Origin of the sequence: Anabaena sp. CCY 0017, from assembly GCF_963920885.1 — a bacterium.
GTDB lineage: Bacteria > Cyanobacteriota > Cyanobacteriia > Cyanobacteriales > Nostocaceae > Nodularia.
The window spans coordinates 57672-115342 of record NZ_CAWUDG010000013.1; the positions used below are offsets into that span (position 1 = coordinate 57672).

53 protein-coding genes, 1 tRNA gene and 1 pseudogene (2 of these 55 cut by a window edge) are annotated in these 57671 nt (G+C 41.9%); 31 read left to right on the forward strand and 24 right to left on the reverse strand.

The features are described 5' to 3' along the window. Both ACM0OW_RS16045 and ACM0OW_RS16050 read left to right on the forward strand, forming a co-directional pair. Nucleotides 1-900, forward strand: the 3' portion of a protein-coding gene (locus ACM0OW_RS16045; protein WP_414551166.1) for a glycosyltransferase family 2 protein. Its footprint begins 111 nt before the window's first position; only the last 900 of its 1011 coding nucleotides appear in the window; its start codon lies off the left edge, out of view; the stop codon is at nucleotides 898-900. A gap of 44 nt (nucleotides 901-944) precedes the next feature. Beyond that, a complete protein-coding gene (locus ACM0OW_RS16050) occupies nucleotides 945-2180 on the forward strand; it encodes an MFS transporter (RefSeq protein WP_414551167.1) in 1236 nt (411 codons plus the stop codon). Between the two features lie 112 nt (nucleotides 2181-2292). Here the strand turns inward: ACM0OW_RS16050 and ACM0OW_RS16055 are convergent. Beyond that, nucleotides 2293-2366 (reverse strand) — tRNA-Arg (locus ACM0OW_RS16055). 36 nt (nucleotides 2367-2402) lie between these two features. Between ACM0OW_RS16055 and moaC the strand changes: the two genes are divergently transcribed. After that, nucleotides 2403-2918 (forward strand): cyclic pyranopterin monophosphate synthase MoaC, encoded by a 516-nt coding sequence (gene moaC, locus ACM0OW_RS16060; protein ID WP_414551168.1) that lies wholly within the window; start codon nucleotides 2403-2405, stop codon nucleotides 2916-2918. On the opposite strand, the gene ACM0OW_RS16065 is transcribed toward moaC, so the two are convergent. Beyond that, nucleotides 2911-3108, reverse strand: coding sequence for a DUF2795 domain-containing protein (locus ACM0OW_RS16065; RefSeq protein ID WP_414551169.1), 198 nt, complete (start codon nucleotides 3106-3108; stop codon nucleotides 2911-2913). The genes moaC and ACM0OW_RS16065 overlap by 8 nt on opposite strands. Before the next feature lie 390 nt (nucleotides 3109-3498). Between ACM0OW_RS16065 and ACM0OW_RS16070 the strand changes: the two genes are divergently transcribed. The 4 genes from ACM0OW_RS16070 to ACM0OW_RS16085 all read left to right on the forward strand — a co-directional run bounded on the left by ACM0OW_RS16070 (nucleotide 3499) and on the right by ACM0OW_RS16085 (nucleotide 4855). Continuing rightward, nucleotides 3499-3756 carry a 2TM domain-containing protein gene (locus tag ACM0OW_RS16070; protein WP_414551170.1) on the forward strand — a complete coding sequence of 86 codons (258 nt, stop codon included), beginning with the start codon at nucleotides 3499-3501 and terminating at the stop codon, nucleotides 3754-3756. 120 nt (nucleotides 3757-3876) lie between these two features. Then, on the forward strand, nucleotides 3877-4185 hold the full coding sequence (locus ACM0OW_RS16075) for a DUF3181 family protein (RefSeq protein WP_414551171.1): 309 nt from the start codon (nucleotides 3877-3879) through the stop codon (nucleotides 4183-4185). A 62-nt stretch (nucleotides 4186-4247) separates the two neighbouring features. Continuing rightward, nucleotides 4248-4481, forward strand: coding sequence for a hypothetical protein (locus tag ACM0OW_RS16080; RefSeq protein WP_414551172.1), 234 nt, complete (start codon nucleotides 4248-4250; stop codon nucleotides 4479-4481). Nucleotides 4482-4618: 137 nt separating this feature from the next. After that, entirely contained in the window at nucleotides 4619-4855 is a 237-nt protein-coding gene (locus ACM0OW_RS16085; protein ID WP_414551173.1) for an acetyltransferase, read from the forward strand. A gap of 148 nt (nucleotides 4856-5003) precedes the next feature. On the opposite strand, the gene ACM0OW_RS16090 is transcribed toward ACM0OW_RS16085, so the two are convergent. The 3 genes from ACM0OW_RS16090 to ACM0OW_RS16100 form a co-directional block, all read right to left on the reverse strand. After that, on the reverse strand, nucleotides 5004-5477 hold the full coding sequence (locus tag ACM0OW_RS16090; protein ID WP_414551174.1) for an ABA4-like family protein: 474 nt from the start codon (nucleotides 5475-5477) through the stop codon (nucleotides 5004-5006). A 13-nt stretch (nucleotides 5478-5490) separates the two neighbouring features. Beyond that, a complete protein-coding gene (gene cobW, locus ACM0OW_RS16095) occupies nucleotides 5491-6531 on the reverse strand; it encodes a cobalamin biosynthesis protein CobW (RefSeq protein WP_414551175.1) in 1041 nt (346 codons plus the stop codon). A 161-nt stretch (nucleotides 6532-6692) separates the two neighbouring features. Next, nucleotides 6693-7409, reverse strand: coding sequence for a heme oxygenase (biliverdin-producing) (locus ACM0OW_RS16100; RefSeq protein ID WP_414551176.1), 717 nt, complete (start codon nucleotides 7407-7409; stop codon nucleotides 6693-6695). Nucleotides 7410-7954: 545 nt separating this feature from the next. On the opposite strand from ACM0OW_RS16100, the gene glmM reads away from it, so the two are divergent. From glmM to ACM0OW_RS16130, 6 genes are all read left to right on the forward strand, one after another. Then, nucleotides 7955-9427: a phosphoglucosamine mutase gene (gene glmM / locus ACM0OW_RS16105; protein ID WP_414551177.1), complete on the forward strand. Its 1473-nt coding sequence runs from the start codon at nucleotides 7955-7957 to the stop codon at nucleotides 9425-9427. 341 nt (nucleotides 9428-9768) lie between these two features. Next, entirely contained in the window at nucleotides 9769-11427 is a 1659-nt protein-coding gene (hpsL, locus tag ACM0OW_RS16110) for a hormogonium polysaccharide biosynthesis protein HpsL (protein ID WP_414551178.1), read from the forward strand. Nucleotides 11428-11526: 99 nt separating this feature from the next. Continuing rightward, a complete protein-coding gene (gene hpsN, locus ACM0OW_RS16115; protein ID WP_414551179.1) occupies nucleotides 11527-12507 on the forward strand; it encodes a hormogonium polysaccharide biosynthesis glycosyltransferase HpsN in 981 nt (326 codons plus the stop codon). A 47-nt stretch (nucleotides 12508-12554) separates the two neighbouring features. Beyond that, nucleotides 12555-13727: a hormogonium polysaccharide biosynthesis glycosyltransferase HpsO gene (hpsO, locus tag ACM0OW_RS16120; protein WP_414551180.1), complete on the forward strand. Its 1173-nt coding sequence runs from the start codon at nucleotides 12555-12557 to the stop codon at nucleotides 13725-13727. Between the two features lie 70 nt (nucleotides 13728-13797). Then, nucleotides 13798-14976, forward strand: coding sequence for a hormogonium polysaccharide biosynthesis glycosyltransferase HpsP (hpsP, locus tag ACM0OW_RS16125; RefSeq protein ID WP_414551181.1), 1179 nt, complete (start codon nucleotides 13798-13800; stop codon nucleotides 14974-14976). A 164-nt stretch (nucleotides 14977-15140) separates the two neighbouring features. Next, complete coding sequence (locus ACM0OW_RS16130) at nucleotides 15141-15779, forward strand: peroxiredoxin (protein ID WP_414551182.1); 639 nt, start codon at nucleotides 15141-15143, stop codon at nucleotides 15777-15779. Nucleotides 15780-16102: 323 nt separating this feature from the next. Here the strand turns inward: ACM0OW_RS16130 and ACM0OW_RS16135 are convergent, their stop codons facing one another. The 4 genes and pseudogenes from ACM0OW_RS16135 to ACM0OW_RS16150 form a co-directional block, all read right to left on the reverse strand. Beyond that, nucleotides 16103-16849 (reverse strand): creatininase family protein, encoded by a 747-nt coding sequence (locus ACM0OW_RS16135; RefSeq protein WP_414551183.1) that lies wholly within the window; start codon nucleotides 16847-16849, stop codon nucleotides 16103-16105. 18 nt (nucleotides 16850-16867) lie between these two features. After that, nucleotides 16868-18040: a pentapeptide repeat-containing protein gene (locus ACM0OW_RS16140; RefSeq protein WP_414551184.1), complete on the reverse strand. Its 1173-nt coding sequence runs from the start codon at nucleotides 18038-18040 to the stop codon at nucleotides 16868-16870. A 559-nt stretch (nucleotides 18041-18599) separates the two neighbouring features. Next, nucleotides 18600-18860, reverse strand: a pseudogene (locus ACM0OW_RS16145) (cupin domain-containing protein); the annotation flags it as partial. Nucleotides 18861-18882: 22 nt separating this feature from the next. Continuing rightward, nucleotides 18883-19248: a Mo-dependent nitrogenase C-terminal domain-containing protein gene (locus tag ACM0OW_RS16150; RefSeq protein WP_414551185.1), complete on the reverse strand. Its 366-nt coding sequence runs from the start codon at nucleotides 19246-19248 to the stop codon at nucleotides 18883-18885. Between the two features lie 754 nt (nucleotides 19249-20002). On the opposite strand from ACM0OW_RS16150, the gene ACM0OW_RS16155 reads away from it, so the two are divergent. Continuing rightward, nucleotides 20003-20320 carry a hypothetical protein gene (locus ACM0OW_RS16155; protein WP_414551186.1) on the forward strand — a complete coding sequence of 106 codons (318 nt, stop codon included), beginning with the start codon at nucleotides 20003-20005 and terminating at the stop codon, nucleotides 20318-20320. 234 nt (nucleotides 20321-20554) lie between these two features. Here ACM0OW_RS16155 and ACM0OW_RS16160 read toward each other — a convergent pair whose 3' ends face one another. From ACM0OW_RS16160 to ACM0OW_RS16170, 3 genes are all read right to left on the reverse strand, one after another. Further along, a complete protein-coding gene (locus tag ACM0OW_RS16160; RefSeq protein WP_414551187.1) occupies nucleotides 20555-21256 on the reverse strand; it encodes a DevA family ABC transporter ATP-binding protein in 702 nt (233 codons plus the stop codon). A 302-nt stretch (nucleotides 21257-21558) separates the two neighbouring features. Next, nucleotides 21559-22740, reverse strand: coding sequence for an ABC transporter permease DevC (gene devC, locus ACM0OW_RS16165; RefSeq protein WP_414551188.1), 1182 nt, complete (start codon nucleotides 22738-22740; stop codon nucleotides 21559-21561). Continuing rightward, complete coding sequence (locus ACM0OW_RS16170; RefSeq protein ID WP_414551189.1) at nucleotides 22737-24038, reverse strand: ABC exporter membrane fusion protein; 1302 nt, start codon at nucleotides 24036-24038, stop codon at nucleotides 22737-22739. The genes devC and ACM0OW_RS16170 overlap by 4 nt, the downstream gene beginning before the upstream one ends. 101 nt (nucleotides 24039-24139) lie before the next feature. Here ACM0OW_RS16170 and ACM0OW_RS16175 point away from each other — a divergent pair, with 101 nt between their 5' ends. Continuing rightward, a complete protein-coding gene (locus tag ACM0OW_RS16175) occupies nucleotides 24140-25018 on the forward strand; it encodes a TetR/AcrR family transcriptional regulator (RefSeq protein WP_414551190.1) in 879 nt (292 codons plus the stop codon). Between the two features lie 232 nt (nucleotides 25019-25250). Here the strand turns inward: ACM0OW_RS16175 and ACM0OW_RS16180 are convergent, their stop codons facing one another. The 4 genes from ACM0OW_RS16180 to ACM0OW_RS16195 all read right to left on the reverse strand — a co-directional run bounded on the left by ACM0OW_RS16180 (nucleotide 25251) and on the right by ACM0OW_RS16195 (nucleotide 29096). After that, complete coding sequence (locus tag ACM0OW_RS16180) at nucleotides 25251-26150, reverse strand: metallophosphoesterase (protein WP_414551191.1); 900 nt, start codon at nucleotides 26148-26150, stop codon at nucleotides 25251-25253. Between the two features lie 514 nt (nucleotides 26151-26664). Beyond that, on the reverse strand, nucleotides 26665-27468 hold the full coding sequence (locus tag ACM0OW_RS16185) for a hypothetical protein (RefSeq protein WP_414551242.1): 804 nt from the start codon (nucleotides 27466-27468) through the stop codon (nucleotides 26665-26667). Nucleotides 27469-27654: 186 nt separating this feature from the next. Further along, nucleotides 27655-28461, reverse strand: coding sequence for an RNA-guided endonuclease InsQ/TnpB family protein (locus ACM0OW_RS16190; RefSeq protein ID WP_414551192.1), 807 nt, complete (start codon nucleotides 28459-28461; stop codon nucleotides 27655-27657). Beyond that, nucleotides 28458-29096 (reverse strand): histidine phosphatase family protein, encoded by a 639-nt coding sequence (locus ACM0OW_RS16195; protein ID WP_414551193.1) that lies wholly within the window; start codon nucleotides 29094-29096, stop codon nucleotides 28458-28460. The genes ACM0OW_RS16190 and ACM0OW_RS16195 overlap by 4 nt, the downstream gene beginning before the upstream one ends. A 318-nt stretch (nucleotides 29097-29414) precedes the next feature. Between ACM0OW_RS16195 and pyrC the strand changes: the two genes are divergently transcribed. After that, nucleotides 29415-30443, forward strand: a complete 1029-nt coding sequence (gene pyrC / locus ACM0OW_RS16200; RefSeq protein ID WP_414551194.1) for a dihydroorotase — start codon at nucleotides 29415-29417, stop codon at nucleotides 30441-30443. Between the two features lie 331 nt (nucleotides 30444-30774). Further along, nucleotides 30775-31419, forward strand: a complete 645-nt coding sequence (locus tag ACM0OW_RS16205) for a GAF domain-containing protein (protein WP_414551195.1) — start codon at nucleotides 30775-30777, stop codon at nucleotides 31417-31419. Nucleotides 31420-31529: 110 nt separating this feature from the next. Here ACM0OW_RS16205 and ACM0OW_RS16210 read toward each other — a convergent pair whose 3' ends face one another. Then, a complete protein-coding gene (locus ACM0OW_RS16210; protein WP_414551196.1) occupies nucleotides 31530-31676 on the reverse strand; it encodes a hypothetical protein in 147 nt (48 codons plus the stop codon). 55 nt (nucleotides 31677-31731) lie between these two features. Between ACM0OW_RS16210 and ACM0OW_RS16215 the strand changes: the two genes are divergently transcribed. The 4 genes from ACM0OW_RS16215 (at nucleotide 31732) to ACM0OW_RS16230 (ending at nucleotide 37070) form a co-directional block, all read left to right on the forward strand. Next, a complete protein-coding gene (locus tag ACM0OW_RS16215) occupies nucleotides 31732-33048 on the forward strand; it encodes an RNA-guided endonuclease InsQ/TnpB family protein (RefSeq protein ID WP_414551197.1) in 1317 nt (438 codons plus the stop codon). 51 nt (nucleotides 33049-33099) lie between these two features. Next, complete coding sequence (locus ACM0OW_RS16220) at nucleotides 33100-34827, forward strand: succinate dehydrogenase/fumarate reductase flavoprotein subunit (protein WP_414551198.1); 1728 nt, start codon at nucleotides 33100-33102, stop codon at nucleotides 34825-34827. Nucleotides 34828-35640: 813 nt separating this feature from the next. Next, entirely contained in the window at nucleotides 35641-36147 is a 507-nt protein-coding gene (locus ACM0OW_RS16225; RefSeq protein WP_414551199.1) for an SgcJ/EcaC family oxidoreductase, read from the forward strand. Nucleotides 36148-36455: 308 nt separating this feature from the next. Next, nucleotides 36456-37070, forward strand: a complete 615-nt coding sequence (locus ACM0OW_RS16230) for a TMEM165/GDT1 family protein (RefSeq protein ID WP_414551200.1) — start codon at nucleotides 36456-36458, stop codon at nucleotides 37068-37070. 173 nt (nucleotides 37071-37243) lie between these two features. Here the strand turns inward: ACM0OW_RS16230 and ACM0OW_RS16235 are convergent, their stop codons facing one another. After that, nucleotides 37244-38128, reverse strand: a complete 885-nt coding sequence (locus tag ACM0OW_RS16235) for a tetratricopeptide repeat protein (protein WP_414551201.1) — start codon at nucleotides 38126-38128, stop codon at nucleotides 37244-37246. 376 nt (nucleotides 38129-38504) lie between these two features. Here ACM0OW_RS16235 and ACM0OW_RS16240 point away from each other — a divergent pair, with 376 nt between their 5' ends. Further along, on the forward strand, nucleotides 38505-39497 hold the full coding sequence (locus ACM0OW_RS16240) for a hypothetical protein (RefSeq protein ID WP_414551202.1): 993 nt from the start codon (nucleotides 38505-38507) through the stop codon (nucleotides 39495-39497). Nucleotides 39498-39581: 84 nt separating this feature from the next. Here ACM0OW_RS16240 and ACM0OW_RS16245 read toward each other — a convergent pair whose 3' ends face one another. Together ACM0OW_RS16245 and ACM0OW_RS16250 are read right to left on the reverse strand one after the other, a co-directional pair. Beyond that, complete coding sequence (locus ACM0OW_RS16245; RefSeq protein WP_414551203.1) at nucleotides 39582-40751, reverse strand: homocysteine biosynthesis protein; 1170 nt, start codon at nucleotides 40749-40751, stop codon at nucleotides 39582-39584. 463 nt (nucleotides 40752-41214) lie between these two features. Next, complete coding sequence (locus ACM0OW_RS16250; RefSeq protein WP_414551204.1) at nucleotides 41215-42165, reverse strand: hypothetical protein; 951 nt, start codon at nucleotides 42163-42165, stop codon at nucleotides 41215-41217. Nucleotides 42166-42521: 356 nt separating this feature from the next. Here ACM0OW_RS16250 and pheT point away from each other — a divergent pair, with 356 nt between their 5' ends. The 3 genes from pheT (at nucleotide 42522) to ACM0OW_RS16265 (ending at nucleotide 46470) form a co-directional block, all read left to right on the forward strand. Further along, nucleotides 42522-44960 (forward strand): phenylalanine--tRNA ligase subunit beta, encoded by a 2439-nt coding sequence (gene pheT, locus ACM0OW_RS16255; protein ID WP_414551205.1) that lies wholly within the window; start codon nucleotides 42522-42524, stop codon nucleotides 44958-44960. A gap of 402 nt (nucleotides 44961-45362) precedes the next feature. Continuing rightward, nucleotides 45363-45920, forward strand: a complete 558-nt coding sequence (locus ACM0OW_RS16260) for a heat-shock protein (RefSeq protein ID WP_414551206.1) — start codon at nucleotides 45363-45365, stop codon at nucleotides 45918-45920. 280 nt (nucleotides 45921-46200) lie between these two features. After that, complete coding sequence (locus ACM0OW_RS16265; RefSeq protein WP_414551207.1) at nucleotides 46201-46470, forward strand: YciI family protein; 270 nt, start codon at nucleotides 46201-46203, stop codon at nucleotides 46468-46470. 195 nt (nucleotides 46471-46665) lie between these two features. On the opposite strand, the gene ACM0OW_RS16270 is transcribed toward ACM0OW_RS16265, so the two are convergent. Beyond that, on the reverse strand, nucleotides 46666-47085 hold the full coding sequence (locus ACM0OW_RS16270) for an SH3 domain-containing protein (protein WP_414551208.1): 420 nt from the start codon (nucleotides 47083-47085) through the stop codon (nucleotides 46666-46668). 157 nt (nucleotides 47086-47242) lie between these two features. Then, nucleotides 47243-47434, reverse strand: coding sequence for a hypothetical protein (locus ACM0OW_RS16275; RefSeq protein ID WP_414551209.1), 192 nt, complete (start codon nucleotides 47432-47434; stop codon nucleotides 47243-47245). A 342-nt stretch (nucleotides 47435-47776) separates the two neighbouring features. On the opposite strand from ACM0OW_RS16275, the gene ACM0OW_RS16280 reads away from it, so the two are divergent. Next, nucleotides 47777-50305, forward strand: a complete 2529-nt coding sequence (locus ACM0OW_RS16280) for a sugar phosphate nucleotidyltransferase (RefSeq protein WP_414551210.1) — start codon at nucleotides 47777-47779, stop codon at nucleotides 50303-50305. Between the two features lie 101 nt (nucleotides 50306-50406). Here the strand turns inward: ACM0OW_RS16280 and ACM0OW_RS16285 are convergent, their stop codons facing one another. Both ACM0OW_RS16285 and ACM0OW_RS16290 read right to left on the reverse strand, forming a co-directional pair. Next, nucleotides 50407-52527: a pentapeptide repeat-containing protein gene (locus ACM0OW_RS16285; protein WP_414551211.1), complete on the reverse strand. Its 2121-nt coding sequence runs from the start codon at nucleotides 52525-52527 to the stop codon at nucleotides 50407-50409. Between the two features lie 496 nt (nucleotides 52528-53023). Then, nucleotides 53024-54316, reverse strand: a complete 1293-nt coding sequence (locus tag ACM0OW_RS16290) for an ABC transporter ATP-binding protein (RefSeq protein WP_414551243.1) — start codon at nucleotides 54314-54316, stop codon at nucleotides 53024-53026. Between the two features lie 190 nt (nucleotides 54317-54506). On the opposite strand from ACM0OW_RS16290, the gene ACM0OW_RS16295 reads away from it, so the two are divergent. From ACM0OW_RS16295 to pabB, 5 genes are all read left to right on the forward strand, one after another. Further along, on the forward strand, nucleotides 54507-54728 hold the full coding sequence (locus tag ACM0OW_RS16295) for an AbrB/MazE/SpoVT family DNA-binding domain-containing protein (RefSeq protein WP_414551212.1): 222 nt from the start codon (nucleotides 54507-54509) through the stop codon (nucleotides 54726-54728). Next, nucleotides 54725-55156: a putative toxin-antitoxin system toxin component, PIN family gene (locus ACM0OW_RS16300; protein WP_414551213.1), complete on the forward strand. Its 432-nt coding sequence runs from the start codon at nucleotides 54725-54727 to the stop codon at nucleotides 55154-55156. The genes ACM0OW_RS16295 and ACM0OW_RS16300 overlap by 4 nt, the downstream gene beginning before the upstream one ends. Before the next feature lie 21 nt (nucleotides 55157-55177). Further along, on the forward strand, nucleotides 55178-56410 hold the full coding sequence (locus ACM0OW_RS16305; RefSeq protein WP_414551214.1) for an FAD-dependent oxidoreductase: 1233 nt from the start codon (nucleotides 55178-55180) through the stop codon (nucleotides 56408-56410). A gap of 307 nt (nucleotides 56411-56717) precedes the next feature. Further along, nucleotides 56718-57251, forward strand: a complete 534-nt coding sequence (locus ACM0OW_RS16310) for a single-stranded DNA-binding protein (RefSeq protein ID WP_414551215.1) — start codon at nucleotides 56718-56720, stop codon at nucleotides 57249-57251. 53 nt (nucleotides 57252-57304) lie between these two features. Further along, nucleotides 57305-57671, forward strand: the start of a protein-coding gene (gene pabB / locus ACM0OW_RS16315) for an aminodeoxychorismate synthase component I (RefSeq protein WP_414551244.1). 1694 nt of this gene lie beyond the right edge of the window; 367 of the gene's 2061 nt are visible here — the first part of the coding sequence; the start codon lies at nucleotides 57305-57307; its stop codon lies off the right edge, out of view.

Sequence of the window (57671 nt, forward strand, 5' to 3'; positions counted from 1 at the left end):
CTTTTGCTGGAGGCGATCGCATCTAATATCCGCGAAACTAATTTTAGTTATGAAATCATTTGTGTCGATGATGGTTCTACAGATGGTTCGGCTGAATATCTCAAGGAACAAGCGCAAATCCGTACTGATTTAAAAGCTGTACTGCTGCGTCGCAACTACGGACAAAGTGCAGCAATGGCAGCTGGGTTTAAGTATGCTATCGGTAAAGTGATTGTCACCTTAGATGCTGATTTGCAAAATGACCCGGCTGATATTCCCTTGTTATTGGCTAAGTTAGAACAAGGCTATGATTTGGTCAGTGGTTGGCGACATCAACGCCAAGATGCTGTAGTTTCGCGGTTAATTCCTTCTAAAATTGCCAATTGGCTAATTGGGAAGGTGACGGAAGTTAAGTTACATGATTACGGTTGTTCTCTCAAAGCTTATCGGTCGGAAGTCTTAGCAGATATGAATCTCTACGGGGAACTGCACCGATTTTTACCTGCTTTGGCTTATATTGAAGGGGCGCGAATTACCGAAATCCAGGTGCGTCACCATGCGCGGCGTTTTGGTCACAGTAAATATGGCATTTGGCGGACGTTTCGCGTGATGATGGATTTGTTAACTATTTACTTTATGAAGAAGTTCCTCACCCGTCCCATGCACGTTTTTGGGCTATTGGGTTTAGGTTCGATGGTGACAGGTACGCTGATTGGGATTTACTTAACTTTCATCAAATTAGCTTTGGGTGAATCAATTGGCAATCGCCCTTTGCTGATTTTAGCAGTTTTGCTGCTAGTGACTGGGGTACAGTTGTTTTGCTTTGGTCTGTTAGGTGAGTTATTGATGCGTACTTACCATGAATCTCAAGGTCGCCCCATCTATCGGGTGCGGGAAGTAGTAGCCAAAAATGTTAAGTAACGTAACAATGTGATTAACACTCTGCACATAAACTTACATCTATTTTGAAAGTTCTTCACACATTGGACGCTAAACTACGACGTAACCTGCTGGTGTTATTTACAGCAGGTTTATTATTCTGGTCTAGCATTGCCTCATTACTGCCCACCCTACCCCTGTATATCGAAGATATCGGTGCAACCAGTCAACAGATTGGTATTGTTATGGGCAGTTTTGCCATCGGGATGCTGGTGTTTCGCCCTTGGTGTAGCAATTTAGCAGATCGCCGGGGTCGTAAGATTGTTTTGCTAATTGGAATGTCAGCAGCTGCGATCGCACCTCTGGGTTATATCTTCGCCACTTCACTGATGCCATTAATGGTTTTACGTGCCTTTCACGGCATCAGTATTGCCGCTTTTGGTACCGGTTACATAGCATTGGTAGGAGATTTAGCCCCTGCTAAAAATCGTGGTGAAGTTATTGGCTACATGAGTTTGGTAAATCCCGTTGGTGTGGCTATTGGGCCAGCTTTGGGGGGATATTTACAAGCCGCTGCTGGTTACACACCATTATTTATCTTATCTGCGGCTTTGGGTTTGATGGGAATGCTATGCATTATACCTATTGTTAATCCACCTATTCATGATACGCCGCACAGCAGCCCGAACGATAACCAATTTTGGGGACTTTTATTTAGTCCCCGTGTACGGATTCCGGCAATTGTCATGTTATTAATTGGTGTGGCTTTAGGTACTCTGCATACCTTTGTGCCATTATTTATTAAATCAACGAATGTAGATTTGAATCCAGGACTGTTTTACACAGTCGCGGCGATCGCCAGTTTTAATGTCAGGTTATTTATCGGTCGGGCTTCTGATAAATATGGCAGAGGTTTATTTATCACCCTCAGCTTGATTGCCTTTACCTTAGCAATGATTGGTATATGGCAAGCCAACAGCGCCCCTGTATTCTTACTCTCAGCCTTTGTCCAAGGCGCTGCTTCTGGAACAGCAATTCCCATGATGGCCGCAATGATGACCGACCGCGCCCTACCTCATGAACGAGGGCGAATCTTTGGTGTATCTTTAGTGGGATTAGATATTGGTATTGCGATCGCCGGGCCAGTTCTCGGTACTATTGCCGAACAAGTAGGCTACCGCAATATGTTTGGTTATGGTGCTGGTTTAACTTTCCTCGCAATTCTGATATTTCTCACCCAATCCAGCCATAACCTCAACAATTCCCTGCGCTTTGCTTTGGGGCGTGCTGAAGATACTTATGCCTTAAATAATGGCAACTAGCACCGCAGGGCGGAAGTCAAAAGTCAAAAGTCAAAATTTCCGCCGTTCTATACTAGAAAGCAAAAAAGGCAAAATAGAAATATATCTACTTTGCCTTTTTCTTTTTTTAAAACGGGCGAGGAGGGATTCGAACCCCCGACACCGTGGTCCGTAGCCACGTGCTCTAGTCCACTGAGCTACACACCCTTACAAGAATTTTATCTTAACACCACTTTCAAAATAATGCAAGACAATTTTTTATCTAATTCTGCCAAATTATCACACCTTGATCATCAAGGCGAAGCACAGATGGTAGATGTATCGGCGAAAATGCCTACAATCAGAGAAGCAGTAGCTGTAGCTAAGGTGCGAATGTTGCCAGAAACCTTCGCTGCCATTCAAGCAGGCAATGCGCCAAAAGGGGATGTATTAGCAACGGCGAGGTTAGCAGGGATTATGGCAGCTAAACAGACAGCGACATTGATTCCCCTGTGTCATCCCTTACCACTACAAAAAATTACAGTTGAGATTACACCAGATTTCCAACTTCCTGGTTATCAAATTCATGCCACAGTCAAAACTAAAGCTGAAACAGGTGTGGAAATGGAAGCTTTAACAGCCGTCTCTGTGGCAGCTTTGACTTTATACGATATGGCAAAAGCTTTAGAAAAGTCTATTCAAATTGAATCGATTCAACTAGTAAGTAAAACTGGCGGGAAATCAGGCGATTATTTCTCGCCAGTAGCAGAATCTAAATAATTTTGCCTATGGCTTTATTGAGATCAGTTGGAGTTTCGTATTCTTCGTTTTCTGGTAGTTGCTCTAATATTGAAATTACATCCTGGTCAGCACCTTGTTGTTTAGCGTGCTTGATTAAATCGGACTTTCCCGCCGGATAATCAAAACCTTTTAAATGTTTTTGGATTTCTACAGGATTTGCTTTAGTCATTTTTATCCACCTCTAACGCTTATTTACATCTTTACAAGTCAATTTATTAAATCCCTCTATCAAAAAGATGAATGATTCTTCACTCAAATAAATTAAAAGCTCACCCAATTGATAATCCACCATTATTTTATCTTATCGGCGTTTATCGGCGTTTATCTGCGGTTAAATATCCTAATCTAAATCATCTTGAATTATATAAAATTTCTGACTTGAGTAAGTACACAAATGAACACAGATAAGTATGTAATTCATTCACAAATTCCAGCTACTATATAAAATTGCATCTAATTTTCGAGATTTTGTGGCCAGAGAACCTTAAAAACCTTAAAATAAGTAAGTACATAGCAATCAGCTGTGTTTCTACTGTGTTCAAGTCTGTAATAAATCTTTATGCCCCCTCGTTGGCCTCGCAAACCCGACCGCAAAGACCCAGCATTCCGCAAGTTAGACGACCGGATTAATTTTGCTGTCCATGTCGCACTGACTACAGCTGTTAATTCTAGTTTATGGTTTATTCACAACTTAAAAGCAGCTACCTGGGAATGGCTACCCTGGTTAACCGCAGGTTGGATATTAGTATTGTTGGTGCATCTGATTTATATTAGTGCGATCGCTAACTATACCGAAACTCCATCCAAATCAACCTAAAGATGGAGTATTAAGGCTAGGGCGATTGTAACCTGTGGCAGTAGATTCAGCTTGATAATTGCGCGATAATAGTTAGAGACCCTGATAGTTAACGCTCTTTGTTGATATAAGGTGGTTTTTATGCCTACGACTCAAACCGCAGAATTACTGGAAGCCCTAGCTGCTGAAATTGGTGAGGCAGTCTATATAGACATTGCCAAGTGGCATCTTTATTTATCTGATGCCAAACTACATACTGTAGTTGCTGAACAGATGTATCCCTTAATTAGTTCTCAGACTGTAAATGAAGACCGAGTTATAGCAGTCTTAGAATCTATCCCCGTGAAAATCGGTGGTGGGAGAAAAGAATTGCCTTTAAATGACCTACTACCACTCCAATGTCAAGTAAACCTAGTAGATATTTTAGAGAAATATCAACGCGAGATTTAATTTCTGCTTTCTGAGTGTTGATAATTTGCGTTTTGGGCAACCTCAACCAGGAGGTGACAGATATGAGTGCATATCAGTTTCACGACGAATACACTTTAGCCGAAACAGCAGAAGAACTTGGTAAAGAAGCTTTAAAATTGGGTTTAATACCTAGTTTTTTGGTGCGCCATTTTCCTGATAGCAGGCAATACTATATCCCCAACGAAGAAGAATCTCAACCTCTGACACCAGAACAAGCATATCTGCGGTTTAAGAAACTGGTTGAAGAATCTAGTACCGCAAGGCGGAATTCGTAATTCGTAGTTCGTAATTCGTAGTTCGTAGTTCCGACAGTACAAGAGTTATGTTGATTTGGAATGAGTAATTAATTTATCAACGATTTTTGGATAAAGTTTACATCAATTCCGCATGAAAATTTAGTGAGGTAATGTATATGTTTTTACAACTCAAAGATTCCGGCGATATCGTCAAAATTCTTGATTTTCAGGAATTAATCGATCCCAATACGAATATTATCCACGCCCAAGACCAATTAGGTGAAGAAGAACAAGAACCTGATACCTATAGAAAACAAAATCTCGTCTTCCCCTCCGGTGAAAGTCTCCCACGCTGTTGGGTAGATGCAAATTATAGACATCCTCAACTTTCATCATCTTCTCAGCACCGATAAACAAAAATAAATATTTAAGTAGGTTGGGTTGTTCGCGTCAGCGTTGCGTAGCAATGGTACAAAACCCAACATTTGAGAGGCTTTGTTGGGTTTCACTTTGTTCAACCCAACCTACAACTGTGTTTTTCTGTGGTTTATTTCTCTGAATCTAACTGTTACTAGAAACAGCTTTTTCTACTACCGCTTCAGGCTGCTGTGAGTTGGGAAAAAATGCCTTAGTAATCCAGTGAGTTAAGATATGGGAAAGTAAACCCAAAGGGCCAGCAAACAAACATAAGGCAATAGAGTGAATTGTCCAAATACCTGTTTTCTGACCTTCTAAATATATCCAGCGCCCGACAAATAAATCCATCACCAAAAAATGAATCCAACCCGTTGCAGCAGCTGTTTCATTTGCAAAAAATCTCGCAATATCGGCTAATTGAGGATTGGATAAAGCCGCAGCATTTTCTGGTGTAATGCTATTGATAAACAAATACAAATATGCACCAGCAAGCACTACAAAAGGTAGATATGATTCCATTACTTGCCGTGTAAATTTCCACTTAGGTAGGAAAATCATCAACACCCAAAAGGGTAAAACGAAAATATTAGCAATGTCAAATAGTTGAGAGATATTCATAAATTTGGGGAGATTATAAAGCTACCAATTGTGATTCTATTTCTGAAGATTTTAAATCACGACCAATAAAAACTAAACTGGTTTGTTGAGGTTCCTGTGGTTTCCAAGGACGGTCATAAAATTTATCAAATCGAGTGCCGACACCTTGCATTACTAGGCGCATGGGTTTGTTAGCTACTGCGACAAAGCCTTTGATGCGATAGATTTCTTGTTGATTAGCCAGTTTTTGCAGTTCTTGTTGCAGTTTTTCTGGGTCAAAAGTGCGGTTTAAAACTAAGTGAGTTGAGGTAATTTCTTCGTCGTGTTCGTGGTCTTCTTCGGTGTCGTGATGGCTGGGACGACTATCTAAATTATCTTCAACTGCGGCTTGGAATCCTAATAGTATAGAGGCATCAAGTGTACCGCGATCGCTTTCTACAATCTTCACCACTCTGGGCAATTCTTGCTTAATCAATTCCTCAACTCGATGCTTGGTTTCAATATCCACTAAATCAGTTTTATTCAACACCACCAAATCTGCACAAGCAAGTTGGTCTTCAAACAGTTCTTGCAAGGGTGTTTCATGTTCTAGACTATCATCTGCTTGGCGTTGAGATGCGATCGCCTCTAGATTACTAGCAAATGTACCTGATGCTACGGCTGCACAATCTACCACGGTAATTACTGCATCCACTGTAGCTGCGGCGCGAATTTCTTGCCAGCGAAAAGCTTTAATTAAAGGTTTGGGTAAAGCTAACCCGGAAGTTTCAATTAAAATACAGTCAATGCTATCTCGCCGCTTGATGAGTTCTTGCATCGTGGGATAAAACTCTTCCTGCACGGTACAGCATAAGCAGCCGTTAGTTAATTCAAAAATATTACTGCCATCGTCCCCATCTTCGGGGCAAATCTGACAGGATTTTAACAATTCACCATCAATACCCAGTTCGCCAAACTCGTTGACTAACACTGCAATTCGGCGACCTTGATTGTTTTGTAGGAGGTGGCGAATTAAGCTGGTTTTACCACTGCCTAAAAAGCCTGTAATTACTGTAACAGGAATTTTTGTAGCCATTGTTTAGTTGGAGATATGCGCTGAGGCAATAATTGCGTCTGTCTCTATTTTCCCTCAGCTAGGACACTAAAAAAACATTTGGGGCAACTTCTTTGCGATCGCCTGATCTCAAATCAGGTGAACCCAAAAAAGCTGCCCCTAGATTTTACTTGCAACAAAATTTACTCAGCAGTAGCCAGTTCGGTGTTGCCACGATTGCGGCGACGTGTGAGACTGTTAAACAGCATGACACCGATGGATTTAATCAAATTACCTTCCAATTCTTGGAACATCTTCATGTTCATCCCAAAAGCGGAGTTAGCTTCATCGACAATGCGATCGCCTGAAGCTTCATCCAGGGGTAATTCATCCAGAGTTTGACGGTATTTAGCTTTAAAAGCCTTTTCGTCGGTAATATCTGCAAATTCATAGAACGCAGTCCCTTGACCCTCAGACAAGTTCATCGCTGTCACAGCAATGTTTTTGAGAATTTGACCACCGGAGAGATCACCCAAATAACGAGTATAGGAATGGGCGATTAATAATTCTGGTTCTGTTTGCGAAATTTCGCGGATGCGTTGCACATAAGCTGCACCTGCTGGCGAAAGTTTAACTTCTTCCCGCCAGTTAGTACCAAAATAGTAACTCAAATCTTGCTCTAAGGTCTGCTTGCGGTTGAGTTGAACAAAGTTAATTTTGCCGAGAATCGGATGCTGACGGTGCTTTTCCATCTCCTCTTCCATCGCGGAGTAGATGAAATAAAAGTTAGCTACTAGTTTGCGGTAAGAATTTTTCTCAACCACTCCTTTTAAAAAACACTTGACAAAACCCACATTTTCTGCCATTGTATGGGCTTTTTTAGTACCTAAACGTAATTTGCTGGCTAAATTGCTGCTCATACTAAATTTCTCAACTTAAAAGGTTAATTGCTGAAGTTACGATTTATGAATGGCTAAAACAGGCCATCAAAACGTTAGATTAAAACTATTTGATGAGAATTTATATTAAAATTTTTTAAGTTGCCCGAACTTGGACTTCAATTCAAACGTCAATGAGGCTAAGTAATTGAGAACTCCATCAGGAGATTTTGAGGTACTTTTTATGTCCGTGAGCTAAACTTTGGTTTAACCTTTAATATCGCTGTAAAATTCTGATATTCACAGTTTTTTAGCTTGTGATCAACTTGCCAAATCGCCGTTAATAACTATCCACAGGAAGAATTTTATGGCAATTCATCAAATACAAAGAGACACTTGTCGCATAAAATACTGACATTGCCTCAGTAAAAGATTCAGTAATTTTACTTAAAAATATGTATTCACCTGATTTTGCCAATAAAAACCAGTATATATTACAGATAAACAGTTAGCTCAGTCGAAATGACTAAAGTAACGTGTACAGTGAGTGATGTTTTCCAATGTGATGGTGCGGGGAGTTAAAAGTTATGGTTACATCTATAAATAAAAGCCAAAGCGAGATTCGAGGTAGTTCTAAGTCAGAATTTCACAAATCAGGCAAAGGTCTGGATGGCAATTTTGCGCTTAACTTATTATCACTACCAAAGACTGCCTTGTTTGGCACAGACGGGATTCGTGGAGAAGTGGGAGAACTATTGAATGCGCCCCTAGCATTACAAGTGGGTTTTTGGGCGGGTATGGTTTTGCAAAATCATAGTTGTCAAACAGGGCCAGTCATCCTGGGGCAAGATTCCCGCAACTCTAGCGATATGCTGGCAATGGCTTTAAGTGCTGGGTTAACAGCAGCCGGGGTAGAGGTTTGGTATTTGGGGTTATGTCCCACTCCCACAGTTGCTTATTTAACCAGCATCAGTGCAGCCATCGGTGGAGTGATGATTTCTGCTAGTCATAATCCCCCAGAAGACAACGGGATTAAGATTTTTAATGGCAATGGTTCTAAGTTATCTCCAGCATTGCAGGCAGAGATTGAGGCGGGACTCCGGGGACATACAGTTACGGGTAAAGTTCGTAATTGTGGACGGCATTATTCGCGCGGGGAATTAGTGAGTCAGTACGGCGAAACCTTGAAAGCATCCTTGCAGCAAACGGTAAATCTTCAAGGGCTGAAAATTGTTTTAGACTTAGCCTTTGGTGCAGCAGTGGGGTTAGCACCAAAAATATTTACCCAAATGGGGGCAGAGGTAATCTGCTTACATAATCAAGCTGATGGCGATCGCATTAACGTCAATTGCGGTTCCACTGATTTAGCAATTTTGCAAGCCACAGTTAAGGAACATCAAGCCGACTTGGGTTTTGCCTTTGATGGCGATGCTGATCGCGTCTTAGCTGTAGATCATACTGGTAGGCAAGTCGATGGTGATTATATTCTTTATCTGTGGGGACTGCACCTCAAACAACAGCAACAACTCCCAGATAACCTGATTGTTTCCACCGTCATGGCTAACTTAGGCTTTGAGAGGGCTTGGCAACAACAAGGTGGGAATTTAATTCGTACCGCCGTTGGGGATCAATATGTCCAGGCGGAAATGATGCGGACTGGGGGAATGTTAGGCGGTGAACAATCTGGTCATATTCTTTGCCGCCATTACGCCATTACTGGTGATGGTTTATTAACAGCTTTACATATAGCAGCTTTAGTCAAAGATGCCGGTGTTCCCCTCAGCGAAATGGTAGATCAAAGCTTTCAGACTTATCCCCAATTCTTACGGAATGTCCGAGTTATAGATCGCGATCGCCGCTTAAATTGGCAAGATTGTATACCAGTACAACAGGCGATCGCTTTAGCCGAAACTGCAATGGGTGATGCTGGCAGAATATTAGTCAGGGCTTCTGGTACAGAACCAGTGATCAGAGTCATGGTAGAAGCTGCTAATGCAGAACTTGCTAACCACTGGACAAATGAATTAGTATCTCAAGTTCAGCAACACCTGACAGTTTAAGTTTTGCATTCAAACAGCTTTTTGATGACAGCTTTTGCAAATGAATAGCCTAATTCAAATGCAGAAGTTGTTACCTTTGGGGTTAATCATCTGAATTAACAAGATATTCCACTAGATATAAAATTTTGATGGAAAAAATTAATTGTCACAAATCAGATAGGATTGCTACAGTCATCCCAACTTATTTGTAAAGTACGGCTTATGTGAGTTGGAGTCTGGAAAGGCGTAAATACGTCAACGCGACTAAATATCTTGGCTAAACCACAGCCTAAAACCCTTGCTATTGCTTGGGCATTTTTAATTCACATAAGGCGTAAAGTATAAAATATGATTTTCTATTTATGCCGAAATTAAAATCCAAATCACAGAAATCAAAAAGCTCAAAACAACAGAAAAAAAAGGAAGCTTCTACTTCTAGCCTCAAAGAACGGTTAGCCCAAAAGCGTAAAAAAACTCAAGCACGTAAAGAATTTACCACCCTACTGACCGCCGCTAGCTTTACCAGCTTCTTTTTTGGCATTCTACTTTTTTTTGTCGGTGGAGTGAAGGTGGCACTTCCTGGTGTGTTGGGCATTCTGATCATGTCATTTTCCTACAAATATCCCCGCGCAGGCTTGTTTGCTTTTCTGATTTATATGCCATTTGGGGGTACTATCACCTATTACATCGGTAACAGTCCCGTTCTGCAATTGGCTAAAGATGCTTTTTACGTTCCTGCCTTGATTGCATTTTGGCAAACTTGCCGCAAACAAGGACTACCTCTAATAGTTCCCAAAGCTATTAAGACTCCACTGTTGATTTTATTTTGTTGTTGTCTATTGACACTAATATTTATCAATGGTGGACAACACCTGAATCCTCCCACAGTGGGACTTTTGCAAAACGCACCCAATGAAAATCCCATAGGTATGGGTATTTTGGGACTAAAAGTATTTTTGGGTTATCTGCCATTAATTGGTTGTGCTTATTATTTAATTCGGGATAAAAAAGACTTCCTATTTTTATCTCGCCTACAGGTTTCACTCATACTTATCTGCTGTGGTCTGGGAATTCTTCAATATGTCTTACTACTAACTGGAGTCTGTGAAGGAACCAGAAATGCTTCAGGTGACGATTTATTTAAAGCATCACTAGATGCTCGGTGTTATTTTGGTGGTTCTCTACTCTATAGTCCTAGTCAGGGAGTAATTCGCTTACCAGGGACTTTTGTCGCCCCTTGGCAATGGGCATGGTTTTTGATTTCTAGCACCTTTTTTGGCTTTGCTACAGGTTTCGCTGACCCTTCAGTTATTTGGCGGTTATTAGGTTTAGGTTCTTTAGCAACAGTTTTTATCAATGCAGTGGTCTCTGGACAGAGAATTGCCTTAGCCCTCGTGCCAGTTTGCTTCATACTCTTACTAATACTTACTGGTCAAATTCGTAACTTAAAACGCTTTGTCCCAATGGCAATAGGACTTGCCCTGATTTTGGGAATTGCAATGGCCAGTTATCCGGAGGTTGTGCAAGAACGGATAGATAGTTTTACAAGTCGCGCCGAAGCTTCACCCCCGGAAGAATTTATTCTCCAGCAGTTTGAAGAAAATTGGAAAAATGTCGCTAGCCCAATTGGTAGCGGCTTAGGCCGGGCGACTAATTCAGCTAGGGCATTGGGCAGAACTAAGCTGGTAGAAACATACTACCCCAAGGTACTGTGGGAGGTAGGTATTGTGGGAGTACTAGGATTTTTAGCTTTGGTGACAACCCTGACAATTACTGCTTTCAAAACATATCGTTCCATCAAAGACCCTAATTTACGCATTTATGCTGCTTCAATGTGGGTGTTTATACTTGTTATCAGCTATAATACTTATTATTATCCTTTAGATGTTGATCCAGTAGCTGTATACTACTGGTTTGCCGCAGGTGTACTGTTTAAATTGGCAGTACTGGATAAACAAGAAAGACACAATGTTGAGCCTATAGAAACAACAAAGAAGAAATCTTTCCGGGCAAAAGTTTAATGAGTTACAGTCCCATTAGCAGCGAAATACCATGAAAAATGGTAACTTGAGCAGAGAATACTATGATCGAGCCGCAAATTTATTTCCATACCAAAACAGATGCATGATTTGCCTTTAATTTCCGTAATTATTCCCACCTATGGGAGAGAAGAAACGCTGCGGGATAGTATCATAGATGTTTTAAAACAGGACTATCTCCACTTTGAGGTTTTGGTGGTAGACCAATCTCCCACACACGAACCAGAGATTCAAGCCTATCTAGAAGAAATCTCCGCAGCAGGTAAAATTCAGTGGTTTCGCTTAGATTGGGCGAGTTTACCAGGGGCGCGTAATTATGGTGTGCGACGCTCAAAAGGTGAAATCATTTTATTTATTGATGATGATGTGGAAATTACCCCGGAATTTTTAGCCGCCCATGCCAAAAACTATGTGCAGAATCCAGAGATAGGGGCTGTGGCTGGGCGAGTATTTGACAGAGGTAAATTAAGTGATTCGGGTGGTGAGTTGCAGATTGAATATTTACCCCCTCAAGCAATGGACCCTGGAATCGCTTGGTATCACATTGATTTAGTCCACACCATCAAACCCCAGCAAGTATTAACAGCTAGGGGTTGCAATATGTCTTTTCGCCGCGAAATTTTTACTAAATACGGACTGCACTTTGACGAGAGATTTCGGGGTAGTGCGGTGCGCGAAGAATCAGACTTTTGTTTGCGAATCCGACAGACGGGATATAAGATTTGGTATGATCCAGAGGCTTATTTGATACATTTAGGCGAAGAAACTGGAGGTTGTCATGATATTAGTATGCGATCGCTCAAATATCAACTCACCTTTTACCACAATCATTTCTTAATGGCGCTAAAAAACCTCAACGCCATCCAAGCCTTACGCCTATACGCCGCTTTATTTGACTGTCACGTTCTCGGACACCCGCCTTGTAACAAAAGTGGTTCACCTATAAAAATTGTGACTCGCGGTATTTTCTATACTTTAGGTTTTCTCAAAGCTTTGGGTACTGTTATTCAGTCAATCTGGAATGATGGTCAAACTTATACTCACCTGGATCAACAAATTTAGTCATTAGTCATTTCTGAAATTTGACTATTAATAAATACTCAAAATTTATGAAAATTTTAGTTGCTAGTCATTCCTATATTGTAGACCTCAACTGTGAAAAATTACGGGCTTTAGCTCAATTAAAACCAGGAATTGAAGTAACAGTTATCGTTCCTAAAACCTGGAAACCTGGGGGTGTACAAAACAAAGTTATTACTACTGAATACCGGGATGAAGGCAATTTTAAAATTGTCCCAATTTCTAACTTCAGTCAAAACCATCAAGGCCTTCTGACTTTTGGTACTGATTTAATCTCTTTATTACGCAAATTTCGCCCCCAAATTATCCAAGTAGAACAAGGTTCTAGAGGTTTAGCCTATGCTCAAATGATTTTTCTCAATCAGCTATTAGGACTCAAGGCAAAAAATATATTTTTTACTTGGTGGAATCTGCCCTACGAGCTAAAATTTCCGATTGCTTTATTAGAGAAATATAATCTTAACCATAGTCACGGTATCATTTCTGGTAATCGAGATGGTGCGGAAGTTCTCAGACAACGAGGATATCAAGGTAAAATTAAAGTTATGCCCCAATTGGGTGTTGATGAACGTTTGTTTACTCCCAAACAGCAACCAGAATTAGCCAGTAAATTGGGGATTAAATCTGATGATTTTGTTGTAGGTTTTGTGGGACGCTTTGTCCCAGAAAAAGGTTTACTCACGCTTTTACAAGCTTTACTAACTATCAAAGATAAACCTTGGAAATTATTACTATTGGGACGGGGAGAGTTACAAGCAGAATTAATTAAAATAACTACAGAAAACAATCTCAGAGAACGGGTAATTTTTGTAGAAAGTGTACCCCATGATCAAGTTGCCAATTATATCAATTTAATGAATACTTTGGTACTACCTTCAGAAACAACTTATAAATTTAAAACCTTGACTGCGGCGGGTTGGAAAGAACAATTTGGTCATGTACTAATTGAGGCTATGGCTTGCCAAGTTCCGGTAATTGGTTCTGATTCTGGTGAAATTCCCAATGTAATTGGTGATGCTGGTTTAGTATTCCCTGAAGGCGATATTCCAGCTTTGGCTAATTGCTTAATGCAATTAATAGACCAACCAGATATTGCTCAGAGTATTGGTAAAAAGGGTTATGAAAAAGCCCTGAATAAATATACTAATAAGGCTTTAGCACAGCAGCAATTGGAGTTTTATCAAGAATTAATTAATAATTAAAGGTTCGCGCCTTAGCGAAGCGAAGTACGAAGTACGTTAGGCGCAAAGGCGCAAAGAAGAACACAAAACAATGAAAATTTTACAAATTATTCCTTCTGTTTCTGTTGTGTATGGCGGTCCCAGTCAAATGGTTATTGGGCTGGCTTCTGCGTTGGCGAAAGAGAACGTAGAAGTTACGATTATCACAACTGATAGTAATGGTGATAGTGGCCAAAAACCTCTGGATGTGCCTTTAAATTGTCCAGTGAAACAAGATGGTTATGAAATCATTTATTTTCGTTGCGCCCCATTTCGTCGCTATAAGTTTTCGCTTGATTTATTACAATGGTTAAAAGTTCACGCTGGTGAATATGATTTGGCACATATTCATGCTTTATTCTCTCCTGTAAGTAGTGCTGCGGCTAGGGTATGTCATCAGCAAAAGCTACCTTATATTTTACGTCCTCTGGGAACTCTTGATCCTGCTGATTTACGCAAAAAAAAGCAATTAAAACAGCTTTATGCGGGACTTATTGAACGTCGAAATTTAGCTGATGCAGCCGCAATTCATTTTACCAGTGAACAAGAGGCGAAAATCTCAGAACGCTTTGGGGTAGTGACACGAGATTTGGTGATTCCTTTAGGTGTAATTCCCCCGGAAAAGGTGGGAGATGGGGGGAGTTTAGTCCGTAGTCAATGGGGAATACCTCAAGATTCACCTTTAGTGCTGTTTATGTCGCGCCTTGACCAAAAAAAAGGGTTAGATTTGTTAATTCCAGCCCTAGAAAAGCTTTTAGAGTCTAAGTGCAGTTTTCACTTTGTTTTAGCTGGGACAAATTCTCAAGACCCAGATTATGAGCAAAAAATCAAAGATCAGATTGCCAATTCACCATTGCGATCGCATACTACAATTACAGGCTTTGTGAGTGGTGAGTTAAAAGCTAGTTTACTACAAGCTGCTAATCTATTTGTATTGCCTTCTTACTATGAAAATTTTGGCATTGCTGTAGCTGAAGCTATGGTAGCAGGTATACCCGTAGTTATTTCTGATCAGGTGCATATTTGGCAACAGGTGCGTGATAGCAAGTCAGGCTGGGTAGGTACAACAGATGTAGAAACTTTTGTAGAATTAATAGCAGAAGCTTTGCAAAATCCTCAAGAATGTCAGCAACGGGGATTAAATGCCCAAAAATATGCTTTAGAGTATTTTAGTTGGAGTGCGATCGCCCGTAAAGTCATCCAAGCTTACCAAAAAATTATCACAAAATAAACACAGAAAATGCATACCTCACATTTTAATTAATTTGTACTTCTTGCTACGTTAAAAAATTAAAATTTTGTTACAAACTGCTAAAAGCCGATGGAGAAACTGTGATTTATGCCATGATCGCAATGTAAAATACATAAGCCTTTCTAAATTACAGGGAATCTTGCATGACTCTCCGTCTTGGTGATACAGTACCCAACTTTACACAAGCCTCTACACACGGCGATATCAACTTTCACGAATGGGCGGGTGACAGCTGGGTAGTGCTGTTTTCTCACCCTGCTGACTTTACGCCTGTTTGTACCACAGAATTAGGCACAGTTGCCAAACTAAAGCCCGAATTTGACAAGCGTAACGTAAAAGCGATCGCACTTAGTGTTGATGATGTTGACTCCCATAATGGTTGGGTAGGAGACATCGAAGAAACTCAAGGAACCGCCCTCAACTACCCCATTCTCGCAGATGCGGATAACAAGGTTTCTAACCTTTATGACATGATTCACCCCAACGCAGCGGCAAACATCACAGTGCGTTCGGTATTCGTTATCGACCCCAACAAAAAACTGCGTCTTAGCTTCACCTATCCCCCCAGCACAGGACGCAACTTTGATGAACTATTGCGAGTAATTGATTCTCTGCAATTAACAGATAATTACAGCGTAGCTACACCTGCTGACTGGAAAGACGGGGAAGACTGCGTAATTGTACCCTCATTGAAAGACCCCGAAGTTCTCAAAGAGAAATTCCCCAAAGGTTACAAAGAAATCAAACCTTATTTACGGATGACTCCTCAGCCTAACAAGTAAGTTTCATTGACATCAATATTAGTATATTCGTCGTAGAGTGGGTTAGCGATCGCGTCACCCACTTTTTTATATATTTAGACGCGATTTATCGCGTCTCTACATGAGAATTTGATGATTATCTGATATCAAGTCCGGTAAATTAATTACGATATGTCATTGCGAGTGCAACGTATCGCTAAAGCGAAAGCTCCGCTAACGCGTAGCGTGGCGTTAGCCATAGTGGAACGACGCAATCGCCCAGACTCTGCGATTACTTCACTTCGCTATCGCTACGTTCGTAATGACAAGCGTTTAGTCGGACATGATATGAACCGTATTGAGTGCTATTCTGCATTCAAAAATTCTAAATACCCTTTACTGAGTTCTTTCACTGCTAAATCATAAAACTGCTTACCATGTTCTGGTGTTGCTAAAGCCGGATTTGAACCCATGCGTCCATCTGGGTAACTTTTACGGAAGTCAGTTGCACTATAAATTCTGTGTCCACTGGCAACTTCTGGAGAGAGAGGGGCTTGTTTGATCGACTCTGGATAAATATACTGGGTGAGGGCGACTTCACTGGGAGTTGCATGAGAACCTTCTTGGTCGCCATATAATTCTTTAGCGAGTTTGTATACAGAACCGCACATAAACCAGTTAGCTACTTGACATTGTACCTGTTGGGCGTTGACAATCTGCAAATCTTCCAAATGTGCGTAAGTTTCCGAAAAAGCAGCTTTGAGGGTGGCAATATTACCACCGTGTCCATTGATAAAGTAGAATTTGGTAAAACCAGCTTTGGTTAAACAAGTGATGTAGTCTCGTACTACCTGAATCATAGTACTGGGACGCAGACTTATTGTGCCAGGAAAAGCGGTATGATGTAATGCCATGCCCACATTGATTGTAGGGCCAATGAGTGCCTGAGTTGCGTCACCCACACCACGTGCGATCGCCTCTGCACAAATCGCATCAGTCCCAATTAAACCTGTGGGACCGTGTTGTTCTGTAGAACCAATGGGGAGAATAATACCCCGTGATTGTTGTAAATAAGCTTCAACTTCTGTCCAAGTGCTTAAATGTAGTTGCATTTTGCAGAAAAATCTAGTTTAGGAATATCCAATTTCTAGCATTTTAAAAAATTCTTGGACTACTTCATCTGGATTTTCATAACATCTAGAGGAATCAAATCTTTCCACGACCTTGATACCGTGTCTTCTAAAAATGCGTTCTCTTTCTTGTTCTTCTACTCTGCGTTCTGGGGTATGATAGGGTCCATCAACTTCCAAAATTCCCCATTTACCGTTGTAACAAATTAGAAAATCAGCCTCTTTATTAGCTCTCCCATTGGGTGTATTGAGTCGAGCTAAACAGTTTGGTAAAAATAAAACTTCAGCCCTATCTAGTGCTTCAGCAATTTTGATTTCTGTTTTTGAGCGAAATGTTAGCCTTTGCCAAGTATGAGTTTTTTGATTTGAATAAAATTGAACTCCTTGGTTATTGGCAGCATTTACACTTTCAGGCGTTTTGCGTAAAATTAAGTCTGTATTTTCTATAATCTTTTTGTATAAACTAGCAAATTCTCCAGGTAAAAATTTACCTTCTATCGGTCGTCTTTCTTCTGGATTAATTCTGTCTTCTTCCTCATCATATTCACCAGATAAATAAACATATTCACAAATTACTTTATCTAGTTTTGTTTTACTATTAATACTCCAATCTTTTATACAAGCACCTGTCAGAGTTGCGTGATCAAAATTGGTAGCGATTACTTTCGATTCATATAAAATAGTCCTACCCAGGTCAGCACTACTAAGATTAGCACTACTCAGGTTAGCCCCTCTCAGGTCAGCACTACTAAGATTAGCACTACTCAGGTTAGCCCCTCTCAGGTAGGCATTCCTCAGGTAGGCATTACTCAGGTAGGCACTAGTCAGGTTAGCGCCACCCAGTTGAGCATCAAACAGGTCAGCATTACTCAGGTCAGCATCAAGCAGTTCAGCCCTTCTCAGGTTAGCCCAACTCAGGTTAGCCCAATTCAGGTTAGCATTACTTAGGTTAGCAAGACGCAGGTTAGCATTACTCAGGTCAGCATTAGTCAGTTTAGCCCCACTCAGGTCAGCAAAACTCAGGTCAGACTGACTCAGGTCAGCATGAATCAGGTCAGCATCAATCAAGTCAGCATGACTTAGGTCAGCTTCTACAGATGTATTTTCACTCCTCCACTCATTCCAAACTTGGACACCCTGTTTCAGTATTGCTAGATGCTGCTCATTCGCCATTATCGATTTTTTATACTTAAATTTATCAATATTCGGATTTTAACCTAATACCGGGAAACAAGCCCTTGAAAGTTAGTTAAAGTTCTGGTTTGGGGCGATTTTATTCGGGTTGACTGATTTTATCAGCATTAGTCAACAATTCAAGGTGGGTTACGCTGTCGCTTTAGCGCAGCCATGCCCCCTTGGGCTATACCCACCCTACGTTTCTGAATCAGAGTATAAAATCCCAAAATTACGTTTCTTTTCCTTCCTACCTTTGCGCCTTTGCGCCTTTGCGCGAAACAAATCCATATTCTCAATCATCAACGCCATATTTTCTACAGAACGTCAAAAAGACACAGTACATACTGTGCCTTTTTCCTTGTATTCAATTGACTGTAGAGATGTTTGCATTCTGGAGAATAGAACCAACCAAAAGACCAGAGAATTAATTCTTGATGCTTGACTAATCAAAGCAATACAGCACTTCCGGCAGCTATGAGGTACATCCCCAAAACTGAAAGCTATGATAGGAGAGGGACACAGGATAAATCTGTATTGCATAATAGCCGGAAGCGCTGTAATGTTTTTTCACGTCGCTTGTAATTTCCCATGTACAAGACATACCAGCAGGAAAAGTCACTAAATCGCCTTTACCCATCTGCACTGGTTGTCCACCATCAGGTGTAACAACGACATCACCTAACAAAAAATAGCAAGTCTCTTGAGAATCATAAGTCCAGGGAAATTTGGATATTTCTTTCTGCCAAATTGCCCATTTGAAAACACCTAACTCCTTAAGATGTTCTTCACTCGGTTGATGCTCAATTTTAATTTCCATGCTATGTTTTCTCGGTTGGGATTTAGCAGTATAGATCGATGTCTTCTCCACACTTATCTACTAAATAACATAATGCCCGAAAGCGCAAGCCGACAAACTGATCATAAAGTGGATTCAGCTTACACATTGCGGGAATATGTCCTATTTTGCGACCAAATAAAATGACATCACGCTCAAAAGGACACTGCGCCGGAATCAATTTCGCAATAAAGTGAGCAAAGTCACGATTTTTAATTTCGAGATTGTCGAGCTTGTGACGCAATGGTTGCAGTAAATCGAATTTAGGCAGAGTAAATTTATTTTTTCTACCCGCTTGATGCGTGGCTTCTACTTCTGCTGGTTTGATGAAAGCAGGTAGGATAATATGTTGATTATTTGTCTTAAGCATATTTCTGAGCAAGGTCTTCCTTGTATTGATAAACTATTTGCCGATTTAGAGCTTTACCATGCAATCTATGTCGGTCATTTGTCTTGTACCTAACGGATGAATGGAACGAGGAAAGGCACAATGTGAGTAATTTGCATAGAACTTGCTGGTAAATAGTTCACTTACTTATATTTAAGCTCACTAGATAACGAATAACTGTCCCGTTAAATACAAAATAACAAAGAAAATATAAATATGGCCTTCCATTAACTTATACTTATTGATTGCTGATTTTGAAAGTAGCGATCCCCTATATTTTATTCCAATTCATAGTTTAGAAACTGCCTAGTAGTTGGTTTTATACTGTTGTTGGCTAAAGCAGGTGTAACCTTGATTCTGGCTAGGCTGAATTTTTAGTTATTGCTTAACCTTGAACGATATTAAAGGCTTGGTATCAAAAAAAATGTCCCTTTTGCTACAAAACTTCTCCTCAATATTATTTAATTAACCGCACAATATTCTTTCATAAGTAGAAACTAATTTAATTTCATCAGTTTCCGCAATTATTACCATAATCGTAGTTAAAGCGCAAGTATCATGCAGCACATATAAATAGCCTAGATGCTTAATCTCGAATAGATACAAGATTTCATTTAGGCTGGTCACGAAAAAGACTGTTAAGTAAAATTACAAAATTTGCCAAAATATTGAGAAATTTGCTGCAAGTCAAACATGGCTTTAACGTAGAACCTATAGGAGATGAAGAAAATAAGATATGAACAAGAATAATACTCAAAAATACCAGTTCGTCTGTACCCTCACCTTTGGCGACATCTACGGTCAAATAATTGTTTGGCTAATCACAATCACTCTCAGTTTGGCTTCTGCTTTGGCGTTGATGGGTGCTAAACGACCTGTATATGCTTTAGCCACTGTTGGTCTAATAGTTCTGTTATCACTGCCATTTTTGCTGTTTGCATTCGTCACTACGCTATTCAATCATATTGAAGTCACAGCTATATCTCCAGCCACCAAGACCGAACCCATCCCTGGTAATATTTCTCAGCAACAACCAGTACAAGCAACTAGCTGATTTAATAAAATCATCATTTTGACACCCTGCTATCAGCAGGGTATTTTTTATATAAATATTCTGCACTCATCCACTGATAAGATTTTTCACGGGATCTATAAAACCTCGCTTCCATTCATCGCCCTAGCCTATGCTGAACCTCCCCTACAGGCTGAGGTGTACACAGAAGTCGGGAAATTATCTTTTGTGTCAAGATAGTATCGAGAGTGCTTAGAAAAAACCTTCCACACAGTATTACGCACTAGTGATAGTATTTACATCATTTCTCACCAGATGACCATCTTCCATGTAGATAATCCGGTCAGCGATATCTAAAATGCGGTTGTCGTGGGTGACGAGCAAAATTGTACAGCCTTGTTCTTTGGCTAATTTTTGCATTATTTCCACAACATCGCGCCCCGATTGTTTATCGAGTGCGGCGGTGGGTTCATCGGCTAAGACAATTTTAGGCTGACTTACCAACGCTCGTGCGATCGCAACCCGTTGTTTTTGTCCACCAGACAAATTATCGGGATAGTAATTCAATCGTTCTCCCAAACCCACTGCTTCTAGCATTTGTTGTGATTGGTGAAGCATTTGCTGGGTAGAAATTTGCGGTTGCACTTCCAAACCCATCCGCACGTTCTGGAGTGCTGTTAAACTACCATGCAAGTTATGAGCTTGAAAGATATAACCGTTACTTCGCCGCGCCTGTGTTAAGTGTTTGGGACTAGCACCACACAGTTCTCTGTCTAAAACTCGCATACTACCAGACTGGACAGAACGCAAGCCTCCCACTAAAGTTAGCAGTGTCGTTTTACCAGAACCAGAAGGCCCAGTCATAATTACAATCTCACCGGCATTAATTGTGAGATTGATATTGAATAAAACCTGCTTACTCAATTGACCACTACCAAAGTAATGATCTAGATTTTCAATAGAGATAACATTAGTCATTAGCGCTCTTTTATGACTCTGAAAACATAAAATATTCGTAGGTTGGGTTGAGGCTTTGCGAAACCCAACAAAACCGGGGATTCTTGGTGTTGGTTTATGCCTAAGTAGGTAGGCACAAATAAAGTCAACTATGTAACAGAATGTAAACGCCTTATAACCCTTGCGATTACTTCGCTTTACTCCGTTACGCTCGTAATGACATACCTGTAAATTTTCCTGCCTACCTACTTACGGCAAGCTACGCTAACACTCCGTTCAACCCAACCTACTCCTGAACCCGCCCCTACCCAGTCCCGAATTCCCTAAAACATATCGGCGGGGTCAGCAGATTGTAATCTCTGAGTGGCGATAATTCCCGAAATAGTACACATAATGATTGTTAGCAATAATACAACTACTGCCCTCAATAAAGTCATATATATCGGTAAATTTGTCGCATTGCGAGCCAAGTGGTAAAGTCCCAAAGGCACAACAAATCCGGGAATAAAACCCAGGAAAGCTAAAATAATCGCTTCTTCAAAAATCACGCCTAATAGGTATGAATTGGGATAACCCATTGCTTTGAAGGTGGCGTATTCTTTCAAATGGGCATTCACATCAGTAGAAAGAACTTGATAGACAATAATCACACCTACCAGAAATCCCATAGCTACGCCCAAACTGAAGATAAAACCAATGGGGCTTTCACTTTTCCAGTAGGCTTCTTCAAATTGGATAAATTCCTCCCGTGTTAGCACTTTGACATCTTCATTGTTTTGCAGGTGCAATTTTAAGGCTGCGGCTACCTGCTGCGAATCATAGCCTGGTTGAATATCTATCAAGCCCAGGCTGATACTCCCTACTTGTCGTCTGGGAAATAGTCTTAAAAAATTGTCATCGTTGGAAATCAATGTACCGTCAGCGCCAAAGGATGCGCCTAATTTAAATGCGCCAGTGATGTTAATGGTACGTTTATCTACTTCTGTGGATACGGTTTTACCTGCGTCAATTTGCCTAAATACCTCTTGGTATTCACCTCTGGCTCCACGGTCAAACACAAAGGAATCTGGTAATTTAATCTTGTCTAATTGAGCATTTAGTTCTGGTAAGTCTAAAACAGGCTGTTCATGAGTCACACCAATGGCTTGGACTGGGGTTTTGCGGCGTGTTTGGGGATTCTTCCAAGTGACTAAACCGATATACATGGCTGTAGCTGATTGTACACCCGGCACATCAGCAGCCTGCAATAATCGCCGCCGTGAAAAGGTAGACATACTTTGCATATTCCGGCTTTGTGGACTCATTAAAATGATGTCTGCCAGCACAGCTCGATTTATGGTGGTGTTGCTGTCGTATAGGGCATTCTGAAAGCCTAGCTGCATAAACATCAGGACATCTGCAAAGGCAATACCTGCTAAAGCGACTAACAAACGACTTTTATGATGGCTCAGTTGTAACCATCCTAGAGGTGTTCGCCGTTGTAGTTGTTTAATTAATTCATTCATAGTTCAATCACCGCCTTCACTTGTAAATTTGTAAATTTACCGGCTTTTTGGCTGGATGCTTCATCAAGTTTTACATGAGCTTCCACAACTCTAGAATCAATATTTTCCGTGGGGTCACTGTTAATAATATTTTGCCGTTCCACTTTCCAGCCTACCCAATCTACTGTTCCGACTAATTCATCGGGTAGAGAATTACTAGATATTCGCACTCGTTGTTGAGGTTGGACTTTGCTCACGTCGCTTTGATAAATTTCGACAACTGCATACATCTGGTTGGTTTGCCCAATCTCGATAATGCCGTCATTAGATACTATTTCGCCTGAGCGAGTATGAATATCAAATATTACACCTGCTTGAGGTGATTTTACATAAGCTTGCTCTAAGTTAGCCTTTGCCTGTTTTGCGACTGCCAAAGCCCGGTTAACTTCTGCTTTGGCTCCGGCGACATCTACCGGACGAACTTCGGCAATCCTGTCTAAAGTAGCGGCTGCGGCATTGGCTTGTTGGTTGCCGGTGGCTTGAATTCGAGCTAGCACTGTCTGAGCTTCGGTAATTTGCTGGCGACCAGTGCCATCAATCCGGTTGAGAATTGCTCTAGCTTCACTCAACTGCTGGGTGATAATATCTACACTCAGGCGCTTATTATCAAATAAGGACTGGGAAATTGCTCCTTCTGAGTACAACTGCTGATAGCGTTGAAATTCTACTTGGGCGTTTTTGAGTTCGGCTTCGAGCTTGTTAATTGTGGCTTGTTGTGCCGTTTTCTCTCCTTGCCACTGTACCTCTAACCTGGTGACTGTCTCCCTTTGCTGAGTTTCATCCCCTAGAGTTTGTGCTTGAATACGCGCCATTTCGGCTTTTTGCGCTGTTATTTCGCCTACTTTTGCACCTTCCTGGATTTTTGCCAGATTTATCTGTGCTATTTTCACAGATGCTTCGGCTTCTTGTAATGCGGCTTGTAAGCGATCGCGATTATCTAAAATTGCGATCGCCTCCCCAGCTTTTACCTGATCTCCCTGTTTGACTAAAAGCTTCTCTACCCGACTACCTTGACTAAATGCCGGTGCGGAAAGTTTAATTACTTTACCTTTGGGTTCTAATCTTCCCAAGGCTGTGACTGTTTTAATTTGCGGTATGCTCACCTGGGCGGTGGGAGTGGTTTCTAATGGCTGTGATTGCCAAAATTTGTAACCTATTGTACCGGCGATCGCCAAACTTGTAGCTACTGCCAACATAATCAGTTGGCGAGAGCTAGGCTTAAAGAATGCGGAACCTTTAGCTGTGCTATCAGGTAGCATAAGCCCCCTTTTTTACGTATAAGTAAACTGGTTAGTTCAATTGTTATTTCACTAAACTAAACTGTACATCCTAATAATGTCAAGAGTCCAAAAATCTGAATATGAAAAAGAAACAGCCAAAAAGTAATCAGGTAGAGCGTTTGCTCTCACCAGAAAAAGTTGATGCGATTTTCGCTGGTGCTATGCAAGAATTTTTAGCCAATGGCTATACAGCCACCACAATGGATAAAGTGACAGCAGCAGCAGGAGTATCCAAAACCACTGTCTACAGCTACTTTCAGGATAAAGAGAGATTATTCATTGCGCTGATTTCGCGACTAGCTCAGGAAAATTTTCGGGCTGTATTTAATCCCCAAGACCCGCATTTCCTGGAAGGAGAGCCGCGCATCGTTTTACACCGCCTAGCAACCAAAATTTTAGAGCGGATTAACGATGAACAGGAAGTTTTGAATTTAGTGCGCCTAATTATCGGTGAATCTGGACGTTTCCCACTGTTGGCGCAAGAGTTTGTGCGTAACGTAGACAAACCAGCTTTGGAACTGCTGACGCAATATTTTATAAACCACCCAGAACTGCAACTACCTGACCCCGGAGTAGCGGCGCGGATTTTTTTGGGGACATTGATTCATTTCACCATTATTCAGAATATGCTACAAAGTCACCAGTTATTACCAATGGAGCGCGATCGCCTGATTGATCATCTGATTAACTTAATCACCAGTAATCAGACCCCCAACCCGCCAACCGTCAATCAGTATTCTGGTACTGTTCAAAAATCGCCCAGGCGCAAGCGTACTGCGGCAGGTAAATTTAAAATGGATTATGGTCGTGAACCAAAACATCTTAGGTCTATGCGACTCACAGATACAGCTTGGGAAAAGCTCGCAAAATTGGCAGATGAAAATAATTTAACCAGAAGTGAGGCGATTGAAATTTTTGCCCGTAACGGTACTTTAGATGATCAAAACTCAGAAAGATAGACATTTAGTAATCACAAAAGTCCTGTAGAGACTTTCCATGAAAAGCTTCTACATTATTTCTCGAAGATATTTAATTATGTATATACATGGAAACGGATTAAATATAGCAACCGCCAAGGAGGTTAGGAGATTTCGGACATCCCGCGTCAATGAAATCCAAAACTTTATACGTGGGTGGGCAATGCTACACACGGGCGAATCTTGAATATTTTAACTGACTGATGTAGCTAAATTAATCTGCCTGAAGAGTAAAAAAGGTTAATTCTGGCGGAGTGAATAAACGTATTGGTGCAATACTCATTCCAATGCCAGGATTGACATAAAGTCGATTCCCAGGTTGGCCGAAACCCTTTGCCCAACCGTCGGCGTAAACTTGATCTTTTTGCGTAAATCTCAACCACGACCATTGTGGCAAACCTGGTACTCGTACCTGTCCTCCATGAGTATGTCCCGCTACTGCTAAGGGGGCTGAGTTGGCAGGAAATTTCTCAAATGAGTCTGGATTGTGCATCATTGTAATTCTAGGGCTGCTATCTGGTACATTGCTCAAAGCTTGCTCAGGGTCATCCCGATTTGCCCATAGCGAACCTATCCCAACTAAATATAAAGTATCGTCATTATCTGGCAGTTGCAATTGAACTGACTCATTCTCCAATACTTTAATACCTGCTGATTCTAATGCCGTTTTCAAACGTTCAGCTTCTTCTGTTTTAGGTGGCGCAGACCTACTACTCATGCCATAGTCATGATTGCCTAGTACTGCATAGGTAGGTATATCCGCTTCGATCAGAGGACGGACTATATCTACTGCTGTTTCAATCTCTGGTTTGATATTAGAGCCGGGATGATAAATAAAGTCGCCAGTAATCAATATTACAGCAGGTTTTGCTTCAACTAATTTAGCCACGCTGCGACGAGCAGTACCTCGATTATCGCCCCATAATCCAATTTGGAAATCTGAGATTTGTCCGACTTGCTTACCCTGCCAAGATGGAGGAAGGTTGGAAATTTTTACTATTTCGGTTTCGGTGTTGAGTATGCGGGGTTCGATAAAACTCCAGATTACCAGTAGCGCGATCGCACCTACTAATCCTAGAGTAGGATATTTTAGTTTTTGAGGGATATTTTTCATGATGAAAAAATGGCAATAGCTATCTAGAAAAGATTTAGATTTACTGGGTATAAGCCCAAAGGGCGCTCATATCTTGCACCTCTGTGTAGGAACCCAGATGTCGTTAAAAGATGGGCAATATGGCTACCTGATATTTATGGGCTTTTGTCGCTAAATCCAGGGTTTTGCTTTAATACTGGGTAATAAAATCACATCAATTTTTATTGGTGCAAGATGTGAGGTTTTCAATTTTACACTGCCATCCACGCCAACAATCAACGTTAGCTGTGGATTAGAAATTGTCCAGAAACCTGACTTGTCACTTAAACTTTGATCATTGGGTCAAATCAATTCAAAATTAAAGACAATCAGTCGGGGCGGGGCTTGTACCCACCACTGATTGTTTGCGTAGCGTCCCGTAGGGTAAACCACTGAACAAAGTTCAGTGGGAGCCTATTATCTCCATTCTTCTTTTTGAATTTTGAATTCAAAAAAGGTCAAGTGGTGGATTGAAAGGCGTACCTGAACAATTATCTTATTGAGGAATTGCTGATGGGTAAACTTCATCTGCAACAAACACAGGTTTATTGCTGTATTCTGCTTCCAGTGTCTTTTGCAAAGTCAAATCCCAATTCAGGTCGTAATCCCGTTCTAATTCAGCTATAACAAACGGACGCAATACCCCTGTGACTGCAACTTTTTCACCTTCATTGACAGTTCCTTGGGGATTCCCAGCGCGAATCACTAACAAATCCTGTCCACCAAATAACTTGTCTTCATCCAAGGTGAATGAACTGGTATTTCTAATATTTTCCACTTCACCTGTCACCGCCAGGTTTTTACCGTAGTATAAGCCGGGGTTTGTGGTAATTTCACCTGGTTTAGGAGCAAGTGCTAGTGATTGAGCGATAATTGCGGGTTGACTTTCGTAATCTTTATACAAGTTGGGATCTAAACCTAAGTTGTAATCTCGATTAATATCTGCAATTACAAACTTACTAACTTGACCTGTTGCTTGAATTGGTGTGTTTGGGTCAGTAGGTAAAGTGAAATTTTCACCAGAAGCATTTACAACTAAAATCGGTTCAGCGCCAAAAAATTGCTGATCGCTGACTGTAAAAGTTGATAGACCCAATTTTTTTATAGGCGTACTTCTAACGGTTACAGTTTGACCGATTAGTTGGTTTGTATTATCTGTGACTTCCTCTGTAGTAACGTTGGTTTCTGGAACTGCGGATTCTGGCTCTAAGTTATTGGTGCAAGCGGGAAGCAACACTGCTGAAAGTGCTAAAGCAATAGCTCCTTTGGAACTCCACTTAGTTTGAAGAAAGTTAATCATTGCAAAATCTTTATTCAGGTTGACTAATATCAAGTTAAGATCATGAATCATTATTCCAAACTTTTCACATTTTTTCATCAGTCCTAGTGATGAGTCTTGAACCTGATATTTTGGTGCTGCAAAGACTATTAGAGGTAGAGGTTTAAAAATAGTACGTGGGGACTGCTATACAAAACCTAGACAAGTCTAGACGTTGTTTAACGTTTCACAGGGTAGCGTCGGCGCAATTAACCCTCCACGTTCAGACACGGGTAAGCCCTCCGTGTTTATTGCGTAATTGTTTAAATTCTTAGCTGCATTTAAATCACGATTTAATCTATGTCCACAATTAGCACAGTTAAATACCCTTTCTTTTAAAGGCATTTCTTGCTTGTGTCCACAATTGGAGCAAGTTTTGCTAGATGGATACCAACGGTCAACAACTACTAACTTAGAACCAAACTTAGTGCATTTATATTCTAGCTGTCTTCTAAACTCGTAAAAACCAGCATCTGAAATAGCACCAGCTAATTTGTGATTAGACAGCATACCTTTAACATTTAAGTTTTCAATAGCTACAATTGCGTGGTTTTGGCAAATGTGTGTTGTAGCTTTATGGGTATTGTCTAACCTGATATCAGATACACGTTTGTGAGTTTTGGCAATTAAGTTTTTCTGCTTTCTATACCTGTTAGATACTTTTTGCTTGCGCTGTAGTCTTCTTTGCCGTCTCGCTAATAATTTCTGAGCTTTCCTGTAAACTTTTGGGTTCTCGAATACAACGCCAGTGGACAATGTAGCTAAGGCGTTGATTCCTAAATCAACACCTACAGATGGGTATGATTTGACATTTTCTTCTGTAACTACATCGTATGCAAAAGCTATGTACCAATCACCAGCACGTTTACTAATGGTTATTGATTTACAAGTAGTGTGTGATAGACACTGAGTAATCAGGATATTAAATCCGTGAGGTCTTAAGAATCTCCGTGGCTTTAGCCCGGAGAGTGTCAAGTTCCCGGACGAGAGCGAATATGACCGGGTATATGATGGCGATCGCCTAATATTTCTAACAAAGGGCCATTAACGTCAAATTTAACCATACTTACCGACGCGACCAAAATATTCACCCGATAGCGATAGCGTCCCAAATCAATTCCCAGTAAACTGCAAAGCATAATCCGAATCGTGGCTTTGTGGGAAACCACTAAAACATTACCTTGGGGATGTTTTTCTTGAATTTCAGCAATTACAGGCATAGAACGGTTAGAAATATCTACCGCAGTTTCTCCACCTAGTGGTGCATTCCAAGCGGGTTCTGTCACCCATTTTACATAGTTTTCTGCGTAATTCTCTTGGGCAAACGATTTACTCTTAGATTCCCATTCGCCGTAACTACCTTCTCTAAGTCCGTCACGCAACTGCATATCCATACCGATAGCATCACAAAATGGCTTGGCAGTTGCAATTGTGCGCTTCATTGGGCTAACATAAACCCCATCCCACTTCAATTTTTGATAAACATCAGCAAAACTCTCTGCCATCTGCACCCCCTCAGAGGTCAACTCCGCATCAGTTTCACCGCAGAAATTACCACTTTGACTAAAAGTAGTTTCTCCATGTCGCAGTAAATATAAATTGAGTGTCATAGCTTATATTGCGATTGGGATAAAGGAGTTTGTGCAAAAATAACATACCATCAATCTCGCAATCGACTATGTGACACCAGGACAAAGTAATCAACCAAAAAAGTCAATCAACCACAAACTTTTGAAATCGAAGACAAAAGTAGCGGTTTCAGCTATTACTAGGTATATATTAAGAACGCATATATTAAGAACGCGAGGAGCATCGTGGGACAGACACAGGATGTCGAATATGTCGGAAAGCGTCCAGGTTAAAAGTATCAGCTAGGACAGATTCTCATCCTGAACATGAAGCCCTTGTTGCCGTTTTATAATGAAAGGATGCAAAAGCTTACCATCACCCGACCTGACGATTGGCATCTGCATCTCCGCGACGGTGCAGCACTGAAAGCGGTTCTGCCCTACACGGTGCGTCAGTTTGCCCGCGCGATCATCATGCCGAACTTGAAGCCCCCCATCCGCTCAGTGGCAGATGCGGCAGCCTATCGCGATCGCATCCTCGCCGCCATTCCAGAGGGGCAACAATTTGAGCCATTGATGACCCTCTACCTCACCGACAACACCAGCCCCGACGAGATTCTGCGGGCGAAAGAATCCCAATTTATCAAAGCGGTCAAGTATTACCCAGCCGGTGCAACGACCAACTCTGACTCCGGTGTGACGGATATTCGGAAGTGCGATCGCGTCTTTGAAGCGATGCAGCAGGTGGACATACCGTTATTACTGCACGGAGAAGTCACCGATAACGATGTTGATACGTTTGATCGCGAGAAGGTGTTTATCGAGCGACATTTAATCCCCCTCAAGCAGCGATTTCCCAACCTACGGGTGGTGCTTGAGCATATCACCACCTCTGATGCGGTACAGTATGTCCTGTCTGCCAACACCATCGCGGCCACAATTACGCCACAACATTTGTTGTTTAACCGTAATGCCATGTTCAAAGGCGGCCTTCGCCCCCATTTTTATTGCCTGCCCATTTTGAAACGGGAGGAGCATCGTCAGGCTTTGTTGCAAGCGGCAACATCGGGGAATCCGAAGTTTTTTCTAGGTACTGATAGCGCGCCCCATACCCGCACCAGCAAAGAAAGTTCCTGTGGCTGCGCGGGATGCTTTTCGGCTCTACACGCCCTTGAGTTGTATGCCGAAGCATTTGAAAGTGTGAAAGCCCTGGATAAACTGGAGGCGTTCGCTAGCTTCTATGGACCAGATTTTTATCACCTGCCGCGTAATACCGAGCGAATTACCTTGTCCAAAACGACTTGGCGCGTTCCTGATCAAGTTCCATTTATGGAATCTGGGCTTGTACCTTTGGGGGCGGGGCAGGAAATGACATGGCAAATGGTATGACCAAGCCCCGTTCTGACTTTTCACGGTAAGTCCTCAAGCAACGGAAGTACGTTACTTTTTCCATAGGCTTCTTATCAATAGCTTAAAACTAATGATAATAGCCAACAAAAAAATCAGGGCTTGAAAAAACGTTAAAATCGCCTTTTCCACATCCCGTGAAAAGTCAGGCTTCTAGTCCCCCCAGAACAGGCATCTTGCCTGTTCCACAAGAGAAACATAAGGCAACATTTTAGCCTTGTCACACGACTACATTTAGACTTTAAAAATACGCCCTAGGGGGTTAGGTTTCGCGTTGGTTTTTCCTCTGATGATGACAGGAGCAAAACAATAGTTGAATCTTGATATTGATCATCAAAATAGCGGTGTGATTTCAGTTGACTTGAATTGGGATCATCTGGTAACGACGATCGCTCTCAAGATCCGTCAATCCTTAGACCTGGAAACGATTTTACAAACCACTGTGGACGAAGTGCATCAGCTTCTTAAATGCGATCGCGTATTACTCTACCAATTTGACCCAGATTGGAGCGGTCAAGTGGTGGTAGAAGCCATTTCCGACCCCCAGTGGTCATTACTGAATCAGGTGGTGCATGATGCCTGCTTTGAGTCCTCCTGGCTGGGACCCTATCAAGAAAAGCAGATCCGCGCGATCGCCGATATTACTACTGCCAACCTCACCCCCTGTCATGCCGAATTTCTGGCGGGATTTCAGGTGAAAGCCAACCTGATAGTTCCAGTGCTGTGTACATCCGGGCTTTGGGGGTTGTTCATTGTCCATAGCTGTACGGCTCCCCGTCCGTGGACAGAGAAAGAAATGGACGGGTTGCAGCAAATTGCCGTCCATCTGGGGATCGCGATTTATCAAGCAGACTTGGTGGCACAGTTACAAGTCGCAAAGGCAGATTTGGCAGGACAGGTAGCAACTGGTACCCAGGAACTAGAGCAGGCGAATCAGCAACTTTTAACCAGGAATTAGCGGGAGCGTGAAAGCCCCTGAGAAGCAGCAACGTAGTTGCGTACTTCGTGCTTCTCCCAAGGGGAGACGCTGCGCGAACAGACAGGGGATGAAACGCGACTCGGCAGGTTTTAACCTGCCGTATCTCCTTCAAGTCTTAAGCTATCAATCCAATCTTCAATCAAAGCTGTGATAGTTTTATCTTTTTGGGCAGCATATAAATAAAGCTTATTCTTTCTACGCTCAGATAAACGTATTGTTAATGTTTTTCCTTTCATGATGCACATACATTGTTAGTACTTAGTGTTAGTATATCCCAAGGAGGTAAAAACGATGTATGGTTGTCAGCAAAATCTAGTTAATCCAGATGAAGGACTCAAAGCAGTCCTTGAGTTTATTTGCTCAGAGTCCCATAAGTTAACAAACTGCGGCATCTATTATGCTCGTCAACTATTTTTTAAAACAGGCAAGTTGATTGGTAAATATGACCTTGAAAAAGAATATAAAACCAATAAACATTATCAGGTTTTACACTCCCAAGCAGCACAACAAATACTTAGGTCTGTCGCCGAATCGTTCAAGTCTTTGAAGGAGCTAGATAAAAAGTACAGTAGAGGCGAGTTGCATTTTAAGCCTAAATTGCCCAAGTATCGAAAAGGTAAAGGCTATGCGCTTGTGACTTATCCTAAGCAAGCGCTGAAACTTGTTGACAACAATATAAAAATACCCTTGGGCAATACCGTTAAACGTTGGTTTAAACTTGACAGTTTCCTGCTACCAATGCCTTCTAATCTGAAATTTGCAGATATCAAGGAACTAAGAATACTACCAAGAAACCAATGTTTTTATGCTGAATTTGTCTATGAGCAAGAATCTGCGCCAGAGCTAGAGTTAAATCTAGAATACGCATTGGCTGTTGATCCAGGCATTAACAACTGGTTAAGTTGCGTTTCTAATGTTGGAACCAGTTTTATTATTGATGGGCGTAAAGTTAAGTCGCTGAATCAGTGGTACAACAAACGTATTTCAACATTAAAAGAAGGCAAGCCTCAAGGTTATTGGGACAGCCAGCTATCTCATATGACCGAAAAACGTAATAGACAGATGCGGGATGCTGTGAATAAAGCAGCTAAGTTAGTAGTTAGCCATTGTATTGAGCATCAAATTGGTACTTTAGTTTTTGGATGGAACCAAGGACAAAAGCAAAATGCTCAATTAGGTAAAACAACGCAATCTTTTGTACAAATACCAACTGCTAAATTAAAGGAACGAGTTAAACAACTGTGCGAATACTACGGCATCAATTTTGTTGAAACTGAAGAATCGTATACCAGCAAAGCTAGTTTTCTAGATGGTGATTTTCTGCCTATTTTCGGCGCAAAACCTGAAGGGTGGACGCCAAGCGGAAGGCGAGTAAAACGCGGTATGTATCGGACTAACAAAGGCATTCTAATCAACGCTGATTTGAATGGAGCCGCAAACATAATGGGAAAAGTAGAGACACAATTAGGTTTAAGCCTAGTCAAGGTCTGTAGGCAAGTTTTGACCCTTGCTACCAGATTTCGTATCTGGGAAACCAAAACTAAGAAGCTACGAGGGACGGCTAAAGCCGTCCCTCGTAGCAACAGTTTAGAATCCCCGTCGCTTTAGCGCGGGGAGAGGTCAAAATAGAACAACAACTGATTGCGGACAGGGCTAATTATGCTGGAACATGATGTAATTATTGTCGGAGGGGGATTGGCGGGATGTCGTGCGGCTATGGAAATTGCACGCACTGACCCTAGTTTAAATATCGCTTTGGTAGCGAAAACTCATCCCATCCGTTCTCATTCTGTAGCCGCCCAAGGTGGGATGGCGGCTTCTCTGAAAAATGTGGATTCTGAAGATAGTTGGGAGGCACACGCTTTTGATACTGTCAAGGGTTCTGACTATTTAGCCGACCAAGACGCAGTGGCTATTCTCACTCAAGAAGCCCCAGATGTGGTAATTGATTTGGAACATATCGGGGTTTTATTCTCGCGTTTACCTGATGGTCGCATTGCTCAACGAGCTTTTGGGGGACATTCTCACGATCGCACTTGCTACGCTGCTGATAAAACTGGTCACGCGATTCTACACGAGTTAGTTAACAACCTGCGGCGTTATGGGGTGCATATCTATGAAGAATGGTATGTAATGCGCTTGATTTTAGAATCAGGTGAGGCCAAGGGTGTGGTGATGTTTCACCTCTTAGATGGGCATATAGAGGTGCTGCGGGCGAAGGCGGTAATGTTTGCCACTGGTGGCTATGGTCGCGTTTATAATACGACTTCTAATGATTATGCTTCTACAGGCGACGGTTTAGCGATGACGGCGATCGCAGGTTTACCCCTAGAAGATATGGAATTTGTCCAGTTTCACCCCACTGGTTTGTATCCTGTAGGGGTGCTGATTTCCGAGGCTGTCAGGGGAGAAGGCGCGTATTTAATTAATAGTGAAGGCGATCGCTTCATGAAAAATTATGCCCCCAGTCGCATGGAATTAGCCCCTCGTGATATTACCTCACGGGCGATATCTTACGAAATTCGCGCCGGGCGTGGTGTTCATCCTGATGGCAGTGCTGGCGGTCCCTGTGTCTATCTTGACCTGCGACACATGGGTAAAGAAAAAATTATGAGTCGTGTTCCCTTCTGTTGGGAAGAAGCCCACCGCTTAGTCGGTGTTGATGCAGTCACTCAGCCAATGCCGATTCGCCCCACAAATCACTATTGTATGGGTGGTATCCCAGTGAATACCGATGGACGAGTTCGCAGCAGTGGAGATAATTTAGTTGAAGGCTTTTTTGCGGCTGGAGAAACAGCTTGCGTGTCTGTACACGGTGCTAATCGCCTTGGTAGTAACTCGCTATTAGAATGTATAGTTTATGGCAAGCGGACTGGGGCTGCGATCGCTCAATATGTGCAGAATCGCAAGTTACCTGCTGTCAACGCAGAACACTACATCCAAGCAGCCCAGCAAGAAATCCAAGCCTTAATAGAACAGCCAGGGAAATATCGAATTAACCAAATTCGTCAAGCCTTCCAAGATTGTATGACAGAATGCTGTGCGGTGTTCCGGACTGAAGAAGTCATGCGTGAAGGTTGGCAAAAAATCACAGAATTACAACAAAAATATCCGCAAATATATTTAGACGATAAAGGTAGCTGCTGGAATACAGAACTTGTAGAAGCCTTAGAATTACGCAGCTTGATGGTGGTAGGACAAACAATTCTCGCCTCAGCCATGAATCGTCAAGAAAGTCGCGGCGCACACTTCCGCGAAGATTATCCCCAGCGAGATGATACTAATTTTCTGCAACATACAATGGCTTATTATTCACCAGCAGGTATTGACATTCAATATCGCCCAGTCATGATTAATATGTTTGAGCCAAAAGAGCGGAAATATTAGAAATTGTCCCAAATTAAATTATTCAATTTGTAGTCCTCCTTTTATCTCGGATGGGTATTGAAATGTATACGAAAACACTAATACCCATCCCACAATAAAATTTTGGACATTGATTTTTTACTAAAAAATAGTCTCTATAATATTCTGTCAGTTGTATACATATTTAATTACGTTGATAGCTATAGAAATTTGATGTGATTATTGAAAAAATCTAAGTATATGTAGTGGCGTGGCAAGCTTAAAATGTTGCAAAAAAAATTGTAGGTTGGGTTGACGTAAGGAAACCCAACATCATTGGTCGCGTTGGGTTGCGCTGCGCTTAACCCAACCTACGTCTAATGCACTATTTTAAGCGTGTCAGTCCACTACGTGTGTTTCATAAATCAAATATGAGTCCTATATTACAATACGGTTCAGTTAAGGCTAAAACTCTTGGTTAAAATCAATTTTTTGAACGTTCGCGGAGCGTGGCGTTAGCCATACCACAAAGAACGCAAAGGACACAAAGAGAAGAAGGAAAGACAGAAATAGAGGCTTAACTGAACTGTATTGTCCTATATTATGCAAAAAACATAATTTTCAAAGACTTAACTCTCTTTTTATAGAAGACAAAAAAAATGGCAATTATAATAACTATGATGGTTGATATTGACACATAGTTATTGCCTAATTTAGCTCTGTCTGGGAACTTTTTGCTAGCAATTCAATCATACTAGTAGAAGTTTGAAACACGATAAAAATTCCTCTAAACCTGCCACTTGTAGCAGTCAAGTTAGAGTGTTCACAGCACTGTCTTGTCAACATAAAAAAGTTATGAAAACAACAATTACTCGGTATGCCTTATCATCATTTTTTGGTGCAGCGCTTGCTTTTTCAAGTATTGTGCCAATAACTCCTGTTCAAGCCCAAAGGCACTGTCCCAGGACGACTAGACCAGAAATTACCGAACTTTTCGACCGATGGAACAGGTCTTTACAAACAGGTGATCCAAATTTAGTGACTCAGAATTATGCCAGAAATGCTATTTTGCTACCCACAGTTTCTAACCAAGTGCGACGAAATCACGAAGAAATTAATGACTACTTTGTGAAATTCTTGGAACTACAACCCGTAGGCAAAATTAATTACCGCAGTATTCGCCTTTATTGCGATGTTGCTATTGATTCCGGGATATATACATTTACAGTCGTCAATAATGGTCAGACTCAGGAAGTTCCAGCAAGATACACCTTTGTCTATAATCGAGTCGGCAATCAATGGCTAATAGCAGAACATCACTCTTCAGCTATGCCAGAAACCATGACTACCAGCGCTGAATAGGATTGTTATTAGGGATAAAATCAAAGTGGAGTTAAGCAACAATAAATTTTGCTTGACTCCTACTAAAGATAGATGTATAATTCATATCTAATAGAAGGGGAGTAGCTGCTGGCAGTAAGTTTTAATTTACAAGCCAGTACATCTGAATCAACATACTGGCGATGAGCCTGGTTCAGATGACAAATAACAAATATTTGGTAGCGAGACCTTCACTGAGTTTACACAAAAAATTGTGTGAGCTTTAGTGAAGTCTGACCACTCTCATTGAAGCTCCACACAGGTAAAAAATCCTTCAGGAGTTTGAGAGAGTGTTAACAGCATTTACAGCAGGCTTATTCCTAATTACAATTTCGGAGCTAGGGGATAAAACATTCTTTATAGCCGTAATTTTAGCGATGAAACATTCGCGAAAGCTAGTCTTCATCGGTGTGGCATCCGCCTTAGCTGCGATGACAATTATATCGGTATTATTCGGGCAAATTGTATCTTTATTGCCACAAACTTATGTGAAATACGCCGAAATAGTTTTATTCTTTGCCTTTGGGATTAAGCTGTTATATGCAGCTATGAAAATGTCTGGTGCTAGCTGTGAGACAGAAGTAAATGAGGCTAAAGAAGCAGTAGAAAAAGCAGAATTACAAACAAATATAAAAACTCCCTTAGCAATTTTAATAGAAGCCTTTACACTAACATTTGTAGCAGAGTGGGGCGATCGCACACAAATTGCCACCATCGCCCTAGCCGCAAGCTATAACGCCATAGGAGTAGCTGCGGGTGCAGTTTTAGGACACGCAATTTGTACAGCGATCGCCGTCATTGGCGGTAAACTCATAGCCGGACGCATTTCCGAACGTCAACTCACCTTTGCCGGCGGCTTTCTATTTCTGATTTTTGGCATTGTTGCTGCTGTAGAAGGAGTTTAAGAGACTGGGTATTGGTTGGTAGGGGCGGGTTTAGTAATATCTGTGGGGGAGGGCAAAGATGCCCACCTTCTTCATTGAATGATATCTGTGAACCCGTCCCTACTGGGGACTGGGTATGAGGAATTTTTCTCCCCCGCACCCTGCACCCTGCACCCTGCACCCCTGCCTCTTTCTTACTCTTCAGAAGACTCCTCAGAAGGAATTGACGGCGATTCAGGAGGCACTGGTGCAGGAGTGGAAGTAGCCGCCGCCGCCCTGTTAATTTCGTCCTTATACTGAGCAGGTGCTAAAGCCACAGCGCTATCAAACAGAGGTTTAGCTTCTTCGACCTTACCCTGTTCTCTGAAAAGCATTGCTTTTGCTAAAACAGGACGAAAATCTTGAGGATCTTTCTTAATTGCTTGATTATAGACAGAAGTAGCTTGAGGATAACGCTTTTGGGAAGCGTGAACAGTCCCTAATAGCACCTGAATAGCCACAGTATCCACACTTCCCGGCTGAATTTTATTTCCTTGATCTGCGTTAGAAAGGGTTTCTTCGAGCAAACCAACAGCAGCTTCGGGACGTTGCTGATCTAGTAACAGAGCTACCATACCCTGCAAAGCCTTTAAATCACCAGGTTTAGTTGCTAAAATTGAGCGATAAGCTTGAGCTGCGCCTTCTTGGTCGCCCAATTGCTGCTTTGCTTGAGCTAAAAGCACTCCATATTCCGACTGTTGGGGATTGAGTTGAGCTAGTTTTTCTAGCGGCTCAATTACCCCTTGAATATCACCTTGTTTTAAACTGAGCAGTTGTAGCCTCGCCTGTAATAAGCCATTCAGCGCGGTTTGATTTTCTGCTTCCCGTTGCAAAACCATTTGATAACCTCGTACTTCGTCTTGCAACTTTGATATTTGGTCAGAGGATTGCACTATCCCGTTAGTGCTAGCCGCATTTTGGTTTGAGGGCGACGGATTATTAATTGCGCTAATAATCGGAATGACTGAAACGCCCACAAATGCAGAGACTGCCAGCGCTAAGATGATCCTAACTAGCCAACGATTGCGCGGTTGAGACACAGTTTTGTCTTACTCCAGAATTCAAACGACATGATCATTTACATAAATTGGAAAGCGAAAAATTTCCAAAACCTTGCGGAATACCGCCAATTGCCTGTGAATTTTATAACAATTAACTATTCACATTGCCAAAATTAAGTGATGACTTTAGGAGGAGCCGTCAGAATTGTACTTATGATATGCTTCCGAAACTAGTGTAAAGGCTCTAAGTTACATTAGCCTATTAATGCAAATGTAGCGTCTTTACCATCGTCTTGGGCGCTCTGGTGTAGGTTTATGGAAAGCTAACATACTTTCATTAGCTGCACAAACGCTTTTTTTTCATTGCCTTCGTAAAATCCCATGATGGGATGTATCTCCGCCGCAAGGAGTTTTTATGAATTCCGACCTGATGCCTTTGCCTGAATCTTCCAACTCTTCTACCAACCATGAGCCTCCAACCTATAAAGAGGCTAATGCTAATGTTCATACAGTAGCAGTGCATGACTCCAAGCCAGAAAATTCCTCCGTTCAACCTAGTGAAACTAACTCCAATGGAAATCTAGGTCATCGCCTGCGACCGATTCCACCTCCCAGTGAGCCGATGCAGTACCGAGCCATCGGGTTAGTCCGAGGTCGTTACCTTGCTAGCAGCGAACAATTTACTCAAGGTACACTGCTAACCAAAGATGGTGTAGAACTCAACGCCGTTCTACTCGGCCGAATTATGAGCTTAGTCAAAAATCACCTAGATTTAGAAAAAGATCATTTGTGGGTAGTTTATCCCCGCACACGGCAAGAAAATGACACCTTACACCTCCAAATTGTTGGGGTTTGGGAGCCAGAAAATTTAGCTCCACAGCCAACACAGGAGGAAGAGCCAGATTCGGGTTCTCAAAAGTTGCAGACAACTGATGATCATGCACCCGAAAACCCAGAAGAATTTTCTGATGGTAGTTTTTCTGTTCGTGGCGAAGTAGTCTACCAGTCTTTTGACGCTAAGAGCTTAGTGGTCAAAATTAAGCAAGCGCCGCGCAAATCAACTGATAAACCTAAATATTTTAAGTTGAAACTCCGGGGAGTGCTGAGTACCAAAGCCGTCAGCAAGTTCTGGGACTTTAAAGCCAAGCGAGAAGCTGACGTATTGGTAGTGGAAAAAGCTGAAGCGATCGCTGATCTGCCCAAAAAACGCAAACCACCCTTCAAAAGTGGCTTTCGTGCTGGTGGTGGTGCTGGTGGCGCTGGGAGAAAACCATTTCCTCCTAGACGCAGTGGAGAAACCCCAAAACCAATCAAGAAAACAGCCGGCGAACCATCGGCGGTATCCAAACCCATCCCAAAAGCCCCAGCGCCTAAGCCGATTAAACGGCCAAAACCCACTCAGGAATAGGGGAGGAAGCAGGGGAGCGGGGTGCAGGGTAGAAAAACCCTCCCAATCCCCCAACGATGTCTCTTAACTGATAACTGTTAACTGTTAAAAGTCTGTCCAACGGTCTTGGGGTAAAAATGACCTGTCCATCGGAATGGGAGCCACAGGTTCTGTGAGGGTAAAAGTACCTGCGGAAATCCATTGTTTTAATTCTGCGGCAATTTGCCTAGAAAAAAACATACTGGCTAAGGGAGCAACCCTGACAGTTTTACCCTCAATGGTGATGCGCCCAGACTTGAGTTGGGCGTAACTCACTAGACCAAAGGTAGGACGAACGCGCCGAGGAATGGAAAAATCGACGATTGGCGCGACTAAATCTTGATCTTGAACACTACAGCGTTTAACTACTTCTTCGTTTAATACCGGGAGGGGGACACCTACCCCCAACATTAACGAGGGACCATAGCTTTTAAAGTAACAACCCCGCACCCAACGCGCATCCATTTCTTTAGCATCTCCGATTAAGGCTAAAGTGGCAGAGGGGCCAATGGGTGTACGATTGGGCAAACGCTTTTGTAAGGGGAAGTGTTGAGTACCTTCCCAAGCGACGTAGCCAATACCACCACCTAAAAATATTCTTGTACCAATGCCAACAAGTTGCAAATCCGGGTCGTTAAGTAAGGGGGAAATTGCTCCAGGGTTAGAGTAAACGGCATTTCCTAAACTCGGTTGTAATGGACCGAGGTAAGTAAAAAGTGAGCGATCGCCTCCGTTCACACCTACAATAAAATTCTGGTAAAGATTACGCGGATTGAATAAATAAAACTGATTGATGGTGTCACGGGTAACAGTGGTTTCAAAGGTCGCCCGTGGGTAACAATCGGTTACCTGTCCTTGAGCTTTTATATGTACAGGTTTCCCGGCGATCAAATTTTCAATCACATGACCACCACCATGTTCGCGGATTTCTTCGCCATCCATAACATCTACAGAACAACTCGCACCCAAGTATAAATCTACAGCCCCAAAACCTGAGTATGCTGGTACGCCATCTATCCAGCAGCGCCTAATTTTAATTGGGGGGTCGGTATGTCCGAGATTAATAATTGCACCGCTGGATTCCATTGGCTCAAATGTGCCAGTGGTAATGACATCCACTTCTTTAGCAACTTTGCTCACGCCGACTTCGGCTACTCGTGCTTTTAATTCTTCAATTGTCAATACTACTGCACGTTTGCGGCTGATTTTTTCGTTAATTTCGGCAATTGTTCGCATTTTAAATATAATTTTCCGATAAATAATCCTGACAGGTTGGGTTGTTCGCGTCAGCGTTGCGGAGCAATTTGCATTTTTCGTTCTTCCTGATAATTAGCTAATTTTTCCTCATACCATTTCTTTGTCAGGCTGCGCCGAGTTTTTGAACCTTTTCTTTTCTGTCTCTGTGTCCCCTACGTCTCTGTGGTATGCGCTGCGCGCACGCTACGCGAACGTTTAACTTTAAATTAGGCGCATCTTTATACAGAATAGGACTTATGCACTGTACAAATTAATCATGGTATGGTGTTACCAAAATAGCTAATTTCCGGCTTTGAACAATGATTATGTTGATAGTCAACATACCCGTATAGGGTTTAGCATTGCTAAACCCCTACGAAATATGTGCTTTTTAGTGTTATACATATTTGGTATTTATTATCAATTTTTGGTTTGCGCTGTAGCTTAACCTAACCTACATCTATTAATCTGCTTCTGGTAAATTAGAATTAACAAGCTGTGCAAATTCTTCTAAAGAATTAACGCTAATTGTTGATACTAGAAGTTGTTTCAAAATCTTTATATCCTGAATTTTGCCAATATCTTCGGTCAGATTTTCGGGTAAATTACCAAAACGACTAACCAGTAAATCAGAAATATTTTGTTTCAGAGTTTGTTTTGTTGTTTTTTCTATAGCGCGTTGTTCGATGTTAGTTAAAAGGGGCATTTTTTGTTCCTCCTGATAATTAGCTAATTTTTCCTCGAAACTTAATTGCAGGTCTTGAGATAAAGCCATCATTAAATCAATGACTTTATACAAATCAACAATTTCTTTACGGTTATAACCTTTTTCATAAAGTAATCTAGCTAAGTTCCATTTCCACTGTTCCCTAGCTGACAAATTGCTGTTAGTGGCTTTAGTCTTTAAATGTGCCATTACCACTATAGCAAAAATATTATTACTTTGCTCTAAATCCTCCCACTGATAATCTAGAAGCTTAATACTAGAAAAGTTAAAAATTAATTGACTATTTCCTAAGCCATACTGGTAAGAATTAGGTCGCCAACTGTTAGTTTCATCTCCTAGTATGGCTAAACTAATAACTGGTTTTTGATATAAATCAAAAGCTCGATAGTTATAGATAAACATTCTTTGGGAAAATTCTTTATCATATTGACTTTGCACTTCTACATGGATTAATATCCAAACTTCTTGATTATCTAATAACCACACTTGAAATAATTTATCAGCATGGCGTGTTTTGCTGTCCGCAGATGCGGTAATCTGTTCTAATTCTTTATCTAGAGAAATGGGGTTTTTAGTCCAATCTATTTGTTGATATATTTCTGGGTAAAAGAAGGCGACAAATGAATCAAAATAATCTCCTATTACTTCTTTCCAGGTTTCATCATAGTTAGCTGTAATTTCCGTCATTGTAATTAAAATAGTGTTAGTAATCGTGTAAGAGTATTTGTTTATATAGCGTATTGCAGGTTGATGAGATACACCAAGAAATAATCAACCACAGATAAACACAGATAAATCTGTACTCTATTTAAATGGAAACTGCTGTATATTGGGCGAAGTTTTACCTCTACAGGGCTAGTATTCTCAGACACATATAGTCAATAATAAAGTGATTTGTACAATAAAGTAGCCCCAGAAGGGTTAATCACGGGCGAGGCTCTCACCCCAAATTTTCGGTAGGATGATTCAAGATACTTTTGTGAAGACGAGCTTAATTCGCTCTCTACAGCACTTGGCAATATTTCAACAAACAATCACACTCCATGCGTATTTCTCTAAATTGGCTGCGGGAACTGGTAGAAATTAAACTTAGCCCGGAAGAATTGGCTGAAACCCTCACAATGGCAGGGTTTGAAGTAGAAGACATTGAAGACCGCCACACTTGGGCTAATGGTGTTGTTGTGGGTAAAGTGCTTGAGCGTCAACCCCACCCCAATGCTGATAAATTAAGTGTTTGTCAAGTGGATATCGGTGCATCTGAGCCTTTAAATATTGTTTGCGGTGCGCCTAATGTCAAGGCTGATATTTATGTACCAGTGGCAACTACAGGCACTTATTTACCGAATATCGATTTAAAAATTAAACCGGCAAAGCTCCGTGGTGTCCCATCTCAAGGGATGATTTGTTCTTTAAAGGAACTCGGTTTACCTACTGATGTAGATGGAATTCATATTTTTCCCCAGGAAATTCTGCGTTTGGGTAGTGATGTACGTCCATTATTAGGTTTAGATGATGTAATTTTAGACGTGACTGCAACCGCTAACCGGGCTGATGCTCTCTGTATGGTGGGGATAGCACGGGAAGTCGCAGCTTTGACTGGTGGTAAGTTGAGTATTCCTACACCTGGTGCAACATCAGTTTTAAAAGGTGCGGGTAATTTAGGATTAAAAATTGAGGATCAGCAAGCTTGTCCTGCTTATATTGGCACGGTGATTCAACAGGTGAAAATTGCTCCTTCTCCTGATTGGTTGCAACAGCGTTTACGGGCGGCTGGGGTGCGTCCTATAAATAATGTGGTGGATATCACTAACTATATTTTGTGGGAATGGGGACAACCACTACACGCTTTTGACAAAGACCGTTTAGAATCTGTTGCTGGTGGTGAAGGTTTAAATATTGGTGTTCGCTTCGCTAATTCTGGGGAATCTTTGAAAACTCTGGATGGACAAACGCGCAATTTGTCAACCCAAAATTTGTTAATTACTGCTAATGATACCCCGGTTGCTTTGGCGGGTGTTATGGGTGGAGAAGAAACGGAAGTCCATAGCGGTACTCAAAGCTTAGTTTTAGAAGCAGCGTTATTTGATTCTGTGGCTATTCGTCGTTCTTCTCGGAGTGTGGGGTTAAGAAGTGAAGCTTCTGGAAGATATGAGCGAGGAGTCAACCGGGCTGAGTTAGAAATAGCCTGTAATCGCGCTTTATCATTATTGAGTGAACTGGCTAATGGTGTAATTGTCCAACAGGAAATTGCTGATACTCGCCCAGATTCATCTACTTGGAGTCGTTCTATTGCTCTGCGTTTAGACAGAGTTAATGAGGTGTTGGGGCCAGTGGATTTGGGCGAGGAGGAGACAGGAGAAGTTACTGAAGCTGATGTGGAGCGCATTCTCTCGGCGTTGGGTTGTCAACTAACGGCTGCTGGTGAAGGAACTTGGACGGTGACAGTTCCGCCCTATCGTTACCGTGATTTAGAACGGGAAATTGATTTGATTGAAGAGTTAGCCCGTCTCTATGGCTATGACAATTTTTGTGATACTTTACCTGAGAAGTCGGAAGCTGGTTATTTATCTTTAGAACAAGAGTTAATCCGCAAGGTACGCGCCTTTTTGAGGGCGGAAGGTTTAACGGAAGTTATCCATTATTCTTTGGTGAAGCCGGGAAATGATCGTCAGGTGGTTTTGAGTAATCCGCTTTTTGGGGAATATTCGGCGTTGCGAACTGATTTGATTTCTGGCTTGATTGATGCTTTCCAATACAATTTGGAGCAGGGAAATGGTTCTTTGAATGGTTTTGACCTGGGGCGGATTTTCTGGCAGGAAGAAGACGGTTTGCAAGAAACTGATGCGATCGCTGGTATTATGGGAGGCGACAGATCCATAGGCAAATGGTCAAAAGGTAGCAGTGAAAACCCGATGACCTGGTTTGATGCTAAAGGTATTTTAGAAAGCGTCTTCCAGCAACTTAATTTAACGGTAGAATATCAACCCGATTGTCGCGATGAGCGTTTACATCCAGGACGCACGGCTTCTTTATGGCTGGGTGGTAACAGACTCGGTATTTTTGGACAAGTTCATCCCCAACTCCGACAAGATAAAGGTTTACCGGATTCTGTCTATGTATTCCAGCTTGATTTAAATGTGCTTTTGGATGCACTTGATCAAGATGAAGTTATGGTTCCCAAATTCCATGCTTATTCTACCTATCCAGCGAGCGATCGCGATATTGCCTTTTTCGCACCTGTAAAAATCTCAGTGGCGGACATTGAAAAATCCATCAACAAAGCGGCGAAGGGACTGCTGGAATCTGTGGAATTGTTTGATGAATATCGTGGTGAAAACGTACCCGCAGGACAACGTAGTTTAGCATTTCGCTTAATTTATCGGTCAAGCGATCGCACTCTGACTGAGGCGGAAGTGGAACCTGTTCACAATAAAGTCCGTGAGGCTTTAGTGGAGAAATTTGGCGTTAACCTCAGAAGTTAAATAATAGTAGTTTTAGATTTTGGGTTGAATATATAGCGGTTATCAGTTAAGTCAGATACAAGAACCCCACCCCCAACCCCCTCCCCGCAAGCGAGGAGGGGGCTATGATGTACTTCATTCAAGTGCATACCGCTATATCCAAAATCTAAAATTATTAGTGCGATCGCCTTTGATTTTACTTAGTATTCAGTGCTAAGTATAGTAAAAATCACTGTTTACAATCTATAGCCTTCAGACTGCTTTCTTCCCTATTCCTCACAGTTTGCGGTAATGCAAGTCGAGAGAATTCACAAAGCAATCCTGATCGGATAGGCTTCTTCAGAAATAGTCAGTCAGAAAATATTGCTAACTGTAACTACTTATAGGTAATGTAAAAATAGTGGCAAGTTTTTACATTATTTAATGAGCAACAATTTTAATACCGTAAGAGAAGTTACACGTTGGAAAAATTTTATATTCAATAGTGAAATCTACGACTTATCACATCTGAATGCACATTGGGTTGAATATTTTGACTACAGAGACGAAAATAATCCAATCCCATACAAGTTTATAGTCACCTACGGCTTACACTGTTTCACCAAAGAATCAAAAGAACTTTCCAGCGAAGAATCAGAGTTATTGATGTACAGCGCACCAAGAGAGTCCAGACAATTCAATTTTGAAAGATATTACCTCTCAAAGGAATTACCTAGCATTATCAAGTCATTAGGTGACAAAACAACGTTAGTGTGCTTCGCTGGCGGGTATGATAACTTTTCAATTGTTAAGGTCTTAGATTCAAACGGTATTGAGGTTTATTATTTTGTTGTTTTCGCAGCATTCAGGGAAAGTAAAAGGCTGAGATTACATATAACAAGTGCCTACCCCTTAGAAAAAGATATAGGCAAAAGAAAAAAAGTGAACTTTTTTGTTATAGCCGAAAAATTATTGAAAGGTAAAAAATTACCACGTCTATAAATAACAAAGACTCCTTAAGGAGCCTTCGCCAAAAATAAATTTTTGGTATTCAGAACGTCTTTACCGGGATTTCCTCGACCTTAAAAGGTAACGGGATGTCGTGCTTTAAGCACGTCTGCTACATCCTTGAGATGTTTAGTACACTTTTAGTATAGTGTATAGTTCTAATTTGATCAAGTCCCTAATTAACTGTAGCCTTTGAAGCGATCGCTTAAAAATCTGGTTTAAACACGGGATATACTAAACTCTTGGTAAATATCAACAGGAGAAACAAGTAATCATGGCGAAATTTATTATGTGGGGAAGTTACTGTGAGAACGTTCTCGAAAAACGCGCACCTTATCGTCAAGACCATTTAGACGGATTAGCAAAACAGAAAGAATCGGGCGTACTGATAACCATTGGTCCCACAAAGGATACTACCAAAGTTTTTGGCATTTACGAAGCTGAAGACGAAGCCACTGTACGCCAGTTGGTGGAAAATGACCCCTATTGGAAAAATGGTATCTGGACTGAATATTTTATCAAAGAGTGGATTCAAGCGTTTTAACAGTTAACAGTTAACAGTTATCAGTCAGGAGACATAATTGGGTTTAAGTTCTCCACTAAGTAGGTGTTAACTGATGACTGTTGAATGTTCACTAATAATATATATTCGGTGTTTCTGAATTAGAGTATGAAAGTCAAAAATTCAATCTCTCAAACTCTTATTCTTTGCGCCTCTGCGCCTCTGCGTGATCAAAATTCATTCTAAAGAATTTGGTTCAATAAACTGTCGATTGGCTCTCACGAAACAATTTCCTTGAGTTTTTCCTTGATTGCTGACTATTTTGACCCGTAGCCAAGGATTACCCTGTGAATCTCGCACAATAGGTTCTTGAGAGTTCTTAGCACCTGCATCAGCTTGAAGCAGGTGATTTGCTTGAAATTGGTGGATAACTCGTTGATTTACTCCAGGGGCGCTACGGCAGTTTAGTTTACCACTACGAATCTTCGTGAACCATGACAATAATACAGCTTGACTACCATCAGGAAATGTGGTAATAGCTGAATTGTAGTCACCTTGACGATTAGGGGTGGGTGTCTGGCGTTGTTGGGCGAGGGAAGGTAGAGAAATGATACCAATTAAACTAGCGATCGCGATCGCTGCAACAGAACGAACCATGATTTAAGCTCCCAAAGTCTGAGATGTACTACTACAAACCAGGGAGCGTCAATTTCCGAAACCAACCCGTTCTGTCAAACCCTAGCTTTTAATCGTCGGGATTTTCCTATTCCCTTTTGACTTTTGACTTTTGACTTTTGACGAACGCCTTGCGGAGTTAGCCTTTTAAAGCCTTTCTAAAATTGCGGCGATATGATTTATTAGCAATAATTAAAGCTGGCCATAACAAGGATAAACCCAGGCGATTAGGTAAAGTTTGACTAAAATTCGTGCGTTCAAACCCAGTCCATAACTTCCAAACACCACCGACATAAACCACAATTAAGCCAAAAATAATTAACTTGATCATTCTCATCGACTCCCTTGGTAATTGAGAAAATTTAAGTTAAGCATTACCATACAATTGAAATTATGCAGCACTTATACTGTTAAAAGTGCGACATCTCTAATTATATCGACACCTGAGTCACTTCATGATACACAAAAACCAAAGACTAATGATTCCGCGTCGCGGTTTGATTGTCTCTGAACATACAGGTTAAACTCATGAGTAGATTTGCTTATTTCATAGCAGATGCTTCTTAGGTAAGTTACTCAAATCCCAATATCCATAGCAGACTAAAGAAAGAAGATACAACACACTCTCACGGGTCTGTAAGCAGCATAAGCTGTAAATAGCTAAGGAGAATTTATGCGTGCAGTACTGATGGCTGGCGGTTCAGGAACACGGCTTCGACCGTTAACTTGTGATTTGCCTAAACCGATGGTTCCTATTCTCAATCGGCCTATTGCCGAACATATCATCAATCTGCTCAAGCGGCATCAAATCACAGAAGTTATTGCGACATTACATTATCTACCGGATGTCCTGCGAGACTACTTTCAAGATGGTAGCGATTTTGGCGTGCAGATGACCTATGCTGTGGAGGAAGACCAGCCTCTAGGCACAGCAGGCTGTGTAAAAAATATTGCTGAACTTTTAGATGAAACATTTTTAGTGATTAGCGGCGATAGTATCACAGATTTTGACTTGACGGCTGCGATCGCCTTTCATAAACAAAAACAGTCCAAAGCCACTTTAGTTTTAACCAGAGTTCCCAACCCAGTGGAATTTGGGGTGGTAATTACAGATGAACAAGGACATATTAATCGCTTTTTAGAAAAACCCTCTAGCAGTGAAATTTTTTCCGATACTGTCAACACTGGTATTTATATTCTCGAACCAGAAGTATTAGATTATCTGCCATCTAACACCGAAAGCGACTTCTCTAAAGACTTATTTCCCTTGATGCTGGAAAAAGGCGAAGCCCTATATGGTTACATTGCTCACGGTTACTGGTGTGATGTCGGTCACTTAGATGCCTATCGTGAAGCTCAGTATGATGCCTTAGATCGGAAAGTCAAACTCGATGTTGCTTATAAAGAAGTTTCGCCGAATTTGTGGGTAGGACAAAATACTTTTATCGCCCCCACAGCCAGTATTGAATCTCCAGCCGTGATTGGTGATAATTGTCGCATTGGGGCGAGAGTCCAGATTGAGGCGGGAACCATTATTGGGGATAATGTCACCATTGGCGCTGATGCTAATCTGAAGCGACCAATTTTGTGGAATGGGTCAATTATTGGCGATGAAGCACATCTGAGCGCTTGCGTCATTTCTCGTGGGACGCGTGTAGACCGTCGCGCTCATGTCTTAGAAGCGGCTGTAGTGGGTTCCCTGTCTACTATTGGCGAAGAAGCTCAAATTAGTCCGAATGTACGGGTTTGGCCGAGTAAAAAGATTGAATCAGGGGCAATTCTCAACATTAACTTGATTTGGGGTAACACTGCTCAAAGAAATTTATTTGGTCAACGTGGTGTCCAAGGTTTAGCCAATATTGACATCACTCCAGAATTTGCTGTGAAGTTAGGATCTGCTTATGGTTCCACCTTGAAACCAGGTTGTAAAGTTACTGTTTCCCGTGACCAGCGTAATGTTTCGCGGATGGTGACTCGCTCGTTAATTGCTGGTTTAATGTCTGTAGGGATTGATATTCAAAACCTCGATGCTACAGCTATTCCCATAGCGCGGACAGTGATACCGACAATGTTTGTGGCTGGTGGAATTCATGTGCGAGTACACCCAGATCGCCCTGATTATATCCTGATTGAATTTATGGATGCTAAGGGGATTAATATCACCAAAGCTCTGGAGAAGAAAATTGAAGGAGCTTATTTTAAAGAAGATATGCGGCGATCGCAAATTCATGAAATTGGCGATGTGGCTTATCCTAGCCAAGTCATGGAACGCTACTGCACAGCCTTTGAAAAACTGTTAAATGTAGATACTCTCCGCAACAGTCGCGCAAAAGTCGTAATTGACTATGTTTATGCGGTGTCTGGTGCAGTTTTACCCATGATGTTAGACAAATTTGGCGCTGATGCGGTGGTGCTGAATGCGAGTGTGAATAAAGCGGCGATGTCAGTGACTGATCGGGAAGCATTGCTAACTCAGTTAGGTCATGTAGTGGAGGCGTTAAAAGCTAACTTTGGTGTGCAAGTTTCAGCGAATGGGGAACAGCTAATTTTAGTTGATGAGTCAGGCTTTCCGATTCGGGGGGAGATTTTGACAGCATTGATGGTAGACATGATTTTAACGTCTAACCCCAGAGGAACGGTAGTTGTCCCGGTTCATGCTTCCAGTGCTGTGGAACAAGTCGCCCGTCGTCATGATGGTCGGGTAATTCGCACTAAAGCCAATCCCACAGCTTTGATGGAGGCTTGTCAGAAAAATCCCAATGTGGTGTTAGGAGGTAGTGGAGAAACTGGGTTTATTTTCCCCCATCTGCATCCGGGATTTGATTCTATGTTCTGCATTGCGAAGTTAATTGAGATGCTGACAATTCAAGAGCGATCGCTTGCTACAGCGCGTTCCGAGTTACCCCGTGTAGTTCACAAAAGTTATACAGTTCGTTGTCCTTGGACTGCTAAGGGGGCGCTAATGCGTTATTTAGTCGAAACCCACCCAGCCCAAAATTTAGAGTTAATTGATGGGGTAAAAATTTGCCAACCTTATGATGATAGTTGGCTATTAGTTTTACCTGATGCTAGTGAACCTTTAGTACATTTATATGCCAATAGTAATGATCGCGATTGGGTAGATGAGACATTGAGGAACTACCGCACCCGTGTGCAAACCTTTGTGGAAAGACAACAAGAATACCAACCAGCAGAGGTGTAAATTTAGGGAATCTTTAAAAACGTAATACCCAGATCCCCGACTTCTTAAAGAAGTCGGGGATCTATATCGTCAAGGTTTTATGTTTAATTAGGTTGACCTACTTACAATCCTAATAGAGATGAACCAGCAGCCGCACCTAACCAGCCAGCAACTTTCATAATAATCGGCTTGGCTACTGTCCAAAGTTGCTTACCAGAATCCACAGTTTTAGTGGTTTTCTCTAAAGTTTCTGTCACACTTGTTAAACGGTCTAACGCACGTTGTTTATTTGGTTCTTCTTTGTCTGTGGCTTTTTTGGCAGCACTCAAATCTTCAATTACTTCTTCTTTGGTATCGGCTGGTAATTCTGCACCTTGAATCAAAGTTTCTAATTGTGCCAGTAACTTGACAATATCCTCTTTAGTGAGCGCTTCTGCGGTATCTGCACCCACTTGATTTTGTTGTGTTACTTGATTATTGTCACCAAGAACAGCCTGATTATTGTCTCCTTGCACTGTGCGGTTGTTATCGCCTTGAACGTTGTTGCCTTGAATGCGCTCGTTATAGTTGCCGCCACCTGTGTTGATATTGCGATCGCCTGCCACTTTTGTATCTCCTTGGTTATTATAATTTTCGGCGTAAAATTTAGGTTTTTGTAGTGCCGTATTTACCATATTCTCTAAACTACTAATTCTGCTATCTTTTTCTGCTAGTAGTAAATTAATTTCTCGCTCCGGCAAGGCTTTTATCTGGTTATAAGTAGCGGAATATTCGGCACTCAGTTGTGACTTGTCAGCTGTCGCTGTAGTTTTGGCACGAAGTAAAAAGTTATCTTCACCTCGTTTCTCCATTGCTACAATTTCTAGTTCGGCATCTGGGTGATTTTCTGCTAACTGCTTGAATGAAATTGCGATCGCTCTGGGGTCAACATCTTGGTTATGGTAAAGGTCAAGGGTGTCAAATATTGGTTTGATAAAATCCCCAAACTCCCCATCTGCAAACACTTCTTTATTGTTATCGGGTTTGCGGAGAGGATCAGGATTCTCTTTTGTGTAGAGTCGCATATAAACATATTCGCACCGCACCCCATCAAATTTGGTGTCAGTGGTAATGCCCCAATCTTGAATATATGCCCCGGTGAGCGTAGCCCCTTTCAAATCCGTGCCTTTTAGTTGAGCCTGTACTAATTTTGCTCTGGATAAATCTGCATCTTGTAAGTTGGCTTCACTTAGGTCAGCACCAATACAGCACTTCCGGCAGCTATGAGGTACATCCCCAAAACTGAAAGCTATGATAGGAGAGGGACACAGGATAAATCTGTATTGCATAATAGCCGGAAGCGCTGTAAAGCTGGCATCTACCAAATGAGCTTTTTGAAAATTAACCCCCCGTAAGTCCTGACGGTCAAAATTATTGTCTTGTCCTTGACCTGTGACCAAAACTTGACGCACTTGTGCATTTTGTAGGTAAGTTGTGCCAGGGCGAACCCGATCAAGTTTTTTAGTTTTGTTGAAACAAGTGCGAGTTAAATTAGCTTTTCTAAAATCTGTACTTTTAAGTATGGCAGCAGTGAAATTAGCATCTGTTAAGTTGGCGTTGCGAAAGCTTGTACCACCAAAGGCTGCAAAAACAACAGCGATGTTCCGAATCAAAGAGTATTTTTCATCTCCTTTCATGGCTCTCCAAGCAATGTAAGCACTAAATATGGCTCCGGCTCCGGCGATGGCTCCGGCTCCGACCATGGCTCCGACCATGGCTCCGGCGAATCCGGCTCCGGCTCCGTCGAAGGCGATGGCGATGGCGATGGCTCCGACCATGGCTCCGACCATGGCTCCGGCGAATCCGGCTCCGTCGATGGCGATGGCGATGGCGATGGCGATGGCGATGGCTGAGTTGAATCCTTGGCGAAGGATAACTATAAAAACAATAATTACTACTATTAAGGCAGTCCAGCCACCAACCTGACTTTCTAGACTTGAACTGTCAAAGATAAGAGTTATCAACCCTCCAGTGAAGGCTGATAAAAATCCAGAAATTCCAGACAGCAACCATGATACACAGACTAAAAAAATAGCCCAACGCTTTTGCAGTCCTGCTTGAGCATGGCTAAAGTTTGCCGCTGTTAGGTTAGCCCCTGTAAAATCAGCACTGCGAATATCTGCATCACTAAAATTAGTACCCTCAAGGTTTTGACCTTTGAAAGAATGACCTCTGAGATTTTTACCGGAGTAGTCCTTGGTCATGCCTGGGTGCGGTAGACAAATTTCTGATGTTTCTTGCTTTAGCTACAGATATACCACGAATATTTACGGTATTCTAACGTTTTCAGTTAAATTTATCTTATTGCCGTCAATTTTGTGTAAAAACTGCTATTTCAAGTAGTACATTTTTACTTAAATCCCATCCTTACCATCAGCAGTTTTTTCATAGTCATAGTCCATATAGCACTTCCCGGTGTTATGCGGTACAAGAACCCCACCCCCAACCCCCAACCCGCAAGCGAGGCTAGGGTGTACACACAAGTCTTATCAAGTTGCATAACAGCGTTTTGATCCCCCCTAGCCCCCCTTGAGAAGGGGGGAACTAGAATCAAAGTCCCCCTTTTTAAGGGGGATTTAGGGGGATCAGATCACTTGTGTGTACACCGTAGCCCCGCAAGCGAGGAGGGGGCTATGATGTACTTTATTAATTTTTTTTCGGTAAATTCTTAATCTCGACGCATAAAATATATTATCGATTTTAATTTCTGGGAAATATTGCTGATTCGGTTTGAGGATCAAAAAAGTGCAGTTTCTCTGGATTTAATGATAACCATAATTGCTCACCAACACTTACTAATCTATCTGGCGGGATTCGTACTTGGAGATAATTATCTGTATGACTAATTTGAGATTCAGGTTCTGAAATTCTCACTGCTAGGAAAGAATCATGACCCATATTTTCTACTAATTCTACTTTTACGGGTAAATTTTTGGTCGCAGGTACACTCAAAATTAAGTGTTCTGGGCGCATACCTAAAATAATCGTTTGTTTGTCGTATTTTCGCAGCGCTGTTTCCCAAATTTCTGGGAGGGTGAGACGGAAATTATGATGAGTAATTAACAACGGTGCATGAAATGTTACAGGAATAAAATTCATCGGTGGTGAACCAATAAATTCGGCGACAAAGCGGTTAGCAGGGCGGTTGTAAAGTTCTAATGGAGATGCAACTTGCTGAATCTGACCTTGATTCATAATGGCTATGCGATCGCCCATTGTCATCGCTTCAGTTTGGTCGTGGGTAACGTAAATCGTCGTGGTTCCTAGTTGACGCTGCAATTTGACAATTTGGGCGCGAGTTTCGGCGCGGAGTTTCGCATCCAAGTTAGAAAGGGGTTCATCCATTAAAAATACTTGCGGATCACGGGCGATCGCTCTTCCTAATGCTACCCGTTGTCTTTGTCCCCCAGATAGCTGTTTGGGTAAGCGATTCAGCAAGGTTTCCATTTGCAATAATTGCGCCACATTTCTTACTTGCTGGTCTACTTCCCTTTCTTTGTCAGAAATGTAACGCAGTCCTTTAGGTAACTTTCTGGTGACACCCACCAGGAGATTTTTCGCCCAATCAGGAAGTGAAGACTCCTGAGTTTCCCGATTTTCTAATTCCCGCCGGCGCAATCCAAAGGCGATGTTGTCATACACCGTCATGTGAGGATAGAGGGCGTAATTTTGAAACACCATTGCAATGTCTCGTTCTTTGGGTGGTAGGTCATTGATTAGGCGATCGCCTACAGTAATATTTCCTCCTGTCATCGTCTCTAACCCCGCAATTAGCCGCAGTAGAGTGCTTTTACCACAACCCGAAGGCCCGACAAGCACCATAAATTCACCATCAGCAATGGTGAGGTTAATTCGCCGTAAGACAGTAATAATGTCTGCTTCTGGAGTTGGATCATTTTTTTTGCGATCGCTAGAAGAGGTTGGAGAAGCGACACTTTCCCCTTTGCGTTGGGGGAAACTTTTATAGATATTTTCTAAGACAACTTGCGCCACGGGTATTTGGGGTAACGGTATGCAATGGATAGCTGATTCCACAAAGCGGAACATTCAGCGCCCATGATATATGTTACCTGTGACGATGAAAAGTGAAAAAAATAGCTGCTAAAGCTTCTCCTCTCCAATTAATTCAGCAGGGAAATATATATCATAAAGTAAGGAAACCTTACATTCTCTGGCAAAAGTCATGCTCGCTAAGTTAACTTCTAAGAATCAACTAACATTGCCTAAAAGTATTACTCGTGAAATCGGGGAGGCTGAGTATTTTGAGGTGAAGGTGCAGGATGGGCAGATTATTCTGACTCCTGTAAAAATTCAGAGGGCGGATGCGGTGCGGGCGAAGCTGGCGGATGTGGGGCTGAGTGAGCAGGATGTGGCTGATGCAGTGGCTTGGGCGCGTCAATCATGATGGTTGGGCTACGCGTTGTAATTGATACTAATCTCATAGTCTCTGCCCTAATTTTTGGCGGCAGAGTATCTCGAATTCGTTTAGCATGGCAGAATAATCGCTTCACTCCCCTGGTTTCTAAAGCGACAACAACTGAGTTAATCCGAGTGTTGGCTTATCCCAAGTTTAAGCTCACACCAATTGAGCAAGAAGATTTACTATCGGATTACATACTGTTTTGTGAGGCTGTGGCGATACCTGATTTTTTGCCGATCATTCCTGAGTGTCGTGACCCGTTTGATGTGCCTTTTTTACTTCTGGCTGTGGTCGGTGAGGCGGATTATCTGGTGACAGGCGATCGCGATTTACTCAGCATCAAAGATGATTTTTCTAGCCGGATTATCACTGCTGAAGATTTTATGAACGTTATTGATAGTCAATTACCTTAAACTTTTAGGAAGGGTTTGATCATGACTACCGATGTAACTGAAAATCCTGCCCATGAAATTGTAGACGTAACAACTACCGATTGTTGTATTGTCGGTGGTGGTCCAGCCGGGGCGGTTTTGGCTCTACTTCTAGCACGTCAGGGCGTTTCTGTCATCCTTTTAGAAGCGCATAAAGATTTTGACCGGGACTTTCGGGGGGACACAATTCACCCCTCAGTCATGGAAATTATGGCAGAGTTGGGGTTAAGCGATCGCCTGTTACAATTACCCCATGCAAAAATGCACGGCTTGAGAATCCGCACTCCTGAAGATACCGTCACCTTAGCCGATTTTAGCCACCTAAAAACCCGTTACCCCTATATCACAATGATGCCCCAGGTAAAATTCCTGGAGTTTATCACCCAAGAAGCTCAAAAATATCCGCATTTTAACTTAGTGATGGGTGCAAATGTGCAGGAATTAATTCCGGAAAATGGCGTAATTCAAGGTGTCCGCTATCGGGGAGGTGGTGGTTGGCATGAAATTCGGTCAATACTCACAGTAGGTGCAGATGGTCGTCACTCACGCTTAAGACAACAAGGTGGTTTTGAATCTATTCAAGCATCGCTACCAATGGATGTCCTCTGGTTCCGTTTACCCCATCAGCCAGAAGACCCAGAAGGAGGTATAGGAAACATTGCTCAAGGTCGGATTGTGGCTATGCTGGATCGTGGTGATGAGTGGCAACTTGCTTATGTGATTCCTAAAGGCGGTTATCAGCAAATTCGCGCTGCTGGGTTGGAGGAATTGAAAAAATCTGTTGTGGAAGTTGTGCCAAGTTTCAGCAACCGCATAGACCATTTACAAGATTGGTCACAGGTATTTTTCCTCTGTGTGGAATCCAGTTTCGTTAAACGCTGGTATCGTCCAGGACTGTTACTTATAGGTGATGCGGCTCATATTATGTCCCCAGTGGGGGGAGTGGGCATTAACTATGCAATTCAAGATGCTGTCGTGGCTGCTAATATTCTCAGTCAACCTCTGAAAAACCAACACATAGAACTGAGTGATTTAGCCAAATTCCAACGCCAACGGGAATTACCTACCCGGATTATTCAAGGATTTCAGGCTTTGATTCAGAAACGAGTTTTAGCCCCGGTTCTCCAATCACAGCAGACTTTTAAGCCTCCGGTTTGGTTACGGTTGCCAATTTTACGCGACCTTCCGGGGCGGTTGATTGGTTTGGGGATTTTTCCAGTTCATGTCAAAAGTTAATCAGAATATGGATTTGTGTCGCGCAAAGGCGCAAAGGCGCAAACGTAGGAAGATCAGAAGGTAAGAAGGTATTTTTTCTATTGTCTAATGGTATAATTGTACTACTCATGCAGAAATCAATGCTCGTTTCAGTCAGGCGAAGGTGGAGAATAGTATCCTAAATACTGTTCAAAGCGATCGCTTGGCTTTTATGCTAGAAAAGACCCAAGCTGAAAGTGTTGTCAGGAATTTATTCAGGCAAATTACAAATATTTAGCTAATAAAACCCCTATTTCCCACTCAGTATTTTTACAGTCAGGAGGATTTAATGAATAGCTGCGTTTTAATGGCAGAAATCATTCAAGAACCACAGTTACGCTATACCGCCGAAAACTTAGCCATCACGGAAATGTTGGTGCAGTTTCCCAATTCTCAGCGCGCCGAAGACCAGTTAGTTACCTTAAAAGTGGTGGGCTGGGGGAATATGGCTACAGAAATTCAGCAAAATTATCATATAGGCGATCGCGTGCTTTTAGCCGGACGCTTAGGAATGAATACTGTTGAGCGTCAAGAAGGTTTTAAAGAAAAACGCGCTGAATTAACAGTACAACAGATTCAAGTTTTGGCAAGTGGTTTCAACCCATCACCAGCAGTCACCGCAACACCCGTACAACAAACATCCCCAGCAGTTCCATCTCCACAGAACGAAGTTAATGTCCGTCCAGTCACCGCCCCGGCTACAACTCCCCTGAGTGTTGTTCCCCAACCGACAAACTTCGCACCCCCACCCCAAAATGTTGAGCGCAACAATTATCCGCCAGTGAAAGAGCAAGAACCAGACCCAGATGATATTCCTTTCTAAAAAGATGTTTTAAAAGGGATGGGGAATTGGGATACAAACAGGGGAAAACTCAAGTGCGATCGCTGATTATTGATAACTACGATTCTTATACATTTAATCTCTATCAGATGATCGCCGAAGTCAATGGAGAACTTCCCCTAGTAATTCGTAACGATCAAATTGACTGGGAGGACTTAACTAAACTCAAATTCGATAATGTGGTAATTTCTCCCGGCCCCGGTCGCCCAGAAAAATCTGAAGATTTTGGTATCTGTCGAGAGGTGATTCAAAAGGTAAATGTACCCCTATTGGGCGTTTGTCTCGGTCATCAAGGACTAGCTCATGTCTATGGTGGAACTGTAATTCATGCACCGGAAGTGAGACATGGGCGATTAAGTAATATATATCACAATAATTCTGAGTTATTTCAGGGGATTCCCG

Excerpts from the sequence above, each read along its gene's own strand:
- moaC (WP_414551168.1), top strand. The coding sequence starts at position 2,403 with ATGCAAGACAATTTTTTATCTAATTCTGCCAAATTATCACACCTTGAT.
- ACM0OW_RS16065 (WP_414551169.1), bottom strand. The coding sequence starts at position 3,108 with ATGACTAAAGCAAATCCTGTAGAAATCCAAAAACATTTAAAAGGTTTT.
- ACM0OW_RS16070 (WP_414551170.1), top strand. The coding sequence starts at position 3,499 with ATGCCCCCTCGTTGGCCTCGCAAACCCGACCGCAAAGACCCAGCATTC.
- ACM0OW_RS16075 (WP_414551171.1), top strand. The coding sequence starts at position 3,877 with ATGCCTACGACTCAAACCGCAGAATTACTGGAAGCCCTAGCTGCTGAA.
- ACM0OW_RS16080 (WP_414551172.1), top strand. The coding sequence starts at position 4,248 with ATGAGTGCATATCAGTTTCACGACGAATACACTTTAGCCGAAACAGCA.
- ACM0OW_RS16085 (WP_414551173.1), top strand. The coding sequence starts at position 4,619 with ATGTTTTTACAACTCAAAGATTCCGGCGATATCGTCAAAATTCTTGAT.
- ACM0OW_RS16090 (WP_414551174.1), bottom strand. The coding sequence starts at position 5,477 with ATGAATATCTCTCAACTATTTGACATTGCTAATATTTTCGTTTTACCC.
- cobW (WP_414551175.1), bottom strand. The coding sequence starts at position 6,531 with ATGGCTACAAAAATTCCTGTTACAGTAATTACAGGCTTTTTAGGCAGT.
- ACM0OW_RS16100 (WP_414551176.1), bottom strand. The coding sequence starts at position 7,409 with ATGAGCAGCAATTTAGCCAGCAAATTACGTTTAGGTACTAAAAAAGCC.
- glmM (WP_414551177.1), top strand. The coding sequence starts at position 7,955 with ATGGTTACATCTATAAATAAAAGCCAAAGCGAGATTCGAGGTAGTTCT.
- hpsL (WP_414551178.1), top strand. The coding sequence starts at position 9,769 with ATGCCGAAATTAAAATCCAAATCACAGAAATCAAAAAGCTCAAAACAA.
- hpsN (WP_414551179.1), top strand. The coding sequence starts at position 11,527 with ATGCATGATTTGCCTTTAATTTCCGTAATTATTCCCACCTATGGGAGA.
- hpsO (WP_414551180.1), top strand. The coding sequence starts at position 12,555 with ATGAAAATTTTAGTTGCTAGTCATTCCTATATTGTAGACCTCAACTGT.
- hpsP (WP_414551181.1), top strand. The coding sequence starts at position 13,798 with ATGAAAATTTTACAAATTATTCCTTCTGTTTCTGTTGTGTATGGCGGT.
- ACM0OW_RS16130 (WP_414551182.1), top strand. The coding sequence starts at position 15,141 with ATGACTCTCCGTCTTGGTGATACAGTACCCAACTTTACACAAGCCTCT.
- ACM0OW_RS16135 (WP_414551183.1), bottom strand. The coding sequence starts at position 16,849 with ATGCAACTACATTTAAGCACTTGGACAGAAGTTGAAGCTTATTTACAA.
- ACM0OW_RS16140 (WP_414551184.1), bottom strand. The coding sequence starts at position 18,040 with ATGGCGAATGAGCAGCATCTAGCAATACTGAAACAGGGTGTCCAAGTT.
- ACM0OW_RS16150 (WP_414551185.1), bottom strand. The coding sequence starts at position 19,248 with ATGCTTAAGACAAATAATCAACATATTATCCTACCTGCTTTCATCAAA.
- ACM0OW_RS16155 (WP_414551186.1), top strand. The coding sequence starts at position 20,003 with ATGAACAAGAATAATACTCAAAAATACCAGTTCGTCTGTACCCTCACC.
- ACM0OW_RS16160 (WP_414551187.1), bottom strand. The coding sequence starts at position 21,256 with ATGACTAATGTTATCTCTATTGAAAATCTAGATCATTACTTTGGTAGT.
- devC (WP_414551188.1), bottom strand. The coding sequence starts at position 22,740 with ATGAATGAATTAATTAAACAACTACAACGGCGAACACCTCTAGGATGG.
- ACM0OW_RS16170 (WP_414551189.1), bottom strand. The coding sequence starts at position 24,038 with ATGCTACCTGATAGCACAGCTAAAGGTTCCGCATTCTTTAAGCCTAGC.
- ACM0OW_RS16175 (WP_414551190.1), top strand. The coding sequence starts at position 24,140 with ATGAAAAAGAAACAGCCAAAAAGTAATCAGGTAGAGCGTTTGCTCTCA.
- ACM0OW_RS16180 (WP_414551191.1), bottom strand. The coding sequence starts at position 26,150 with ATGAAAAATATCCCTCAAAAACTAAAATATCCTACTCTAGGATTAGTA.
- ACM0OW_RS16185 (WP_414551242.1), bottom strand. The coding sequence starts at position 27,468 with ATGATTAACTTTCTTCAAACTAAGTGGAGTTCCAAAGGAGCTATTGCT.
- ACM0OW_RS16195 (WP_414551193.1), bottom strand. The coding sequence starts at position 29,096 with ATGACACTCAATTTATATTTACTGCGACATGGAGAAACTACTTTTAGT.
- pyrC (WP_414551194.1), top strand. The coding sequence starts at position 29,415 with ATGCAAAAGCTTACCATCACCCGACCTGACGATTGGCATCTGCATCTC.
- ACM0OW_RS16210 (WP_414551196.1), bottom strand. The coding sequence starts at position 31,676 with ATGAAAGGAAAAACATTAACAATACGTTTATCTGAGCGTAGAAAGAAT.
- ACM0OW_RS16215 (WP_414551197.1), top strand. The coding sequence starts at position 31,732 with ATGTATGGTTGTCAGCAAAATCTAGTTAATCCAGATGAAGGACTCAAA.
- ACM0OW_RS16220 (WP_414551198.1), top strand. The coding sequence starts at position 33,100 with ATGCTGGAACATGATGTAATTATTGTCGGAGGGGGATTGGCGGGATGT.
- ACM0OW_RS16225 (WP_414551199.1), top strand. The coding sequence starts at position 35,641 with ATGAAAACAACAATTACTCGGTATGCCTTATCATCATTTTTTGGTGCA.
- ACM0OW_RS16240 (WP_414551202.1), top strand. The coding sequence starts at position 38,505 with ATGAATTCCGACCTGATGCCTTTGCCTGAATCTTCCAACTCTTCTACC.
- ACM0OW_RS16245 (WP_414551203.1), bottom strand. The coding sequence starts at position 40,751 with ATGCGAACAATTGCCGAAATTAACGAAAAAATCAGCCGCAAACGTGCA.
- ACM0OW_RS16250 (WP_414551204.1), bottom strand. The coding sequence starts at position 42,165 with ATGACGGAAATTACAGCTAACTATGATGAAACCTGGAAAGAAGTAATA.
- pheT (WP_414551205.1), top strand. The coding sequence starts at position 42,522 with ATGCGTATTTCTCTAAATTGGCTGCGGGAACTGGTAGAAATTAAACTT.
- ACM0OW_RS16260 (WP_414551206.1), top strand. The coding sequence starts at position 45,363 with ATGAGCAACAATTTTAATACCGTAAGAGAAGTTACACGTTGGAAAAAT.
- ACM0OW_RS16265 (WP_414551207.1), top strand. The coding sequence starts at position 46,201 with ATGGCGAAATTTATTATGTGGGGAAGTTACTGTGAGAACGTTCTCGAA.
- ACM0OW_RS16270 (WP_414551208.1), bottom strand. The coding sequence starts at position 47,085 with ATGGTTCGTTCTGTTGCAGCGATCGCGATCGCTAGTTTAATTGGTATC.
- ACM0OW_RS16275 (WP_414551209.1), bottom strand. The coding sequence starts at position 47,434 with ATGATCAAGTTAATTATTTTTGGCTTAATTGTGGTTTATGTCGGTGGT.
- ACM0OW_RS16280 (WP_414551210.1), top strand. The coding sequence starts at position 47,777 with ATGCGTGCAGTACTGATGGCTGGCGGTTCAGGAACACGGCTTCGACCG.
- ACM0OW_RS16285 (WP_414551211.1), bottom strand. The coding sequence starts at position 52,527 with ATGACCAAGGACTACTCCGGTAAAAATCTCAGAGGTCATTCTTTCAAA.
- ACM0OW_RS16295 (WP_414551212.1), top strand. The coding sequence starts at position 54,507 with ATGCTCGCTAAGTTAACTTCTAAGAATCAACTAACATTGCCTAAAAGT.
- ACM0OW_RS16300 (WP_414551213.1), top strand. The coding sequence starts at position 54,725 with ATGATGGTTGGGCTACGCGTTGTAATTGATACTAATCTCATAGTCTCT.
- ACM0OW_RS16305 (WP_414551214.1), top strand. The coding sequence starts at position 55,178 with ATGACTACCGATGTAACTGAAAATCCTGCCCATGAAATTGTAGACGTA.
- ACM0OW_RS16310 (WP_414551215.1), top strand. The coding sequence starts at position 56,718 with ATGAATAGCTGCGTTTTAATGGCAGAAATCATTCAAGAACCACAGTTA.